Source organism: Natronomonas sp. EA1, from assembly GCF_051195035.1.
GTDB lineage: Archaea > Halobacteriota > Halobacteria > Halobacteriales > Haloarculaceae > JBNTJV01.
This window is the reverse complement of the sequence record NZ_JBNTJV010000002.1, coordinates 648587-702160: the sequence shown is the minus strand read 5'-3', so window position 1 is coordinate 702160 and position 53574 is coordinate 648587. Positions and strand designations below refer to the sequence as shown.

General features: G+C 68.3%; 59 protein-coding genes (2 of these 59 only partly in view). 25 read left to right on the top strand and 34 right to left on the bottom strand.

Annotated elements, in window-relative coordinates; translation table 11 throughout:
• The 3 genes from ACQUQR_RS09595 to ACQUQR_RS09585 form a co-directional block, all read left to right on the top strand.
• Nucleotides 1-1060, top strand: the 3' portion of a protein-coding gene (locus tag ACQUQR_RS09595; RefSeq protein WP_435196242.1) for an MFS transporter. It extends 197 nt beyond the left edge of the window; 1060 of the gene's 1257 nt are visible here — the last part of the coding sequence; its start codon lies beyond the left edge, outside the window; its stop codon occupies nucleotides 1058-1060.
• A gap of 42 nt (nucleotides 1061-1102) precedes the next feature.
• Nucleotides 1103-3154 (top strand): excinuclease ABC subunit UvrB, encoded by a 2052-nt coding sequence (gene uvrB, locus ACQUQR_RS09590; protein WP_435196241.1) that lies wholly within the window; start codon nucleotides 1103-1105, stop codon nucleotides 3152-3154.
• 93 nt (nucleotides 3155-3247) lie between these two features.
• Nucleotides 3248-4708: a sodium:solute symporter family transporter gene (locus tag ACQUQR_RS09585; RefSeq protein WP_435196240.1), complete on the top strand. Its 1461-nt coding sequence runs from the start codon at nucleotides 3248-3250 to the stop codon at nucleotides 4706-4708.
• Nucleotides 4709-4787: 79 nt separating this feature from the next.
• On the opposite strand, the gene ACQUQR_RS09580 is transcribed toward ACQUQR_RS09585, so the two are convergent.
• Nucleotides 4788-6518 carry an excinuclease ABC subunit C gene (locus ACQUQR_RS09580; protein ID WP_435196239.1) on the bottom strand — a complete coding sequence of 577 codons (1731 nt, stop codon included), beginning with the start codon at nucleotides 6516-6518 and terminating at the stop codon, nucleotides 4788-4790.
• Between the two features lie 26 nt (nucleotides 6519-6544).
• Nucleotides 6545-7060 carry a hypothetical protein gene (locus ACQUQR_RS09575; protein WP_435196238.1) on the bottom strand — a complete coding sequence of 172 codons (516 nt, stop codon included), beginning with the start codon at nucleotides 7058-7060 and terminating at the stop codon, nucleotides 6545-6547.
• A gap of 71 nt (nucleotides 7061-7131) precedes the next feature.
• Here ACQUQR_RS09575 and ACQUQR_RS09570 point away from each other — a divergent pair, with 71 nt between their 5' ends.
• From ACQUQR_RS09570 to ACQUQR_RS09560, 3 genes are read left to right on the top strand one after another with little or no spacing between them, the layout of a single operon-like run.
• Nucleotides 7132-7392: a hypothetical protein gene (locus tag ACQUQR_RS09570; protein ID WP_435196237.1), complete on the top strand. Its 261-nt coding sequence runs from the start codon at nucleotides 7132-7134 to the stop codon at nucleotides 7390-7392.
• Between the two features lie 54 nt (nucleotides 7393-7446).
• On the top strand, nucleotides 7447-8355 hold the full coding sequence (locus tag ACQUQR_RS09565; protein WP_435196236.1) for an ATP-binding cassette domain-containing protein: 909 nt from the start codon (nucleotides 7447-7449) through the stop codon (nucleotides 8353-8355).
• Complete coding sequence (locus ACQUQR_RS09560) at nucleotides 8352-9242, top strand: ABC transporter permease (RefSeq protein ID WP_435196235.1); 891 nt, start codon at nucleotides 8352-8354, stop codon at nucleotides 9240-9242. The genes ACQUQR_RS09565 and ACQUQR_RS09560 overlap by 4 nt, the downstream gene beginning before the upstream one ends.
• Before the next feature lie 3 nt (nucleotides 9243-9245).
• On the opposite strand, the gene radA is transcribed toward ACQUQR_RS09560, so the two are convergent.
• The 3 genes from radA to htpX form a co-directional block, all read right to left on the bottom strand.
• Nucleotides 9246-10280 (bottom strand): DNA repair and recombination protein RadA, encoded by a 1035-nt coding sequence (gene radA, locus ACQUQR_RS09555; protein WP_435196234.1) that lies wholly within the window; start codon nucleotides 10278-10280, stop codon nucleotides 9246-9248.
• 132 nt (nucleotides 10281-10412) lie between these two features.
• Nucleotides 10413-11036, bottom strand: a complete 624-nt coding sequence (gene pspAB / locus ACQUQR_RS09550) for a PspA-associated protein PspAB (RefSeq protein ID WP_435196233.1) — start codon at nucleotides 11034-11036, stop codon at nucleotides 10413-10415.
• A 2-nt stretch (nucleotides 11037-11038) separates the two neighbouring features.
• Nucleotides 11039-11917, bottom strand: coding sequence for a zinc metalloprotease HtpX (gene htpX, locus ACQUQR_RS09545; protein WP_435196232.1), 879 nt, complete (start codon nucleotides 11915-11917; stop codon nucleotides 11039-11041).
• A gap of 474 nt (nucleotides 11918-12391) precedes the next feature.
• On the opposite strand from htpX, the gene ACQUQR_RS09540 reads away from it, so the two are divergent.
• From ACQUQR_RS09540 to ACQUQR_RS09525, 4 genes are all read left to right on the top strand, one after another.
• Nucleotides 12392-13522: a 60S ribosomal export protein NMD3 gene (locus ACQUQR_RS09540; protein WP_435196231.1), complete on the top strand. Its 1131-nt coding sequence runs from the start codon at nucleotides 12392-12394 to the stop codon at nucleotides 13520-13522.
• Nucleotides 13519-14577: a class I SAM-dependent methyltransferase gene (locus tag ACQUQR_RS09535; RefSeq protein WP_435196230.1), complete on the top strand. Its 1059-nt coding sequence runs from the start codon at nucleotides 13519-13521 to the stop codon at nucleotides 14575-14577. The genes ACQUQR_RS09540 and ACQUQR_RS09535 overlap by 4 nt, the downstream gene beginning before the upstream one ends.
• A 60-nt stretch (nucleotides 14578-14637) precedes the next feature.
• The gene (serB, locus tag ACQUQR_RS09530) at nucleotides 14638-15270 is read left to right on the top strand and encodes a phosphoserine phosphatase SerB (protein ID WP_435196229.1); all 633 of its coding nucleotides are present in this window, start codon (nucleotides 14638-14640) and stop codon (nucleotides 15268-15270) included.
• A 65-nt stretch (nucleotides 15271-15335) separates the two neighbouring features.
• Complete coding sequence (locus ACQUQR_RS09525; protein WP_435196228.1) at nucleotides 15336-15566, top strand: hypothetical protein; 231 nt, start codon at nucleotides 15336-15338, stop codon at nucleotides 15564-15566.
• Here ACQUQR_RS09525 and ACQUQR_RS09520 read toward each other — a convergent pair.
• The 6 genes from ACQUQR_RS09520 to ACQUQR_RS09495 all read right to left on the bottom strand — a co-directional run bounded on the left by ACQUQR_RS09520 (nucleotide 15563) and on the right by ACQUQR_RS09495 (nucleotide 19350).
• Entirely contained in the window at nucleotides 15563-15709 is a 147-nt protein-coding gene (locus ACQUQR_RS09520) for a hypothetical protein (protein ID WP_435196227.1), read from the bottom strand. The two genes, ACQUQR_RS09525 and ACQUQR_RS09520, sit on opposite strands and share 4 nt — an antisense overlap.
• Before the next feature lie 29 nt (nucleotides 15710-15738).
• On the bottom strand, nucleotides 15739-16926 hold the full coding sequence (gene metX / locus ACQUQR_RS09515) for a homoserine O-acetyltransferase MetX (RefSeq protein ID WP_435196226.1): 1188 nt from the start codon (nucleotides 16924-16926) through the stop codon (nucleotides 15739-15741).
• On the bottom strand, nucleotides 16923-18191 hold the full coding sequence (locus ACQUQR_RS09510; RefSeq protein ID WP_435196267.1) for an O-acetylhomoserine aminocarboxypropyltransferase/cysteine synthase family protein: 1269 nt from the start codon (nucleotides 18189-18191) through the stop codon (nucleotides 16923-16925). Before ACQUQR_RS09510 ends, metX begins: the two co-directional genes overlap by 4 nt.
• Nucleotides 18188-18391, bottom strand: coding sequence for a hypothetical protein (locus tag ACQUQR_RS09505; protein ID WP_435196225.1), 204 nt, complete (start codon nucleotides 18389-18391; stop codon nucleotides 18188-18190). The genes ACQUQR_RS09510 and ACQUQR_RS09505 overlap by 4 nt, the downstream gene beginning before the upstream one ends.
• A 134-nt stretch (nucleotides 18392-18525) precedes the next feature.
• A complete protein-coding gene (locus ACQUQR_RS09500) occupies nucleotides 18526-18747 on the bottom strand; it encodes a hypothetical protein (RefSeq protein WP_435196224.1) in 222 nt (73 codons plus the stop codon).
• Between the two features lie 204 nt (nucleotides 18748-18951).
• Nucleotides 18952-19350, bottom strand: a complete 399-nt coding sequence (locus ACQUQR_RS09495; protein ID WP_435196223.1) for a hypothetical protein — start codon at nucleotides 19348-19350, stop codon at nucleotides 18952-18954.
• Nucleotides 19351-19563: 213 nt separating this feature from the next.
• Between ACQUQR_RS09495 and ACQUQR_RS09490 the strand changes: the two genes are divergently transcribed.
• From ACQUQR_RS09490 to ACQUQR_RS09480, 3 genes are all read left to right on the top strand, one after another.
• Nucleotides 19564-20757, top strand: a complete 1194-nt coding sequence (locus tag ACQUQR_RS09490) for an MFS transporter (RefSeq protein ID WP_435196222.1) — start codon at nucleotides 19564-19566, stop codon at nucleotides 20755-20757.
• 67 nt (nucleotides 20758-20824) lie between these two features.
• A complete protein-coding gene (locus ACQUQR_RS09485; RefSeq protein WP_435196221.1) occupies nucleotides 20825-21070 on the top strand; it encodes a UPF0175 family protein in 246 nt (81 codons plus the stop codon).
• A gap of 123 nt (nucleotides 21071-21193) precedes the next feature.
• The gene (locus ACQUQR_RS09480; RefSeq protein ID WP_435196220.1) at nucleotides 21194-22303 is read left to right on the top strand and encodes a pyridoxal-phosphate-dependent aminotransferase family protein; all 1110 of its coding nucleotides are present in this window, start codon (nucleotides 21194-21196) and stop codon (nucleotides 22301-22303) included.
• 4 nt (nucleotides 22304-22307) lie between these two features.
• On the opposite strand, the gene ACQUQR_RS09475 is transcribed toward ACQUQR_RS09480, so the two are convergent.
• Nucleotides 22308-22535 (bottom strand): TFIIB-type zinc ribbon-containing protein, encoded by a 228-nt coding sequence (locus ACQUQR_RS09475; RefSeq protein WP_435196219.1) that lies wholly within the window; start codon nucleotides 22533-22535, stop codon nucleotides 22308-22310.
• Between the two features lie 71 nt (nucleotides 22536-22606).
• Here ACQUQR_RS09475 and ligA point away from each other — a divergent pair, with 71 nt between their 5' ends.
• Nucleotides 22607-24676 carry an NAD-dependent DNA ligase LigA gene (ligA, locus tag ACQUQR_RS09470; protein ID WP_435196218.1) on the top strand — a complete coding sequence of 690 codons (2070 nt, stop codon included), beginning with the start codon at nucleotides 22607-22609 and terminating at the stop codon, nucleotides 24674-24676.
• A gap of 216 nt (nucleotides 24677-24892) precedes the next feature.
• Here the strand turns inward: ligA and ACQUQR_RS09465 are convergent, their stop codons facing one another.
• Nucleotides 24893-25177: a DUF5789 family protein gene (locus tag ACQUQR_RS09465; RefSeq protein WP_435196217.1), complete on the bottom strand. Its 285-nt coding sequence runs from the start codon at nucleotides 25175-25177 to the stop codon at nucleotides 24893-24895.
• A gap of 129 nt (nucleotides 25178-25306) precedes the next feature.
• Here ACQUQR_RS09465 and ACQUQR_RS09460 point away from each other — a divergent pair, with 129 nt between their 5' ends.
• Together ACQUQR_RS09460 and ACQUQR_RS09455 are read left to right on the top strand one after the other, a co-directional pair.
• Nucleotides 25307-26098 (top strand): PHP domain-containing protein, encoded by a 792-nt coding sequence (locus tag ACQUQR_RS09460; RefSeq protein ID WP_435196216.1) that lies wholly within the window; start codon nucleotides 25307-25309, stop codon nucleotides 26096-26098.
• 47 nt (nucleotides 26099-26145) lie between these two features.
• On the top strand, nucleotides 26146-26307 hold the full coding sequence (locus ACQUQR_RS09455) for a DUF6757 family protein (protein ID WP_435196215.1): 162 nt from the start codon (nucleotides 26146-26148) through the stop codon (nucleotides 26305-26307).
• Here the strand turns inward: ACQUQR_RS09455 and ACQUQR_RS09450 are convergent.
• The gene (locus tag ACQUQR_RS09450; protein WP_435196214.1) at nucleotides 26304-27290 is read right to left on the bottom strand and encodes a DUF5784 family protein; all 987 of its coding nucleotides are present in this window, start codon (nucleotides 27288-27290) and stop codon (nucleotides 26304-26306) included. The genes ACQUQR_RS09455 and ACQUQR_RS09450 overlap by 4 nt on opposite strands.
• A 123-nt stretch (nucleotides 27291-27413) precedes the next feature.
• On the opposite strand from ACQUQR_RS09450, the gene ACQUQR_RS09445 reads away from it, so the two are divergent.
• The gene (locus tag ACQUQR_RS09445) at nucleotides 27414-27590 is read left to right on the top strand and encodes a DUF5786 family protein (RefSeq protein ID WP_435196266.1); all 177 of its coding nucleotides are present in this window, start codon (nucleotides 27414-27416) and stop codon (nucleotides 27588-27590) included.
• Here ACQUQR_RS09445 and ACQUQR_RS09440 read toward each other — a convergent pair.
• The 3 genes from ACQUQR_RS09440 to ACQUQR_RS09430 are packed head-to-tail and all read right to left on the bottom strand — an operon-like array spanning nucleotide 27579 to nucleotide 30056.
• The gene (locus tag ACQUQR_RS09440) at nucleotides 27579-28295 is read right to left on the bottom strand and encodes a DUF7530 family protein (RefSeq protein WP_435196213.1); all 717 of its coding nucleotides are present in this window, start codon (nucleotides 28293-28295) and stop codon (nucleotides 27579-27581) included. The genes ACQUQR_RS09445 and ACQUQR_RS09440 overlap by 12 nt on opposite strands.
• Nucleotides 28292-29203, bottom strand: coding sequence for an NAD(P)H-binding protein (locus ACQUQR_RS09435; RefSeq protein WP_435196212.1), 912 nt, complete (start codon nucleotides 29201-29203; stop codon nucleotides 28292-28294). The genes ACQUQR_RS09440 and ACQUQR_RS09435 overlap by 4 nt, the downstream gene beginning before the upstream one ends.
• Nucleotides 29204-29228: 25 nt before the next feature.
• Entirely contained in the window at nucleotides 29229-30056 is an 828-nt protein-coding gene (locus ACQUQR_RS09430) for a YkgJ family cysteine cluster protein (RefSeq protein ID WP_435196211.1), read from the bottom strand.
• Nucleotides 30057-30139: 83 nt separating this feature from the next.
• Here ACQUQR_RS09430 and ACQUQR_RS09425 point away from each other — a divergent pair, with 83 nt between their 5' ends.
• The 6 genes from ACQUQR_RS09425 to ACQUQR_RS09400 all read left to right on the top strand — a co-directional run bounded on the left by ACQUQR_RS09425 (nucleotide 30140) and on the right by ACQUQR_RS09400 (nucleotide 34887).
• On the top strand, nucleotides 30140-30355 hold the full coding sequence (locus ACQUQR_RS09425; RefSeq protein WP_435196210.1) for a hypothetical protein: 216 nt from the start codon (nucleotides 30140-30142) through the stop codon (nucleotides 30353-30355).
• A gap of 37 nt (nucleotides 30356-30392) precedes the next feature.
• On the top strand, nucleotides 30393-30605 hold the full coding sequence (locus ACQUQR_RS09420) for a DUF7561 family protein (RefSeq protein ID WP_435196209.1): 213 nt from the start codon (nucleotides 30393-30395) through the stop codon (nucleotides 30603-30605).
• 53 nt (nucleotides 30606-30658) lie between these two features.
• A complete protein-coding gene (locus ACQUQR_RS09415; protein ID WP_435196208.1) occupies nucleotides 30659-32404 on the top strand; it encodes a helicase C-terminal domain-containing protein in 1746 nt (581 codons plus the stop codon).
• Nucleotides 32405-32686: 282 nt separating this feature from the next.
• Nucleotides 32687-34288: a phosphoglycerate dehydrogenase gene (serA, locus tag ACQUQR_RS09410; RefSeq protein ID WP_435196207.1), complete on the top strand. Its 1602-nt coding sequence runs from the start codon at nucleotides 32687-32689 to the stop codon at nucleotides 34286-34288.
• Nucleotides 34289-34395: 107 nt separating this feature from the next.
• Nucleotides 34396-34632: a hypothetical protein gene (locus ACQUQR_RS09405; RefSeq protein WP_435196206.1), complete on the top strand. Its 237-nt coding sequence runs from the start codon at nucleotides 34396-34398 to the stop codon at nucleotides 34630-34632.
• A gap of 48 nt (nucleotides 34633-34680) precedes the next feature.
• Entirely contained in the window at nucleotides 34681-34887 is a 207-nt protein-coding gene (locus tag ACQUQR_RS09400) for a hypothetical protein (RefSeq protein WP_435196205.1), read from the top strand.
• 356 nt (nucleotides 34888-35243) lie between these two features.
• Here the strand turns inward: ACQUQR_RS09400 and thrC are convergent, their stop codons facing one another.
• The 5 genes from thrC to ACQUQR_RS09375 form a co-directional block, all read right to left on the bottom strand.
• Nucleotides 35244-36539 carry a threonine synthase gene (gene thrC, locus ACQUQR_RS09395; RefSeq protein ID WP_435196204.1) on the bottom strand — a complete coding sequence of 432 codons (1296 nt, stop codon included), beginning with the start codon at nucleotides 36537-36539 and terminating at the stop codon, nucleotides 35244-35246.
• Between the two features lie 83 nt (nucleotides 36540-36622).
• Nucleotides 36623-36871, bottom strand: a complete 249-nt coding sequence (locus ACQUQR_RS09390; protein WP_435196203.1) for a hypothetical protein — start codon at nucleotides 36869-36871, stop codon at nucleotides 36623-36625.
• A gap of 42 nt (nucleotides 36872-36913) precedes the next feature.
• The gene (locus ACQUQR_RS09385) at nucleotides 36914-37690 is read right to left on the bottom strand and encodes a sulfite exporter TauE/SafE family protein (protein ID WP_435196202.1); all 777 of its coding nucleotides are present in this window, start codon (nucleotides 37688-37690) and stop codon (nucleotides 36914-36916) included.
• Complete coding sequence (locus tag ACQUQR_RS09380; RefSeq protein ID WP_435196201.1) at nucleotides 37687-38034, bottom strand: winged helix-turn-helix transcriptional regulator; 348 nt, start codon at nucleotides 38032-38034, stop codon at nucleotides 37687-37689. The genes ACQUQR_RS09385 and ACQUQR_RS09380 overlap by 4 nt, the downstream gene beginning before the upstream one ends.
• Before the next feature lie 79 nt (nucleotides 38035-38113).
• Nucleotides 38114-38497, bottom strand: coding sequence for a helix-turn-helix domain-containing protein (locus tag ACQUQR_RS09375; protein ID WP_435196200.1), 384 nt, complete (start codon nucleotides 38495-38497; stop codon nucleotides 38114-38116).
• A 143-nt stretch (nucleotides 38498-38640) separates the two neighbouring features.
• Between ACQUQR_RS09375 and ACQUQR_RS09370 the strand changes: the two genes are divergently transcribed.
• Together ACQUQR_RS09370 and ACQUQR_RS09365 are read left to right on the top strand one after the other, a co-directional pair.
• Entirely contained in the window at nucleotides 38641-40758 is a 2118-nt protein-coding gene (locus ACQUQR_RS09370) for a plastocyanin/azurin family copper-binding protein (protein WP_435196199.1), read from the top strand.
• 70 nt (nucleotides 40759-40828) lie between these two features.
• Nucleotides 40829-41329: a histidine kinase gene (locus ACQUQR_RS09365; protein WP_435196198.1), complete on the top strand. Its 501-nt coding sequence runs from the start codon at nucleotides 40829-40831 to the stop codon at nucleotides 41327-41329.
• Nucleotides 41330-41343: 14 nt separating this feature from the next.
• On the opposite strand, the gene argF is transcribed toward ACQUQR_RS09365, so the two are convergent.
• The 12 genes from argF to ACQUQR_RS09305 form a co-directional block, all read right to left on the bottom strand.
• On the bottom strand, nucleotides 41344-42228 hold the full coding sequence (argF, locus tag ACQUQR_RS09360; protein WP_435196197.1) for an ornithine carbamoyltransferase: 885 nt from the start codon (nucleotides 42226-42228) through the stop codon (nucleotides 41344-41346).
• Nucleotides 42225-43256 carry a [LysW]-lysine hydrolase gene (locus ACQUQR_RS09355; RefSeq protein WP_435196196.1) on the bottom strand — a complete coding sequence of 344 codons (1032 nt, stop codon included), beginning with the start codon at nucleotides 43254-43256 and terminating at the stop codon, nucleotides 42225-42227. The genes argF and ACQUQR_RS09355 overlap by 4 nt, the downstream gene beginning before the upstream one ends.
• Complete coding sequence (locus tag ACQUQR_RS09350; RefSeq protein WP_435196195.1) at nucleotides 43253-44377, bottom strand: aspartate aminotransferase family protein; 1125 nt, start codon at nucleotides 44375-44377, stop codon at nucleotides 43253-43255. Before ACQUQR_RS09350 ends, ACQUQR_RS09355 begins: the two co-directional genes overlap by 4 nt.
• Nucleotides 44370-45185 (bottom strand): acetylglutamate/acetylaminoadipate kinase, encoded by an 816-nt coding sequence (locus ACQUQR_RS09345; RefSeq protein ID WP_435196194.1) that lies wholly within the window; start codon nucleotides 45183-45185, stop codon nucleotides 44370-44372. The genes ACQUQR_RS09350 and ACQUQR_RS09345 overlap by 8 nt, the downstream gene beginning before the upstream one ends.
• A gap of 208 nt (nucleotides 45186-45393) precedes the next feature.
• Complete coding sequence (gene argC, locus ACQUQR_RS09340; protein ID WP_435196193.1) at nucleotides 45394-46425, bottom strand: N-acetyl-gamma-glutamyl-phosphate reductase; 1032 nt, start codon at nucleotides 46423-46425, stop codon at nucleotides 45394-45396.
• Nucleotides 46422-47282: a lysine biosynthesis protein LysX gene (gene lysX / locus ACQUQR_RS09335; protein ID WP_435196192.1), complete on the bottom strand. Its 861-nt coding sequence runs from the start codon at nucleotides 47280-47282 to the stop codon at nucleotides 46422-46424. Before lysX ends, argC begins: the two co-directional genes overlap by 4 nt.
• 22 nt (nucleotides 47283-47304) lie before the next feature.
• On the bottom strand, nucleotides 47305-47469 hold the full coding sequence (gene lysW, locus ACQUQR_RS09330; RefSeq protein WP_435196191.1) for a lysine biosynthesis protein LysW: 165 nt from the start codon (nucleotides 47467-47469) through the stop codon (nucleotides 47305-47307).
• A 208-nt stretch (nucleotides 47470-47677) separates the two neighbouring features.
• Entirely contained in the window at nucleotides 47678-49177 is a 1500-nt protein-coding gene (argH, locus tag ACQUQR_RS09325) for an argininosuccinate lyase (RefSeq protein WP_435196190.1), read from the bottom strand.
• A gap of 1 nt (nucleotide 49178) precedes the next feature.
• Complete coding sequence (locus ACQUQR_RS09320) at nucleotides 49179-50375, bottom strand: argininosuccinate synthase (RefSeq protein WP_435196189.1); 1197 nt, start codon at nucleotides 50373-50375, stop codon at nucleotides 49179-49181.
• Between the two features lie 287 nt (nucleotides 50376-50662).
• The gene (locus ACQUQR_RS09315; RefSeq protein WP_435196188.1) at nucleotides 50663-51415 is read right to left on the bottom strand and encodes a DUF7345 domain-containing protein; all 753 of its coding nucleotides are present in this window, start codon (nucleotides 51413-51415) and stop codon (nucleotides 50663-50665) included.
• A 37-nt stretch (nucleotides 51416-51452) separates the two neighbouring features.
• Nucleotides 51453-52676: a hypothetical protein gene (locus tag ACQUQR_RS09310; protein ID WP_435196187.1), complete on the bottom strand. Its 1224-nt coding sequence runs from the start codon at nucleotides 52674-52676 to the stop codon at nucleotides 51453-51455.
• 145 nt (nucleotides 52677-52821) lie between these two features.
• On the bottom strand, nucleotides 52822-53574 hold the 3' portion of the coding sequence (locus ACQUQR_RS09305) for a DUF7345 domain-containing protein (RefSeq protein WP_435196186.1). It continues 303 nt past the right edge of the window; the window shows 753 of its 1056 coding nt (coding positions 304-1056); its start codon lies off the right edge, out of view — the gene reads right to left on this strand; its stop codon occupies nucleotides 52822-52824.

Here is a 53574-nt window from a genome sequence, read left to right as displayed (position 1 = left end):
CGTCGCGGACCGCGCGGGCGCGCGCTGGAGCGTCGCGGGCGGCACCGTCACCTTCGCCGTCGGCGGCCTCGCGTTCGCGCTCGCTCCGTCCTATCCCATGGCGCTCGCGGCCCGCGCGCTCATCGGCGTGGGCGCGTCGTTCCTGTTCATCGCCATCCTCCGGTTCTGTGCGAACTGGTTCCGTCCCGGCGAGTTCGCCCGGATGTCGGGGCTCACCATCGCCGTCGCCGGCTTCGGTGGCATCCTCGCCACCACGCCGCTCGCGCTGGCCGTCACCGCGTTCGGCTGGCGTGAGACGATGACCGGCGTGGCGCTTCTGGGACTGCTCCTCGCCGTCCTCGTCGTCCTCGTCGCGCGTGACTCCCCCGCGGACGCGGGCTACGAACCCATCCACGGGGTCCCGACCCCGGAGGCCCCTCGCCTGCGGGAGGTCGCGGGGAACGTCCGGCGCGTCCTCCGCGAGCCCGAGACGTGGCTCGCGGGGCTCGTGCTGTTCGCGGGGACGGGCATCAACGTCACCGTCTTCGGGCTGTGGGGGGTCCCGTACGTCGTCCAGACCTACGGCCTCCCGGTGACGGGAGCCTCGACGTTCACCCTCCTCGGGAGCGCGGGCCTGCTCGTCGGCCCACCCGTCGTCGGCGCCATCTCGGATCGGCTCGGCCGTCGCACGGAGGTCATCGTCACCGGCATGGGGCTCTACATGGGCGCGTTCGCCCTCTTGGCCCTGCTCGGCGACCCCCCGCTCGCCGTGGTCGGGGTCTGCTTCTTCGCCGGCGGTTTTCTCGCTGGGGCCTACGCGCTCTCGTATGCCGTCGTGAAGGAACGGCACCCCGCCGCGGCCTCCGGCGTCTCGACGGGCACCATCAACACGATCGGGTTCACCGGGGCGGCCGTCCTCCCGACCGCGATGGGCTTGATTCTGGACTCCTACGCCACGGGCCGGACCATCGGTGGCGCGCCGGTCTACTCCGTCGCCGGCTACCGGGTCGCGTTCGCGCTGGCGGCCGGCGTCGCGTTCGTCGCCTTCTGCTGTGCCGTCGGCCTCCACGTCCGGGGGTAGGCGAGCGCACGGCTCAAGTGTCCACGACTCCCATCCCGGACAATGAGTGATAGCGGGCCCCTCCAGCCTGACACGCCGAACGAGGCGAAACCGTTCCGGGTCGACGCCCCCTTCGAGCCCGCGGGCGACCAGCCCGAGGCCATCGCCCAGCTCGCCGCGGGCTACCGCGAGGGGATGGCCGACCAGACCTTGCTGGGCGTCACGGGATCGGGGAAGACGAACACCGTCTCCTGGCTCGTCGAGGAGCTCCAGACGCCGACGCTCGTGCTCGCGCACAACAAGACGCTCGCCGCCCAGCTGTACGAGGAGTTCCGCAATCTGTTCCCGGACAACGCCGTCGAGTACTTCGTCTCCTACTACGACTACTACCAGCCGGAGGCCTACGTCGAGCAGACGGACACCTACATCGACAAGGAGATGTCAATCAACGAGGAGATCGACCGGCTGCGCCACTCCGCCACCCGGTCGCTCCTCACCCGCGACGACGTCATCGTCGTCGCGAGCGTCTCCGCTATTTATGGACTGGGTGACCCCGCGAACTACGAGGAGATGGCGCTGCGGCTCGAACAGGGCCAACGGATCGACCGCGACGAACTGCTCGCCCAGCTGGTCGACCTGAACTACGAGCGCAACGACGTGGAGTTCACGCAGGGCACGTTCCGCGTGCGCGGCGACACGGTCGAGATCTTCCCGATGTACGGCCGCTACGCGGTCAGGGTCGAGTTCTGGGGCGACGAGATCGACCGGATGCTGAAGGTCGATACACTGGAAGGCGAGGTGAAAAGCGAGGAGCCAGCCGTGCTCGTGCACCCCGCGGAACACTACTCCATCCCCGAGCAGAAACTGGAGCAGGCCATCGGGGAGATCGAGGAGCTGATGGAGTCCCGGGTGAAGTACTTCGAGCGACAGGGCGATCTGGTGGCGGCCCAGCGCATCGAGGAGCGCACCACCTTCGACATCGAGATGCTCCGGGAAGCCGGCTACTGTTCGGGCATCGAGAACTACTCGCTGCATCTCTCGGACAGGGAGTCGGGCGACCCGCCGTACACCCTCTTGGATTACTTCCCCGACGACTTCCTCTGTGTCGTCGACGAGTCGCACGTCACGCTCCCCCAGATCAAGGGCCAGTTCGCGGGCGACAAATCGAGAAAGGACTCGCTCGTGGAGAACGGCTTCCGGCTCCCCACCGCCTACGACAACCGCCCGCTGACGTTCGAGGAGTTCCGCGAGAAGACCGGCCGAACGCTGTTCGTCTCCGCGACGCCCGGGGATTACGAGCGCGAACACTCCGAGCAGGTGGTCGAACAGATCGTCCGGCCGACCCACCTCGTCGACCCCGAGGTGGAGGTCACGTCGGCGACGGGGCAGGTCGACGACCTCATGAACCGCATCGACGAGCGCATCGACCGCGACGAGCGCACCCTCGTCACCACCCTCACCAAGCGGATGGCCGAGGACCTCACGGAGTACCTCGAGGAGGCGGGTGTCGAGGTGGCGTACATGCACGACGAGACCGATACGTTGGAGCGCCACGAGATCATCCGTTCCCTCCGATTGGGGGAGATCGACGTACTCGTCGGCATCAACCTCCTGCGCGAAGGATTGGACATCCCCGAAGTCTCGCTCGTCGCCATCCTCGACGCCGACCAGCAGGGGTTCCTCCGCTCGGAGACGACGCTGGTCCAGACGATGGGTCGCGCGGCTCGAAACGTCAACGGCGAGGTCGTCCTCTACGCCGACGAGCGCACGGACGCGATGAACGCCGCCATCGAGGAGACCCAGCGCCGTCGCCGCATCCAGCAGCAGTTCAACGAGGAGCACGGCTACACGCCCACGACCATCGAGAAGGAGGTGGGCGAGACGAACCTCCCCGGCTCCAAAACGAAGACGGGCGGCGTCAGCTCGCTGGAGGCCGACGACGCGGACGAGGCCCAGGAGCTCGTCGAACAGCTCGAAGGGAGAATGCAGGCCGCCGCGGACAACCTGGAGTTCGAACTCGCCGCCGACATCCGCGACCGCATCCAGACCCTCCAACGTGAGTTCGACCTGAACGTCGTCGACGAGGGCGTGCCAGCCCCGGCCGAGGACTTTTGAGGTCGGGGACAGCCGCTGCCCCGGGATGTTCGGCGCCGGGTTATTCTCCGGTAATACCACCAATTATTAGTTCTCGCACGGGAGAGCGGAGGTATGGTCACGACGACGACTGCCCTCGCCGCGACGGTGCTCACGCTCGCGGCGTTCGCGGCGCTCGGGGTCGCCTACTCCCGGGGCCGCGTGGGTGACATCGAGTCGTTCCTCACCGCGCGGGACACCGCGGGGGCGGGGACGCTCACGGCAACGCTCATCGCCTCCTCGATGGGGGCGTGGATACTGTTCGCGCCGGCGGAGGCGGGCGCGGCGTTCGGCGGGCTCGCGGCCGTCCTCGGCTACGCGCTCGGGAGCGCCATCCCGCTCCTCGCGTACGCTCACCTCGGGCCGCGCATCCGACAGCTCATCCCCGAGGGCCACTCGCTCACCGAGTACGCCCGAGCGCGCTACGGCCGGGCGATGCACGCCTACGTGCTCTGCGTGAGCGTCGCATACATGTTCGTCTTCCTCGCCGCCGAACTCACGGGTATCACGGGCGCGCTCGCGCTCGTCGCCGGGGTGCCCGCCTGGCAGACCGCCGCGCTCGTCGGGGGGTTCGTCCTCCTCTACACCGGCTACGGCGGGCTCACGGCCAGCATGGTGACGGACACGGCCCAGACGCTCGTCCTCCTCCCCCTGCTCGCCGTCGGCTTCGCGGGCGGCATCCTCGCGCTCGGGGGGCCGAGCGAGGTCCACGCGGCCGTCGCCGCGAGCAACCCCCAGCTCCTCTCCCCGGGCTTCCTCCCCGGGGTCACCTTCGGCGTCTACGTCGCCGTCGCCATCCTCGGCGCGGAGATGCTGAACCAGGCGTGGTGGCAGCGCATCTACGCCGCGCAGGACGACGCCACCCTCACCCGCGCGTTCCGGGTGGCCGCCGTCGCCGTCGTCCCGATGGTCCTCCTGGCGGGGCTGTTCGGCGTCGCCGCCGCGGGGCTCGGTGTGGTCGGGGAGGGGGAGGCCTCCATCGCCTTCTTCCTCCTCGTGAGCGAGGCGTTCCCCGAGTGGGTCGTCCTCGCCGTGGTCCTCGTCGCCGTCCTGCTGGTGGCGTCCACCGCCGACACGCTGTTCAACGCGATCTCGAGTCTCGTCACCGCGGACCTCTCGCGGCTCCTCGACTCGCCGAGCGACGCGACGCTCACCCGGAGTGCCCGCGCGCTCACCGCCGTCGTCGCGCTCGCCGCGGCGTTCGTCGGGGCACAGGGGTACAGCGTCCTCGCGGTGTTCCTCACCGCGGACCTGCTCGCCGCCGCGACGTTCGTCCCCCTGCTCGCGGGGCTCTACACCCCGCGGCTCACGGGGACGGGCGCGCTCGCCAGCGCGCTCGCGGGCCTGCTCGCCGGCGTGGCGCTGTTCCCGCTGACGCCCGTGGCGCTCCCGCTTCCCCGGTCGTTCTTCAACGCCTTCCTCGCCGCGGCTGGCGTCTCGGCGCTCCTGACGGTCGTCGCGACCCGGCTCTCGACTGCCCGCTTCGACACGGCCCGGCTCGCCGACGCCGGCGCGCTGGAGGTGGGCGATGATTAGCGCCCTCGCCTTCACGCTGCTCGTCTGGGGCTGCGTGGCGCTGGTGCTCGCGGTGTTCGCCTACGAGCTCCGGGTGCTGTCACAGGCGTGAGAGCGCTTCCGCGGTCGCTTCGCCCACCCCGTCCACGTCCCGGAGCTCCGACTCGCTCGCGTTCCGGACGCCCTCGACGGAGCCGAACCGCCGGAGTAGCCGCGTTCTGAGTTCGGGGCCGACGCCCGGCACGTCGTCGAGCCTCGACCGGACCTCGTCGCGCAGGCTCTGGTGGTAGGCGACGGCGAACCGGTGGGCCTCGTCGCGCACGCGCTGGAGGAGATGGAGATGCGGCGCGTCGTCCGGCCACCGGTGCGTGCGGTCGGGGGTGACGACGAGCTCCTCCTGCTTGGCGAGCGCGACGGCGGACACGTCCCAGCCCACCTCGTTCAGCGCCTCGCGTGCCGCGTTCAGCTGCCCCTCCCCGCCGTCGATGAGGAGCAGGTCGGGGTCGGGGCGGTCGTCGCGGCCCTCCACCGCGCGCTCGGCCCGCCAGCGAATCAGCTCCCGCATGTTGGCGTAGTCGTCGTTCCGCTCGGTGAGTTTCTTTCTTCGATACCCGGCCTTCTCGGGGTCGCCGTCGACGAAACAGACGTCCGAGCCGACCACGGCCTTCCCCTGTGCGTGGCTCACGTCGAACCCCTCGATGCGCGTGATTCGCGACAGCCCCAGCGCCTCGCCGAGCATCGCCCCCTCGTCCCGGCCCCCCGAGCGACGGCGGGCGTTCTTGACCGCCAGGTCGACGAGCGTGGCCTCCCGCCCCCCGCCCGGCACCCGGACCGCGACGCCCTCGCGTTCGAGCCACGAAATCACGTCGGGGTCGTCCGGCCGTTCGGGGAGCAGGATGGCGTCGGGGAACTCCCGCTCTGCATAGAACTGCGTCAGGAACGCGGAGAGCACCGCAGCCACCCGCTCGGTGTCCTCCGGGGCGTCCATGCGGTGCTGCTCTCTGTCGACGAGCTTTCCATCCGCGCTGTGGAGCCGCGCGACGGTGGCTCGCTCGCCCTCGACGGCGACCCCGAGCACGTCGACGGCGCGCTCCTCGGTGGTGTGGACGGCTTCGGCCTCCCCTGAATGAAACGCCTCCACGGCCTCCAGCTTGTCACGGAGGTTCGCGGCCCGCTCGAACTCCCGGTTTCCGGCGGCAGCCTCCATCTCCTCGCGCAGCGGCTCCGCGAGCACCCACGTCTCCCCTTCGAGGAAGCGCTTCGCTCTCGTCACGTCCTCGCGGTACTCGGGAATCTCGATCTCGCCCGTGCAGGGCGCGGTACACAGCCCCATCTCGTAGTCGAGACACGGGCGGTCCCGGTTCGCGTACTTGTGGTCCGAACAGCCCCGCAGCCCGAACGCCTCTCGCAGGGCCTTGATGACCGTCTCCACCCGCCGTTTGCTCGTGAAGGGGCCGAACACCGTCGCCCCCTCGTTCGGGTCGCGGGTGCTCTCGATGCGGGGGGCGCGGTGGCTCGTGAGCTGGACGAGCGGGTAGGACTTGTCGTCCTTCAGCCGGACGTTGTACTTCGGCTGGTGGCGCTTGATGAGGTTCGCTTCCAGCAGGAGCGCCTGCGTCTCGGTGTCCGTGACGGCGAAGTCGATGCTCGCGGCGCGGGCCACCATCCGGCCGATGCGGGCCGACCGTGGGTCCGCGTAGGAGCGTACCCGGTCGCGCAGCTCCACGGCCTTCCCGACGTAGAGCACGGTCCCCTCGCCGTCCTCGAACAGGTAGACGCCCGGGTCGCGCGGGAGGTCACCCGCGCGCTCGCGGACCTCGCTCGGCTGCATTCGTTCTCGGTTGGGTGCCGGCGCGGTTAGGCCTTCTCCCACGCGGTGAGCAGGTCACGGACGGCTGTCGCGTCCCCCGATAGCTGGACGGGGTCGCCACCCGCCACCTCGATTTCGACCACGCGCTCGCGAGAGGCGAGCCACATGGCGACCCCGAACAGCCCGACGAGGACCCCGAGCACGCCCAGCAGGAGGAGCGCCTCGTCCAGCAGCGCGATGGCCGAGAGGATGGACTGGATGGCTCCGAGCCCCGGCACCCCCGCGGTGTTCTCGATGCTCGTGGCCCCGACGACGCCATCGACGGGGGCGAGCACTCCCCCAGCCAGCGACGCGACGCCGAGCACGAGCGCCTGTCCGCCCCACGAGAGCGACTCCGTCTCGCTCACGGTCCGCGTCCGGACGCCCCCGACGTTCGGGCGCTCGATGGGCCGGTAGGCCGCCCCGAAGACGAGAAGCCGGTGGCTCGTCGCGACCAGTCGGGTGTCCCCGACGGTTGCCTCCAAGAGCTTCGTCTCGCCGGCGTAGAGGAGGTCGTCGTCCATACCCCCTCTGTGCTCGCTCGCCGGTATGAACCTTCGTGCGACTTTTCCACCTCCCCAGAGAAAGAGGGGCAATGACGGACACGGTCCAGTGCTGGCTGGTCGAGCGGTCGTACGACTCGCGGAACCTCGTCACGCTCGTCTACGCCACCCCCGACGGCGAGCGCGCGGTGACGAAGGAGATCTCCGCGAACATGCTGATGAACAACCCCGTCACCGCGGCGGACGACGTGCCCGAACGGAAGCTCACCCCGGTCGACGACGACCTCGTGGAGCGCTACCGGACGGAGGTCGCGCGCGTGCAGGCGAACAACGGCCCGGACGAGGAAATCTAGGCTCCCCAACCCGCGGCCTGAAGGCCTTTGTGTGGTGGGGAGGTAGCGAAGGGTATGCCAGCTATCGAACTGGACGGCGTCACCAAACGGTTCGGCGACGTCCACGCCCTCGACGGCGTCGACCTGTCCGTCGACGAGGGCGAGGTGTTCGGCTTCCTCGGCCCGAACGGGGCGGGGAAATCCACCACGATCAACGTCCTCCTCGACTTCGTCCGACCCACCGCGGGTGAGGCGCGCGTCCTCGGCCACGACGCCCAGGACGAGAGCGTCGCCATCCGCCGGCGGACGGGCGTCCTCCCGGAGGGGTACGACACCTACGACCGCCTGACCGCCCGCCAGCACCTGGAGTTCGCCATCGAATCGAAAGGTGCGGACGACACCCCCGACGCCCTCCTCGACCGCGTGGGTCTCTCCGACGCCGCGGACCGCAAGGCCGGCGGCTTCTCGAAGGGGATGACCCAGCGGCTCGCGCTCGCCATCGCGCTCGTCGGTGAACCCGACCTCCTGATTCTGGACGAACCCTCCACCGGCCTCGACCCGAACGGGGCCCGCGAGATGCGGACCATCGTCCGCGAGGAGGCGAACCGCGGGGCGACGGTGTTCTTCTCCTCGCACGTGCTCGGCCAGGTCGAGGCGGTCTGTGACCGCGTCGGCATCTTGAGACAGGGAGAACTCGTCGCCACCGACACCATCGAAGGGCTCCGCGAGGCGAGCGGCGCGGAGACGACCCTCGAGATCGAGGTCGGCTCCGTGGACGACGACGCGCTCGCCGCGGTCCGGGCCATCGACGGGGTGAGCGAGGCGCACGCGGACGGCTCCACCGTCGTCGTCGGCTGCGACGGCGACGTGAAGATGGCCGTCCTGAACGCGCTCGAGAACGCCGGCGTCGAGGTCGGTGACTTCTCGACGCGGGAGGCCTCGCTCGAAGACATCTTCGCCGCGTACACGGAGGGGTCGGCATGAACCCCGACTCCGTGCGCGCCGTTGCGAGGAAGGACTTCATCGACGCCGTGCGCTCGCGCGGCCTGCTCGCGCTCACCACGCTGTTCGTCGTCTTCTTCGGCGCGGCGGCGTTCTTTTTCGTCACCCAGATCGGCGGGAGCGTCCAGCAGCAGGCGGGGAACGTCCTCTCCTCGAACAGCTTCCTCCGGTCGCTCTCGAACATCACGCGGCTGTTCGTCCCGCTTACGGGCGCGGTCGTGGCCTACGCGGCCATCGTCGGCGAGCGCTCCTCGGGGACGCTGAAGCTCCTGCTCTCGCTGCCGCACGACCGGAGCGACGTGGTCGTCGGGAAACTGCTCGGGCGCGGGGCCGTCGTCGCGGTGCCCGTCCTCCTGGGCCTGCTCATCGCCGTGCCGATGTTCCCGCTCGCGGGCGTCTCGTTCGACCCGCTGAACTACCTGCTGTTCGCCGCGCTCACCGTCCTCGTCGGCCTCGCGTTCGTCGCCATCGGCGTCGGCGTGAGTGCCTCGACGGACTCGAACACCCGCGCGGCCATCGGGACGTTCGTCCCGTTCGCCTTCTTCGCACTGCTGTGGGGCCAGCTCGCGGGAGAGGTCGTCAGGCGGCTCCAGAGCCAACTCGACCTCGGTCAGCAGGCCTTGCTGGAAGTCTACTTCGGGTTCCGGGCGCTGAACCCGCTCGCCGCGTACCAGATGGTCGCCTCGTCCATCGGCTCACCGCGGGCACAGCTGTCGCTGTTCAGCCCGCCCACCCGACAGAGCTACGCCCAGCAGTTCGGGAGCTTGCCGTGGTACCTGAGCGACGCGGCGCTTGTCGGTATCCTCGTGCTGTGGGTGGTCGTGCCCGTCGCGGTCGGCTATCTGGCGTTCGAGAGGAGCGACCTGTAACCCTTACTCGGGTTTGAGGCCCACACCCTGCACGCGCATCACGGCCTCCCCGTCGGGGAGGTTCGGCGCGTCCACGAGCTTCACGATACGCTTGTCACCCTTCGATTTGCGGAGGTACATCCGGAAGGTGGACTTGTGGCCGAGGATGTTCCCACCGATGGGCTTCGTCGGGTCGCCGAAGAACGCGTCGGGGTTCGACTGGACCTGGTTCGTCACCAGCACCGCGGCGTTGTAGAGGTTGCCGACCTTGTCGAGGTCGTGGAGGTGTTTGTTGAGCTTCTGCTGGCGGTTGGCGAGCTGGCCACGGCCCACGTACTCCGCGCGGAAGTGGGCGGTGAGCGAGTCGACACACAGCAGGCGGACGGGGTACTCGTCGTCCTCGTACTCCTTCGCGATCTCCTTCGCCTTCTCGGCGAGGAGGATCTGGTGGTTGGAGTTGAACGCCTTCGCGACGTGGATCTTGTCGAGCATGTCGTCGACGAGCGCCACGAGGGCCTCCTCGTCGTCCGCGGTGCCCTCGATCTCACGGTCGTCGAGCGTCGCGTCGATGACCTCCTCGGGGAGCCCGCGGACCATCTCGTCGATCCGCTCCGGGCGGAAGGTGTCCTCGGAGTCGATGAAGATACAGCGGCCGCCGAGGCCCCCGACCTCCTGCGGGAGCTGGACGTTCACGGCGAGCTGGTGGGTGATCTGCGATTTGCCGGCCCCGAACTCACCGTAGACTTCGGTGATGGACTGGGTCTCGACGCCGCCGCCGAGCATCTCGTCGAGCTCGTCGATGAGGAACTTGAGCTTGCCGATCTTCTCGCGTCGCGCGAGCACGGCCGAGCCGGTCTCGAAGCCGCCGATGTCGGCGGCCTTGCGGGCCGCCTGGATGATGTCCGCGGCGGAGGACTCGCCCACGTCGGCGGTGTTGGAGAGCTCGCCGGGGGAGGCGACCGCGATGGACTGATAGGAGTCGTAGCCGTTCTCGCGGAGCTTCTCTGCGGTTGCGGGGCCGACGCCCGGAAGGTCCTCGAGGTCTGCGTCACTTGCCATACCCCATCGTGTGGCCCCTTCGGGTATAAACCCACGTTAACAGGAGAGTGAAAGTGAAAATGCGGGTGGGGAGTCGCCCCGTACGCTCCCGTGTCCGAGGGTCTATCCGGGAAAAGAACAGTTCCGCTCCGCCTATCGGTCGTCGGCCAGCGCCGCACCCCACGGGTGGGTGTCGCCGTCGGGCCACAGCGGGTACCAGTACTCCTTGTCGGCCTCGAGGCCGAGTTCTCCCTCCAGCACGGACTCCAGTTTGAACTCCGCCATCCCGTCACGTTCGTGGCCCCCAGCAGGAACGAACGGGTAGTACGCGCCCCGGCGGAAGGAGTAGACCCAGTAGGCGTTCGCCCCGTCGCGCTCGAAGGCGAAGACCGCGGCCAGGAGCCGGGAGCCGAAGCCGGACTCGATAAGCGTGTCGGCGGCGAAGTGGATCGAGGTGACGAGGTCCTCGAAATCGGGGTCCGCGAGCACGACCCACTCGTAGCCGTGGGTGTCACGTCGGAAGTCGGCGACCGTCCCGGTCTCCTCGCCGCCCGCGTCGAGGATGGCCTCCACCTCCTCCTTCGCGCGGGTGAACGCGGTGGAGTCGACGCCCGAGAAACAGAGCGCGGCCTCCCCTGCCGAGTGATAATCGAGGTCCGCCTCCATCGTGACGTACGCGGTGCTCATCCCGAACAGGTCCTCCGGGTCGGCCTTCCGGGTCGCGTCGGCCTCTGCGGCCATGCCGAGCGCCTGCTTGATGGTGTCGAAGACGCCCATCGTCAGGCGGTTTCCAGCTCGCGTTCCAGCTCACGGAGCTTCTCGATGCGCTTCTCCGTGTCCGGATGCGTGGAGAACAGCTTCCCGACGACGCCGGACTTGATGGGGATGATGAAGAAGGCGTTCATCTCCGCCTGCTCCCGTAAGTCCTCCTTCGGGACCGCCTCCATCCGGCCCGAGATCTTCAACAGCGCCGACGCGAGCGCCGAGGGCTTCCCCGTGATGACCGCCCCGCCTCTGTCCGCGGCGAACTCGCGGTAGCGCGAGAGCGCCCGGATGAGGAGAAAGGAGATGATCCAGACCACGAGCGAGGCGAGGATGGCGACGATGACCGGCGCCTGATTCCCGCCGCGTTCGCGCCCACCACCGAACAGCCAGCCCCAGCGGACGATGAGAAAGGCGATGGTGGAGAGGAACGACGCGATGGTCATCACCATCACGTCCCGGTTCTTGATGTGCGCCAGCTCGTGGGCGATGACCCCCTCCAGCTCCTCCTGGTTCAGCGTCCGCATGATGCCCGTCGTCACGGCCACCGCGGCGTTCTTCTGACTCCGGCCCGTCGCGAAGGCGTTCGGCACCTGCGAGTCCGCCACGGCGATCTTCGGCTTGGGGAGGTCGGCCTGCTGGGAGAGCCGCGAGACCATCGCGTGCAACTCGGGGTACTCCTCCTCCGAGACCGTCTTCGCGCCCATCGAGTAGAGCGCGAGCTTATCGGAGAAGAAGAACTGCCCGAGCATGAACAGCCCCATGATCGCCACCACGGCGAACAGCGACTGGAAGTAGGCCGTGAGGACGCCGAGGAAGACGATGTAGAGGGCAAACAGCAGGAACATCGTGACGAACATCCTGCCACGAAGCCCCCAGTCCGCTTTCCATTTCATATACCCTTACTCCGCGATTCGCGTAGGTAAACTTTCTCCGTGTTTGCGGGTCCGCTGGTGGGTTTTGCCCTGTCAGCTACCCACGACTGAAGTCGTGGGCTTCCGGCCTTGCGTCAACTGTGAGTGGCCGCGAGCGCGTGACGCGAACAGTCGTGAGCGTCAGCGCGAGCCGGGGAAGGGCTGGTGCGGTGCGGGGCTGTGCGGGCCTGGCGGAATCGCAAAGGGCGAGCGGTCTCGGCGAAGACGGGCGACGCAAGCACTGGAGCGAACGCAGTGAGCGAAGCGCGCAGCGAGCCCATCGAGTCGAGAGCGCGAGGGCTTTGCAGGTGTTTTCGTTCCTGTCACCGACTCAAAAGATGGCCTTGCAGGTATTCCCGAGACCGAATCAAACACGAACACGAGAACAAACGCACGAACATCACGAGAACCCCAAACACGCGGAGTTTAAACGGCACAAGCCACGAAAAAGAGGTAATGAGCGAGACGCGGCAGTTCTGTCCCCGGTGCGGTGACGCCATCGAGCGACCGCCGGACGTGGACCTCCCGGGTGGGCCTCGCGACCCGGATGCGGTCCTCTGTGACAGCTGTTACTTCGAGGATTTCGAACTCGTGGATGCCCCGGACCGCATCCAGATTCGGGTCTGTTCGCAGTGTGGCGCGGTCCACAGAGGCAACCGCTGGGTGGACGTCGGGGCGGACGACTACACGGATATCGCGGTGGACGAGACGGCAGAGCAGTTGGCGGTCCACGTCGGGGCGACGGACGTCTCGTGGGGGGTCGAACCGGAGCAGGTGGACCAGAACACCATCAACATGCACTGCGTCTTCACGGGGGTCATCCGGGAGACGGCGCTCCACGAGGAGGTGACGGTCCCCGTCTACATCTCGCGGGAGACCTGCCAACGCTGCGGGCGCATCGCGGGCGACTTCTACGCGGCCATCGTCCAGGTCAGAGGCACGAACCGCACGCCGACGAAGGAAGAGAACGACCGGGCCATCGAGATCGCGGAGCACTACATCGCGGACCGCGAGGAGAAGGGGGACCGGAACGCGTTCATCACGAAGATCACGCGCGGCCCGGACGGCGCGGACCTGAAGATCTCCGCGAACCAGATGGGGGAGGCCATCGCCCACCGGATCGTGAAGGAGTTCGGGGGGAAGGTCTCCACGGCTCCCACGCTCGTCACGGAGGACGGCGACGGGAACGAGGTGTATCGGGTGACGTTCGTCGCGCGACTCCCGCCGTTCATGCCGGGCGACGTGGTGTCGCTGGACGACGACGAGAAGGGACCCGTCCTCGTCCGGAGTGCCCACGGGAACCTCAAGGGTGTCCGGCTGAAGACGGGCGAGCACTACGAGGCGGCCTTCGAGGAGGGGGTCGCCCCGGAGGGGACGAAACTCGGGACGCGCGAGGACGCCCAGGAGGCGACCGTCGTACTGGTCGAGGACGAACACGCCGTCCAGGTGCTCGACCCCGAGACGTTCGAGACGAAGACCATCCCCCGACCGGACTACATGGACCCCGACGCGGACACGGTCCCGGTCCTCAAATCCCGAGAGGGGCTGTTCGTGCTTCCCGAGGACGGCGCGAGCGAGGCGGAATGAGCCGCGAGCCGATGCGCGACGACGCCCACGGCCTCGCGCTCCTCGTCCCCCGCGAGCGCGCGCAGGACGCCATCGACGCGGCGAAGGCCGCGAACGCGTACGACGACGCCCGGAAGGTCCAGCCGGAGGGTGAGCGGATCGCGATTCCCGTCGCCGAGGCGTTCGACCTCGGCGACCGTCTCCCCGACGGCGCGTTCGAGGACATCGAGCTCCCCCACCGGATTCGTGACCTGCGTGACCACCTCGAAGCGAAGGGGTGGACGGACGAGGAGCTCACACGGGCGCCCAGCTCGTGGGCCGTCGTCGGGAGCGCCGTGCTCGTCGATATCGAGGAGAGCCCGCGACCCGAGGAGGTCGGGCATGCATTGCTCGAACTCCACCGGGAGGCCGACACCGTCCTCGCGCGCCGCGGTATCGACGGGCAGACGCGCGAACCGAACGTCGAACCCATCGCGGGGTTCGGCGACACCGAGGTGGTCCACACCGAACACGGCACCCGCTACGCGCTGGACCTCTCCGAGGTGATGTTCTCGCCCGGCAATCAGGCGGAGCGGGCGCGGATGGGCGAGGTCGTGAGCGAGGACGAACGCGTCTTCGATATGTTCGCCGGCATCGGCTACTTCACGCTCCCGATGGCCCGTGCGGGGGCGCACGTCACCGCCGCGGAGATCAACCCGGAGTCGTACCGCTATCTCATCGAGAACGCGATGCTGAACGGGGTCCAGGACCGCATCGACGCCTACCGCGCGGACTGCCGGGACGTCGACACCGAGGCCGACCGCGTGGTGATGGGCTACTACGGCCACGAGACGGGCGAGGGACGCGAGGGGGAGGCCCACGAGTGTCTCGACAGCGCGCTCGCGGCCCTGGTCGATGGCGGAGTCGTCCACATGCACGAGGCCACCCCCGAGGCGCGGCTCTGGGACCGGCCCATCTCCCGGCTGGAGGCCGCGGTCGCCGAGGCCGGGCGGACCTGCGAGATTCTGGATACCAGAGTCGTGAAGAGCCACAGCGCGGGCGTCCAGCACGTCGTGGTCGACGCGCGGGTCGACTGAGGCTGAGGCCAAACACGCCGAAACCGACTCCCTTTCAATCCCCCGCCGCACAGTCCGAGTATGCTCATCGCGTTCGACTTCGACGGGACGCTCTCCGACTCGGAGATGATGGTTCTCTTAGGAGAGGAGTACGGCGTCGCCGACGAGATCGCGAGTATCACGGAGCGGGCGATGAACGACGAACTCTCCTACGCCGAGAGCCTCTACGAGCGCGCCTCCCTGCTCGAAGGCCTCCCGGCCGAGGACGCACAACGCGCGTACGACTCCGTCTCGCTGCGCCCCGGCGCGGCTGAGGTCATCGCCGAACTCCGCGCGGCCGGCCACTTCGTCGCCATCCTCACCGGCGGCTTTCACGAAGGGGTGGAGGCCGCGCTCGCGGCCGACGGGGTCGAGGTGGACACCATCGTCGCCAACTCCCTTCCCACCGCGAACGGCGCGCTCACGGGTGACGCGGAGGGGCCGCTCATCGAGGGGACGAAGGACGAACAGCTCGAACGGCTCGCGGCCGCACAGGGGACGGATCTCGCCGACACGGTCGCCATCGGCGACGGCGCGAACGACCTTCCGATGCTGCAGGTCGCGGGGCTCGCCGTCGGCTACGAGCCGAAACCCGCCGTCGAGCCGCACTGTGACACCGTCGTCCGGTCGATGGACGAACTGCTCCGCCTGCTCGACGAGCGGAACTACCTGTAGCTCGCCGTCGATACCGCCCCGGCGTCTGACGCGGCTTTTTCTTCCCCGAGCGCGTTCTCGCTCCCATGTTCGGTGTTCTCGACTGGATCGCCGCGAACCCCCTGCGCGTCTCGGGCGGCGTCGCCGGCCTCGCGGGGACGGGCGTCACGCTCGCCGGCGCGGGCGCGTGGGACGGCACCGCAGTCACGACCACGGCACTCACCCTCGACGGCCTCGTCTCCTTCTCGGCGACCCATCCCGCCTACCCGGTCGCGGCGCTGCTCGGCCTGCTCGCGTTCGTCTTCTACGAGGGCTAAGGCTCCCCGTTCTCCAGTGCGGCCAACTCCTCGCGCAGTTCGTTCAGCCGTCGGCTCACCGCCTCCCGGTTCTCGAAGGCGACCGTCCGCTTTCTGATCTCCATGAACCGGATCTGCGTGCGGAGTTCGTCGGCGCGGTCCATACGTGTCTCAGAGGTCGAAAGACCGAGAATCAGTCGGAAAAGAGGCTCGTGTGGACGGGCGCGAACTCCGAGCCCCCGTCGTCGTCCTTCGTGTTCGTCACGGCCCGGCCGCGCACCCCGGATTCGAGGAAGTCGGCCAGCGGCGGACCGACTCTATCCGGCTCGACGAGGAAGGCGTCGTGGCCGTGGTCGGACTCGATGACGTGGTGGGCGGTCTTCGCCCCGGCCGCCCGGAACCCCTCCGCCAGCTCCTCGGCCTGCTCGACGGTGAAGTGCCAGTCGCCGGTGAAGGAGACGACGAGCGCGTCCCCCGAAAAGGCCGCCAGCGCGTCGGCGTCCGACTCGTAGCCCGACGAGAGGTCGAAGGCGTCCATCGCGCGGGTGAGGTACAGGTACGAATTGGCGTCGAACCGCTCGGCGAACTTCTCACCCTGATAGTCGAGATACGACTCCACCTCGCGGTAGGGGAAAAAGCCGGCGGCGGGGTCGACGGGGAAGGTGTCGCGGGCGGCGTCCATCCCCGCCGAGCGGCGGCCGAACTTCTTCTCCATCGAGGCCTTCGAGAGGTACATGATGTGGCCGATCTGGCGGGCCATCGCGAGGCCGTGGATGGGGCCGTCCTCTCCATAATAGTCGCCGTCCTGCCAGTTCGGGTCGGTGGTGACGGCGCGGCGGGCAACGGCATTGAGCCCGAGACACTGCGGGTCGAGCCGCGCGGCGGTGGCCACGGCGATGACGCGCTCGACGTGGTCGGGGTGGCGTTTCGCCCAGTCGAGGGCGTTCATCCCGCCGACGGACCCCCCGACGACGGCGTGGAGGTTCGGGATGCCGAGGTGGTCGAGCAGTTCCCGCTGGGCCTGCGTCCAGTCGGCGACCGTCACCGCGGGGAACGCCGTCCCCCACGGCTCCCCGTCGTCCTTCTCGCTCGCGGGGCCGGTGGTCCCGTAGCAGGAGCCGGGGACGTTCATACAGACGACGTGGTAGTCGTTCGTGTCGATCGCCTTCCCGGGGCCGACGATGTCGTCCCACCACGCGGCGGCCTGTCCCGCGGTGTCGGCCCCCCGGCGGCGCCCCGCGACGTGGGCGCTCCCGGTGAGCCCGTGACAGACGAGGACGGCGTTGTCCCCCTCGAACTCGCCGTACGTCTCGTAGTCGACGACGAGGTTCGGGATGGACTCCCCGCACTGGAACTCGAACGCGCCCAGCTCGGCGTTCATATCGCAGCCTCCAGGTCCGCGATGATGTCCTCGGCGTTCTCGATGCCCACCGACAGGCGGATCAGGTCGGGCGTGACCCCGGAGGCGCGCTGCTCGCGCTCCGAGAGCTGGGCGTGGGTCGTCGACGCCGGGTGGATGACGAGGGTGCGGGCGTCCCCGATGTTGGCGAGGAACGTCGCCACCTCCGTCTCCTCACAGACGCGTTTCCCGCCCGCGTAGCCGTCCTCGAGGCCGAACGCGACCATCCCGCCGTAGCCGCCCTCCAGATACCGCGAGGCCGTCTCGTGCGTCTCGTGGCTCTCCAGCCCGGGGTAGGTGACCCACGCTACGTCCGGGTGCTCGTCGAGGAACTCGGCGACGGCGAGCGCGTTCTCGCAGTGGCGCTCCATCCGGAGGGGGAGCGTCTCCAGCCCCTGCATCGTCACCCACGCGTCGAACGGGGACTGCTGGTCGCCCAGCGAGCGCAGCGCCCGGTGGCGGGTCGCCATCTCGAACGCGCGGTCGCCGAAGCGGTCGACGAAGCTCAGGCCGTCGAAGGCGGGGCTTTCGTTCAATTCGGGGTATTTCTCGGGGTGCTCCCCCCACGGGAACGTCCCGCCGTCGACGAGGATTCCACCCACCGTGGTCCCCGAGCCGTGGATCCACTTCGTCGTGGACTCCCAGACGAGGTCCGCGCCGTGGTCGAGGGGGCGGCAGAGCGCGGGCGTGGCGAAGGTGTTGTCGACGAACAGCGGGACCCCATGGGCGTGGGCGACTTCGGCGATCTCCTCGATCGGGGGCGTGACGAGCGAGGGGTTCCCGATGGTCTCGAGGTGGACGTAGGCGGTGTCGTCGTCGATGGCCTCCTCGTACGCAGCGGGGTCCAGCGTGTCCACGAACCGGGCCTCGATCCCCCGCCGGCCCGCGGTGTGCGAGAGGTAGGCGTGGGTCCCCCCATAGATCGAGGAGGCGGAGACGACGTTGTCACCCGTGCCGGCGAGGACGAGCGTGGCGGCGTCCAGCGCGGCCATCCCGGCACCCGTCGCGACCCCGGCCGCCCCGTTCTCGAGGCTGGTGAGCCGCTCCTCCAGCGCGCGGACGGTCGGGTTCGCGATACGGGAGTACATGTAGTCGTCCTCCTCGAGGGCGTAGAGCGCGGCCGCCGTCTCCGCGTCCTCGAACTCGTAGGAGGTCGTCTGATAGATAGGTGGGGCCGCGGCCCCTGTCGCCGAGTCGGGCCCCTGCCCGACGTGGAGGGCGCGCGTATGAAAGCCGTGGTCGCTCATGTATCGCATGCATAACACTCGAAGAATCTATAACTGCGAGTTACGGCAACACTCGCCGCGAGGGGGCACGCAAAAAACAGCACGGTGGCCCAGTAGTCCTCGCCCTCGTACCGAACGAGGTATTCACCGAAGCCGTTCGCGGGGTCAACCGAGACGCCTTTGATGGCTGGCGCGTCCGCGAACAGGTCGGTGAAGGCCATGTAAGTCTCCCGACCACCCACGGTTCGCGGTGGGGTGTACCCGCCCCGACGAATCGCCGTCTCGACGATGTCGCGCTCGTCAGCGGAGAGCTTCCCGATGGTAGCGTCGGAATCAAAAAAGCAATTCGGGGTGTCTATTCGCTGGCTTTTGGCTTTTCGAAGACGTTGACGGGATAGTTCTCGGCGGCCCACACAGTCGAACCCGCCGCCTCAGCTGGCAGGTCCGGGTATTTATCAGGGGACACCTCTCGAACGCCGTATTTTTTCTTTTCTGCACGTGACATAGTTTCCGGCGAGGGAACCGGTTTGAACTCCGTCGGGTCGGGGAGACCGTCGCCGCCGAGCTCGGTGGACATCACGCTCCCCTGATCGGTTCTCGCGTAGTCTCCGAGAATGACCCAGAAGCGGTTATAAGAGGCTCAGACCGAGAGCTCCGCCCGCAACGCGCTGTCCCAGTTCTCTGCGTGTCAATCGATGTCTATCTTCGCTATACATGAACTTGCATTAATCCAACCTGTATTAAGTGTTTTCTAATTGTACATTTCATCTATCATGTTTGTCTAATTTGTTTGAATAAAAAGCTCTATGTGGCCGTTTTGGGAGATGTTGAAAAGCAATGAAACCGATTCTCCGGGGCGCTTTTTGGACAGTCGATGAACCTTCGGTGCGGCATCGTCACGCCACAATCTGACCACGTAGTCGCCTGGCCCGTTCGGCAGGCCATCACGAACGTAAAAAGTTCGTTCGGCGTCGGACGCACTTGATGGCCCGAGTTCAAACGATGATTTGTACACCGTTTCTTGTTTGTCTGTGATCTGTACGTGAGCTGTATGGGGTTCGGAATGGAGGTTGAAACCTTTGAGGTCCTGTATCGTCACACCATCACTGGTCGTATCAAAAAGCGTTGAACACCCTCCCAGCGCGAGAACACCACCAACGATGAGTGGTCGGCGTTTCATACAAAATATTTCCGCCGAATTATAATGAATTTGTCGGGGAAAGCAGCTCTCACCACTTTTTTGTTGTGGGTACCGGTGTCGAACACGGTGCTCTTGAAACAGTGAGGCGTGGGTGTACGGGCGTGTATCGTATCCGCCACTGTGGCAGTCTGCACGGACCGCTCAGCGTCGGGGAGGGAACATCTCATACGCCTCGAACTCGTACCCGTCGCCGTGCAGCCCCAGCGCCGCGACCGGGCCGCCCTCGCCGGAGTGGTGTTCGCCGTGCTGTTCGCCCAGACGCTTCTCTACCCGGGGGTGCCCCAACTCGTCGCCTCCTTCGGCCTTCGACCAAATCTCGACGCCGGCACGTGGTTCCTCGCCGCGGAGTTCGCGGGCTTCATCCTCTTCGCCGGGGTGTGGGGCGCGCTCTCCGACGCCGCGGGAACGAGGCGGGGGTTCATCGCCGCGGGCGCGCTCGGCGGCGGCCTGATCTACGGACTCCTCGCCGCCGTCCCCGAGATCCCGTTCTGGAGCCTCCTCCTCGTCCGCTTTTTCGGCGGCGCGTTCACCATCGGCGCGTTCTCGCTCGCCATCGCGACCCTGATGGATCTCGGAGGAGGCAACGGCCGCAACATGGGCGCGGCGGGCATCGCCATCGGGCTCGGGACGGGACTCGGTGCCCCTCTCGGTGGCCAGCTCTACCGGCTCGGCCCCCGCGCCCCGCTCGCGGCCACCGCCCTCCTCATGGCCCTCGTCGGCCTGCTCGCGCTCCGGCTGCGCGAGACGCCCGGCACCGGCCGTGAGACCCACGCCCTCGAAGCGCTCACCACCCTCCGCGCGCATCCCAGCCTCGCCGTCCCCTACGCCTTCGGCTTCGCCGACCGCTTCACGGCGGGGTTTTTCGCCCTCGTCGGCGTCTTCTACTTCCAGACCCGGTTCGGTCTCGACGCGGGCGGGACGGGCCTCCTTCTGGGGGCCTTCTTCCTCCCCTTCGCGCTCCTCCAGTACCCGTTCGGCGTCCTCTCCGACCGGATCGGGAGAGTGGGACCGGTCGCCCTCGGCTCGTTCGCCTACGGGGTCGTCATCGTCGCCGTCTCGGTCACGCCGACCGCCCTCCTCGCGGCCGTGGCGATGGCCCTCGTCGGCGCGTTCGGGGCGCTCTGTGCCCCCGCGACGCTCGCACTCGTGAACGACCTCGCGCCCGCCGACGCGCGCGGGACGGCGACGGGAGGCTTCAACGTCCTCGGCTCGCTCGGCTTCCTCACGGGGGTCGTCGGTGGCGGCCTCCTCGCCGACCGGTTCGGCTACGGGACGGCGTTCCTCGCGGCGGGCGGCGCGGAGATGCTGCTCGCGCTCGCGCTGCTCCCCGCGCTCCTCCGACTCGACGTGGAGCGCGTGGCGACGTTCGCGAAGGGGAACGACTGAGTCGAAAACGGGGTTTCGAGTCGACGGGCGGCCAAACACTCAGGAATCGAGTCGTCCAATATCGGGTATGACGACCATCGAGATCGACGACGAGGTGTACGAGGCGTTGCGCATCCCGGAGGGGGAGCGCCCGCAGGCGGTGAAGCGGGAACTCGCCGTCTCGCTGTACGCCCGCGGCGTCCTCTCGTTCGGGAAGGCGCGTGCGCTGGCGGAACTGTCCACACGCGAGTTCCAGACGTTGCTCGGCGAGCGCGAGATCCCGCGTCACTACACCGAGCGAGAACTCGCCGAGGACATCGAGTATGCCCAGTAGGGGTCTCGTCGTCTCGGATACCTCTCGATCTCACTTCGATTGCCCGAACTCGGAGAGGTACCGCCGCAATCACAACGACCATCACCGTTCCCCGAGCAGGTAGGGCATACCCAGGTGGTTCACGTGGACAAACGAGAATACAGAGACGACTATCGAGACAAGCGACTGTACATCCCCGGCCCGACCGAGGTCCGCGAGGACGTCATCGACGAGATGGCTCAACCGATGTTCGGCCATCGCATGGACCGGATGACCGACCTCTACACGACCATCGTGGAGGACACGAAGGAGTTCTTCGACACCGAGCACAACCTCATGGTGCTCACCGCCTCCGGCACGGCGTTCTGGGAGGCCTCGACCCTGAATCTCGTCGACGAGAACATCCTCGTCGCGACCTGCGGGAGCTTCAGCGAACGCCACGCCAACGTCGCCGAACGGCTCGGCAAGAACGTCGACCGGCTGGAGTACGAGTGGGGGCAGGCGGTCAAGCCCGAGGACATCCGCGCCGCGCTCGAGGAGCGCGAGAAACACTACGACGTGGTCGGCGTCGTGATGAACGAGTCCTCGACCGGGGTTCGGAATCCCATCGAGGAGATCGGTGATGTCGTGGCCGAGTACCCGGACACCTACTTCGTCGTCGACGCCGTCTCCGCGCTCGGCGGCGACTACGTCGACATCGACGCGCACGACATCGACGTCATCTTCGCCTCCACGCAGAAGGCGTTCGCCATGCCCCCTGGACTCGCGGTCTGTGTCGTCTCCGACGAGGCGTACGAGCGCGAGCTCTCGAAGGACTCCGCCTCGTGGTACGGCGGCTTCCAGCGCGCGTTCGACTACTACGACCGGAAGGGCCAGACCCACTCCACGCCCGCCATTCCCGTCATGCTCGCCTACCGCAAGCAGATGAAGTACATGCTGGAGGAGACCCACGAGGGTCGCAGCGAACGCCACCGCGAGATGGCCGAGTACACCCGCGACTGGGCGGCCGAGCATTTCGCCATGTTCCCGGAGGAGGGGTACGAGTCGCAGACCGTCGCCTGCATCGAAAATACCCAGGATATCGACGTGGCCGCCACCATCGAGCAGGTCTCCGAGGAGTACGACTTCGCGTTCTCGAACGGCTACGGCTCCCAGTTGGGCGAGAAGACCTTCCGCATCGGCCACATGGGCGAACACACCGTCGAGAGCATCGAGGAGCTCACCGACGCCATCGAGGACGTCGCCGGGCTGTAACCACCTACTCGTCGTCGCTCTCTCCTTCCTCTCCCTTCCCGCCCAGCCGCCGCAGGTAGAGCCACGCCGCGCCGAGAGCTCCCGTGGCGACGGCGACGGGCGCGACCTTCCGCGTCGGTCCCGGCCGTTTCAGCACGCGGCCGCAGTTCCGGCACCGATAGACCGCGCGCCAGCCGCCACCGGTGACGTACCGCTTTTCGATATCCGACGACCCACATTCGGGACACTGCATACCGCTTCGACTCCCGCGCCGGGCATGAGCCTACCGCCGATTTGATACCCCGGCCGGTCGCACCACCGCCAATGACCGATGCTCCCGACGCTCCTCCCGAGAACCCCTACGTCCGGGACCCGGACACGGAGTTCGCGCCCGCCGATTCGCTCTCGCCCGAGGCGGCCCGCGAGCAGGCCGCCCTGCTTCGCGAGGCGATCCGGTATCACGACTATCGGTACTACATCGAGGCCGACCCGGTCATCGGCGACCGGGCGTACGACGCGCTGTTCGACCGGCTCCGAACGCTGGAGGAGACGTTCGCCCTCGACCGGGAGGGGTCGCCCACCCAGCGCGTCGGGGGGGAGCCGGTCGAGTCGTTCGAGACGGTGGAACACGTCGCCCCCATGCGCTCGATCGACTCCTCGGGCGAGGTCGCGGACGTGCGCGCGTTCGACGAGCGCGTGCGCGAGCGGGTGGGCGCAGTGGAGTACATCTGTGAACCCAAGTTCGACGGCGTCTCCGTCGAGGTGGTGTACGAGGCCGGCGAGCTGGTCCGCGGGACGACGCGGGGGGACGGCGAGCGCGGCGACGACATCACGAAGAACATCAAGACGGTCGCCTCCATCCCCCAGCGACTTCGTGGTGACTACCCCGACTTCCTCGCCGTCCGGGGGGAGGTGTTCATGCCGCGGGAGGCCTTTAATCAATACAACGCCGAGCGCGTCGAGCGCGGCGACGACCCGTTCGCGAACCCGCGGAACGCGACGGCGGGGACGGTACGCCAGCAGGACCCCTCGATCACTGCGGAGCGCCCGCTCGACTGCTTCTTCTTCGACGTGCTCTCCGAACCGCCGTTCGACACCCGGTGGGCACAACACGAGCGGCTCCCCGACTGGGGACTGAAGACGAACGACCGCGTCGAGCTGGTCGACGACATCGAGGGGGCCATCGACTACCGCGACGCGATGCTCGCGGAGCGCGACGACATCGACTACGAGATCGACGGCGTCGTCATCAAGGTGAACTCGCTCGCGGCGAGCGAGGAGCTCGGGTCGACCGCCCGCGCGCCACGGTGGGCTTACGCCTACAAGTTCCCCGCGCGGACCGAGCAGACCACTGTGCGGAACATCACCGTGCAGGTGGGGCGGACCGGCCGGCTCACCCCCGTCGCGCTGCTCGACCCCGTGGAGGTGGGGGGCGTGATGGTCTCCCGCGCCTCGTTGCACAACCCCGAGCAGATCCAGGAGCTCGGCGTGGGTATCGGGGACCGGGTGAAGGTCCAGCGCGCGGGTGACGTGATTCCGTACGTGAGCGAGGTCGTCGAGAAGGGGGGTGAGGGGCACTTCCAGTTCCCCGACCACTGCCCGGTGTGTGACTCCGCCGTCGAACGCGACGGCCCGATGGCGTTCTGCACGGGTGGGGTGGCCTGCCCCGCCCAGCTCCAGCGCGCCGTCGAACACTACGGCTCGCGCGACGCGCTCGACATCGAGGGGCTCGGCGAGAAGACGGTCGAACAGCTGCTCGACGCGGGGCTCATCGAGCGCATCCCGGACCTCTACGCCCTCTCGGTCGACGAGCTCGCCGCGCTGGAGGGGTGGGGGGAGACGAGCGCGGAGAACCTCGTGGAGGCCATCGAGGCGACGAAAAACCCTCCATTGGACGACTTCCTCGTCGCGCTGGGCGTCCCGGAGGTGGGCCCCACCGTCGCCACCAACCTCGCCCGGACCTTCGGCACGCTCGACGCCCTGCTGGACGCCAGCACCGAGGAGCTGCAGGAGGCTCCCGAGGTGGGCGAGGAGGTCGCCCGCGAGATCCACGAGTTCTTCGCGAGCGAGCGCAACCGCGAGGTGATCGACCAGCTGCGCGCCCACGGCGTCGAGCCGCAGCCCATGGAGACGGACACCGGGGACGCACTCGACGGCCTCACCTTCGTCTTCACCGGGGCGCTCTCCGAATCGCGAAGCCAGTATCAGGACCTCGTGGAGAAACACGGGGGCCGGGCCACCTCCTCCGTCTCCTCGAACACGGACTACCTCGTGGAAGGCGAGAACGCCGGCACGCGAAAGCGCGAGGACGCCGAGGCCAACGACGTGCCCGTCATCGACGAGGAGGGGTTCTGGTCGGTCTTGGAGGAACACGGGGTCGAGGAACGCCTGTAGGCGGTCGCGGTAGTGCGGTCGCGGAGCGGCGGCGGTCGCGGTGCTGTGCGGTCGCGGAGCGGCGGCGGTCGCGGTGCTGTGCGGTCGCGGTGCGGAGGGGGCGGACCCCTCGCTGTACCGAGCGCGAGCGAACGCGAGCGCTCGGCGTTTTTGGTCCAGATTTTTCAAGGAGTGGTGCTCGCGGAGCGAGCACCCGACGCAGAAAAAGGTGGGGTTTTAGAAGGAAAGGTCGTCCCGCGCTTCACCCACGGTGGGCGCGTCGCGGTCCGAGTAGCCCTTGCGGCCGATGGCCTTCTCTGACACGGCGGAGCGGGCGGCGAGCTTCGCGGACTCGGAGTCCTCGTGGGTCTCCTCGGCCAGGCGGCCCAGCGCGTCACCGAGGGTCTCGGTGCCGTTCTGCATGTCCAGCTTGGTCTCCCCGTAGGCCTCGATGAGTTCGCTGGTGGTCGCGGGGTAGTTGTGGGCATCGAACTGTCGGTCGGCGTCGGCCATGAAGCGCATCTGTACCTCACCATCGTTCAGAATCCTTGATGAATGTTCTGTGCATATGTCGTTGGTGAATTATCATTCATTAAGGTCCCTTAATCTCGGAAGGGGAAGCCGTTTGACCGATCCCCGCGTTGACAGGCTATGGTCACAGCGGACCTCCACGTCCACACGACGAACTCGGACGGGTCGATGGAACTCGACGAGGTGCCCGCCGCAGCAAAGCGGGCGGGCGTCTCCGTCGTCGCCATCACCGACCACGACCGGGTCCACCCCGACCTCGACTCGCCGGCGGAGTACCGCGAGGGGGTGCTCCTCGTCCACGGCATCGAACTCCGGGTCGAGGCCCCCGCGGAGCGGGTCGACCTCCTCGGTTACGGGGTGACCCCCACCATCGAGTTGGAACGCGAGATCGAGCGGCTGCAGACGGACCGGGCGACCCGCGGGGCGCGCATCATCGAGAACGTCGAGGCCGAGCTGGGTATCGACCTCGAGCTGGAACCCAGGCCGGGGCTCGGGCGGCCGCACATCGCGCGGGCGGTGGCCGAGCGCACCGAACTGACCGTGAACGAGGTGTTCGACGAGCTCATCGGCGACGACGGGCCGTGTTACGTCTCCCGTGAGGTGCCGAGCTTCGAGACGGGGGTCGCCCTCCTCCGGGAGGCCTGCGACGTGGTGGGGCTCGCCCACCCGTTCCGGTACGACGACCCCGAGGCGGCGCTGGCGCTGTGTGCGGAGCTCGACGCCGTCGAGCGCTTCTACCCGTACGGCTTCGCGGTGGACACCGACCGGGTCGACGCGGCCATCGCGGAGCACGACCTGCTGGCGACGGGTGGCTCGGACGCGCACGACGACGTGCTGGGGCGGGCTGGACTGGACGAGGACGACTACGACCGGTTCCGGGCGCGGCTCTCGCTGGACGGCGTTCGAGAGTAGTTGCCGAACCCGTAGGGTTCAATGTGCGGGGCCTCCTACCGGCATCCATGCAGTGTCATTACTGCGACCGTGAAGCGGCCGTCGCGGTCGAGAAGGAGCACATCAAGGTCGGCCTCTGTGAGGAGCACTTCCGCGACCGGCTGGAGGAGCTCTCCGAGGGTGACTGGCTGGGGGACTTAGAGGAGAAACTGGACGTCGACCGGTCCTAGAACCACTCGACACTGTCGAGGTCGAACGGGAGCTCGCCGACGTGATACCCCTCGACGCGGCCGTCCGGTCGGGCTCTGAAGACGACCGTCGGCTCGTGTGAGAGGCTCGGCTTTTCACCGCGGATCTGCGCCCACTCGTCGTCCCTGAAGGAGGAGCAGTCGACGAACAGCGTCGCGTCCGGGTGGGCGCGCAGCTGGTCGCTGTTCTTCGCGCCCGCGGTCTCCCGCAGCGCGCCGATGGCGGTGCCTGTCGCGCGCCGCGTGGGCGGGCGGGGGCGGGTGACCTCCACGAGGTGGTCGCCGACGCGGAAATCGAGCGCGTGCCCGCTGTCGAGTTGGACCTCGGGTTCGAACTCCAGGCCCGCATCGTGGAGGAGCTTCGCCACCGTGAACTCCCCCATCGTCGCGGCCATCCGTCCCAGATCGAGGCCGTGGGAGGTGCCGAGCTTCGAGGCCATCGTGTAGCGGTGCTCGTCGAGCATCCCGGTTCGCAGCGCGCGGTCGAAGAACGCCAGCCCCTCGTCGGGGGTGGCGTCGGGGAACCCCGCGCTGTGTTCCGCGAAGAAGTCCCGGGTGGAGTCTCGGCCGTCCTTCGAGAGGAAGACGGGGAGGAAGAACCACGCGAGGTGGTCGTACTCGGTGAGCCACGGGTCGACGAGTTCGAGCCGGGCGAGCAGTTCGCGCTCGCCCCAGCGGCTGACCGCGTAGGGGACTTCGCTGAAATCGTACTTCTCGGTGCGCCAGAGCGCCTGCGGGGTCTCGGTGTTGCCGAGCCAGTAGGCGTCCTGACCGTTCCAGCAGAACAGCGCGAAATCGCCGTTGTCCATCTCCAGCCGCCGCGCGCCGTACCCGTCGGGTGCCGGGAACCAGGGCTGTTCGAGGCGTGCGCCGAACCGTTCGTCGAGCGGGCCGAGGAGCTGGTCGCGAACGCGCCCCTCGTTCCATCGCTCGGTCGAGTACCGAAACCGGAGTGGACCTGCCACACCCTCGATGAACGTGTCCTCGAATATACGGCTTGCGACCGTTCGGTCGGAACCCGGGGACGGAACGCTACAATCAACGATAATTATATATGCACCCATTCATAAGGTGTGAGTGAACGTACCATGAGTATGGGTGCCTATGACGAAGACGAGCACGAGAGACGAGAAGCCATGGCCTCGAAAGTCGATGCCGACTTCGACGACAAGCGCATCAACTATCAGGGGAAGGTGAACTACGACTCGGGTGACGACACGCAAGCACTCATCGACCAGTTCAAGCAGATCAAATCAGGACGCTGAGGGAGCTGGTGTTTTCCGCGATTCGAGCAGCCCGATAGAGACGAGCGTGACGACCGTCACCGCGAGGACGTGGCCGACCAGCGCCGCGAGCAGCACCGGGAACCCCGTGATGAACGGGACGAGCGCCAGCTGGAGCAGGCCGAACGCCAGCGCCTCCAGGTCCGCCCGACGCATCCGGGCCGCCGTCTCGGGGTCGAACCGGTACCGCGCCGAGCGCCACAGCCCGACGACGGCGGCCCACCAGCCCGTTCCGATCCGGTAACACACGTCCCAGAGGACGAGCAGCGTGAGGTAGATGACGAGCACGGGCGGCTCCGGCCCGAACAGCCGGGTGACGAGCGGGGTCGTCGCGGTCTGCGGGTCGAAGACGAACAGGTGGGTGATGAGCGCGATGTACGCGAGCACGGAGAGCACCACCTCGATGCTGGAGGAGAAGAGGAACCGCCGGTACGCCGGCGGGGCGTCGGGCGACCGGGCGTAGCGCGCCACCCGGAGCATCTCCGCGCTGCCGACGGCGGCGACGAACACGGCGGCCGTGCCTGCCAGCGCGGCCGTCCAGAGGTCGTAGTACCACGCGAGCAGGAGGACGCCGGTCTCGAACAGGACGAGTTGCATGGCGATGGCGAGCCGGCTCGACACCTCGATACCGGGGAGCGCGCCGACGATGCTCTCGTAGACCCACGTCTCGCCGTACTTCTCCGTCATGCGACCTCGACCGGGACGGGTTCGGGTTCACGGCCGAGCGCGCGTTCGACGGCCGTCTCGAACGGGGTCGGCTCGAGGGGAACGTGCTCCCGAATGCGGTCGTCCGTGACGACGACGGCGTTCTTCAGCCCGAGGACGAGCGGGTGGGCCACGCTCGTCGGCACGTCCGTCACCAGCCGGAGCCAGAGCGCGGAGAGCCACGGCGTGAGGACGGGTACCCGGATGATGACGGGCTCCCGGCCGTGGTCGATGCGGGCGACGGCCCGGAGCACCGTCTCGTAGGTCATCACCTCCGGCCCGCCGATCTCGTACGTCTCCCCCCGCGTTTCGGGTGCGTCGAGCACCCCGGCGAGATAGGCGATGACGTCGGCGAGGGCGATGGGTTGACACCGCGTCTGTACCCACTTCGGGGTGACCATCACGGGGAGCCGCTTGGCGAGCTGGCGCACCAGCTCGAAGCTCGTGGAGCCCGCGCCGATGATGATCCCCGCCCGGAGCGCGGTGAAGTCGTAGTCCCCCTCTGCTAAGATGTACTCCACCTCCCGCCGGGATTTCAGGTGCGGTGAGAGGTCGGCGTCGTCGTCGCCGAGCCCCCCGAGGTAGATCACCCGGTCGACCCCCGCCTCGGCGGCCGCGGCGGCGAAGTTGTGCGCGGCGCGGCGGTCCCGCTCGGCGTACCCCTCCCCGCCACCCATCGAGTGGACGAGGTAGTAGGCGGCGTCCACGCCCTCGAGGGCGTCCTCCCAGCCGAACCCGAGGAGGTCGCCGACCGCGACGGTGACGCCCGGCGGCGGGTCGTAGCGTGCGGGGTCGCGGACCAGGGCGACCACGTCGTGGCCCGCCTCGTGGAGCACGCGGACGAGCCGACTCCCGATACAGCCGGTCGCGCCCGTGACGAGTGTTCGCATGGGTACCGGAACGCGCGGCGGTCGCTTAAACCCCGTCCCAGCCGGGGGTCGCCGGTGCCCCCTCGCGCTCCTCGCGGGCGCTGGCCTCGGCGGGGGTCGCCTCGTCCGCGGCCGCACGGCTCACCCACGACTCCGCGGCGAGCACGCGTTCGCGGGCCGTCTCGTACTTCTCGCGGCTCACTTCGAGGCCACCGGGACGGGAGGCCGCCGCGACGGCGACGAACGTCGCGTGGTCCTCGCGGGTCCCGTCGCCCGCGGCGAGCCGGCCGACCCGCCCCGAAAGCGCCTCGGGGTCGGGGTGGCCGAACACCGTCGCGCCGAGCGTGGCGGTGGTGAACGCGGGTCCCGTCCCGGGTGGCGTCGGATCGACCAGCCGCTCGCCGCCGAACGCGGCCTCGACGCGCTCGCACTCCGTCTCCGCGCCGAGCGCGAGGTTGTCACCGGGGTACGTCGCGCAGGTGTCGGGATACAGCGCCGAGCCGTGGATGCGACACTGGAGCGTCTCGGGGTCGAGAAAGACGCACGCGGGGAGCCGAACGGGATCGAGGCCGAACGGGGCGACGGGCTTCTCGCGTTTCCGCAGGCCGACGTAGAAGGCGGGCTTCCCGCCTATCGCGGCGAGGGTGTAGCCGTCGATCTCGACGCCGCGCTCGGCTTCGAAGAGCCGGGGGACGAGCGCGTCCCCGTAGCCGTTCGCGATGAACCGCCGCACCTCGTCCGAGGTGAGCGGGACGAGGTTGTCGGTGTCGTCGAGCGAGACGTACCGGCCCGCCCGCTCCGGGTCCGGCGCCCCGGGGTGGAGCGCCCGCCAGTCGAGACAGCAGCCGGCACACCCCTCGCAGTTCACCTCCATACTCCGACTGTGTCACGGACTACCAAAACGCTTCGCCGCGAAACGCTTTTGTTGGAATCGGAACAACACGCGTCCGGATAGGTATGCTCGACACCAAACCGACCAGCGACCGCGTTCGCGCGGGTATCGGCACGGAGGCATCGCACTACGACGGCGTGCTCGCCGCGGTTCCGGCGGCGTTCTTGTTGGCGGCGGGGCTCGCCGGTGCGGGCGTCCCCACCCACGTCGCACTCGGCGTGGGGGGCGTCGTCGGGCTACTCGCCGTGCTCTACGGCCTGTTCGTCACCCCACCGCGCTGACCCGAGGGGCTTTGCCGCTGGCCGTCCTCCCTCTGCCATGGCGAAAGAGCCGTGTGACGGCTGTGGCGACTCGGTGACCATCGCGGGTGGCATCGCCAACCTCTGGTCGTTCTCCGGCGACCAGTCCGGGGGCCTGACACTGGAACTCGAAGACGGCTCGGAGTTCCTGCTGTGTTACGATTGTATCGCGCGGCTCCCCGAGGAGCCCACGCAGGCCGACGTTGCGGCGCTCTCGGAGCAGCGAGAGTAACTGCTCCCGACGACGACCGATGATTTTACCCCCACCCGGCGGCCAGTTCCCCCGTGGACCCGTCCCGTATCGTCGAGGAGTTCCCGGCCCCCTCCTTCCGCGGCGCACAGGAGACCGCGCTTTCCGACATCCGCGCGGCCTTCGAGGCCGGGAACGACGTGGTTCTGGTGCGCGCTCCGACCGGGAGCGGCAAGTCCCTCCTCGCCCGCGCCATCGCGGGGTGTGCCCGCCGCCCCGGCGAGGCCGAACCCCACCAGCCCGTGGGGGCGTACTACACCACCCCGCAGGTGTCGCAGCTCGACGACGTGGCCAGCGACGCGCTGCTGGAGGACCTCTCCATCATCAGAGGGAAGGGGAACTACAACTGCATCCTCCCGGGGGAGTCACAGACCCCCGTGAACCGCGCGCCGTGTGCCCGCGAGAGGGGGTTCGACTGCCCGGTCAAACACCGCTGTCCGTACTTCTCGGATCGGGCCATCGCCTCCAACCGCTCCATCGCGGCGATGACGCTCGCCTACTTCATGCAGACGGCCGGCTCGGACGTGTTCGGCGGGCGCGACGTGGTCGTGGTCGACGAGGCCCACGGGCTCGCGGAGTGGGCGGAGATGTACGCGACCATCGACCTCTCCCCATCGAGGGTGCCGGTCTGGGACGCCTGTGAACCCCCCGAACTCTCGACGCTCACCGACGCCGCGGGCTACGCCGAACGGCTCGTGAAGACCTGCCAACGGCGACAGGAGGAGCTCCGGTCGAAGGTGGAGCTCTCCCAGGAGGAGGCGGCCCAGCGCGACCGGCTCTCGGAGCTCGTGCGCGAGCTGGGGTGGTTCATCGAGGACCTGCGGGACCCCGAGAGCCCGACGACGTGGGTGCTCGACCAGCACGAGGGGGCCGGCTCCGCGGTGACGATCAAACCGCTCGACCCCGCGAGATACCTGCATCACACCGTCTGGGAGCGAGGAACCAAATTCGCGCTCCTCTCCGCGACCATCCTGAACAAGGAGGCGTTCTGCGCCTCTACGGGCCTGAATCCCGACAACGTCGCGCTCGTCGAGGTGCCCCACACCTTCCCCCTCGAGAACCGGCCGCTGTACGACGTGACGCAGGGGAAGATGACCTACGAGCACCGCGAGGAGACGCTCCCGAAGATCGCCCGCACAGTCGTGAAGCTGATGGCGAACCACCCCGACGAGAAGGGGCTGATTCACGCCCACTCGTACGCGATCCAGGAGAAACTCCACGACCTTCTTCACTCATTTGGGGTCGGGGACCGGATCCGCCTCCACGACAAGGAGAACCGCGACCAGGCGCTTCTGGGGTGGAAGGCCGAGGACTCCAACGCCGTCTTCCTCTCCGTGAAGATGGAGGAGGCGCTCGACCTGAAGGGTGATTTGGCGCGCTGGCAGGTCATCTGCAAGGCGCCGTATCCGAACACCCGCGACTCCAGAATCGCCCAACGGCTCGAAGACGGGCAGTGGGCGTGGTACTACCGGACGGCGCTCCGCACGGTGATCCAGGCGTGTGGGCGCGTCGTCCGCGCGCCCGACGACTACGGTGCGACCTACATCGCCGACTCGTCGCTCGTCGACCTGTTCGAGCGGGCGCGCGTCGACATGCCCGACTGGTTCGCGGAGCAGGTCGACGCGATGACGGTCCCCACTCTCCCCGAGTTCGAGCCGAACGCGGCCATGGGAGCCGGGGGGACGACGGGCACCGCGGGGAGCACCGGCGGCTCGTCCGGGTCGGGCCAACCCCCGTCGTTCGAGGATCACCCCCTCTCGGACGTCTGGGGGACGGACTAGAAGATGGCGGAGACGGTGTAGGCGACGGAGGAGCTGAGCATCAGGAACGCGAGGAACGCGGCCATCGCCTTCTGTCGGTCCATACCCGTCCCAGTGGGTGGAGCCTCTTAATTCAGTCGCCGCTCGCTCGGTCGAGCCCCGTTTCGGCTCACGCGGAATACATGTCTATGGTGCAAATCGGGATTTGGTACTCGTTTTCTACCCACCGTCGTGGATAGAATCCCCCCGTCCAATCGTGCCGATGAAGAAAGCGTTATCCGGTCGGCCCCGGTCGGTGCGAGTATGAAGGTACTCGTCACGGACCCGATCGCCGACGCGGGCCTCGAACGGCTCCGCGAGGCGGGCTACGACGTGGAGACGGCCTACGACGTGGAGGGTGCGGCCCTCCTCGAGGCTGTGAGCGACGCGAACGCCCTCGTCGTCCGGTCCGGAACCGAGGTCACGCGCGAGGTGTTCGAAGCGGCGCCGGAACTCGTCATCGTGGGCCGCGCCGGCATCGGCGTGGACAACATCGACATCGACGCGGCGACGGACCACGGCGTCATCGTCGCCAACGCCCCCGAGGGGAACGTCCGCGCCGCCGCGGAGCACACCGTGGCGATGACGTTCGCCGCGGCCCGGTCCATCCCGCAGGCGCACGCCCGCCTCAAGACGGGCGAGTGGGCCAAGGGTGCGTTCCTCGGTACCGAGGTGAACAACAAGACGCTGGGGATCGTCGGCCTCGGCCGCGTCGGCCAGGAGGTCGCCAAACGGCTGGGTGCACTCGGCATGGACCTCGTCGCGTTCGACCCCTACATCTCCGAGGAGCGGGCGGCCCAGATCGGGGCCGACCTCGCGGAGCTCGACGAGGTGCTCGACCGCGCCGACTTCCTCACCATCCACACGCCGCTGACCCCCGAGACGGAGAACATGATCGGCGAGGAGGAGCTCGCCCAGCTGGAGGGTGGCTACGTCATCAACTGCGCCCGCGGTGGCATCATCGACGAGCCCGCGCTCGCCGCGGCCGTCGAGGACGGCGTCGTCGCCGGAGCCGCCCTCGACGTGTTCGCCGAGGAGCCCCTCCCCGAGGACTCCCCGCTGCTCGCCGTGGACGACATCCTCGTCACGCCGCATCTCGGCGCCTCCACGGGCGCCGCCCAGGAGAACGTCGCCACCTCCATCGCGGACCAGATCACCGCCGCGTTCCGCGAGGAGCCGGTGATGAACGCGCTCAACGCCCCCTCGATGGACGAGAGCGCCTTCCCCCGCGTCAAGCCCTACATCGGGCTCGCGGAGACGGCGGGGAAGCTCGCCGTCCAGCTGTTCGAGGGCCGCGTGGGCGAGGTCACCGTCACCTACGCCGGCGACATCGCCGACGAGGACCTCGATCTGGTCACTGCAAGCGCGCTCAAGGGCGTCTTCGAACCCCTCGAGTGGCAGGTGAACGCCGTCAACGCCCCCCGCATCGCCGACGAGCGCGGTATCGAGGTCTCGGAGACCAAGCGCCGCCAGTCGGAGGACTTCCAGAGCCTCATCACCGTCGAGGTGGGTGACGGCGAGGAGAGCGTCTCCGTCTGCGGGACGCTCTTCGCCGGCGACGACCCGCGTATCGTCCGCGTCGACGGCTACCGCGTGGACGCGATTCCGGGCGGGCACGTCATCGTCACGCGCAACACCGACGAGCCCGGCGTCATCGGCCTCATCGGCAGCGTGATGGGCGAGTTCGACATCAACATCGCCGGGATGTACAACGCCCGCGAGACCATCGGCGGGGAGGCCCTGACGGTGTACAACGTCGACCAGGAGATCCCCGAGGACGCCCGCGAGAAACTGCAGGCCGACTCGCGCATCATCGACGTGAAGTACATCGCGCTCAACGGCGTGACGACCCGCGAAGACGCCTGAGCCGCGGCCCGCTCACCTGGGCCACGGGCCCGTTTCTTCGCTCGTAACATGGCCTTGGTTTTATATGATGGTCTCCGTATCGGTGAGCACGATGCGGTCTGACCCTCGTGCTCGGCGTGCCGTTCGCGCTCGCGGCGCTCGCGACCGCGATGCCCGTGGAGACGGTCTCGCTGGTCGGCGATGCGGCCTACTACCTCACCGACAGCAACGCCGTCGCGGGCGGTGCGATGGCCGGCACCGCCAGCGTGGTCGGTGGCGGGCTCGCCGCATCGAGTCTGGGTGGCGCGGCGCTCGCGGGCGCGGTGGCCGGGGGCGTCGTCGGTGTCGTCGCCGTGGGCGCATAGCGACTGACACAAGATATATTTCCAGAGTATCCAATTATGAAACAGAACATGACGGACGCAACGCTGCCGAAGGACGAGGTCGAGCGCATCATCGGCGTCATGACGCTCGGGGCTGCGACCCTCGCGATGGTCGCCGTCCTGCTCGTCTCCGAGTCGCTCGCCGTCGCACGACCGTTCGCGACCGGTATCGCCCCCCTCAGCCTCGTTGCCGCCTTCGGCCTGCTGACGCTCCTGTATGTCCACTACGGTCGGTAGGGCGTTCGGGGAGACCCTCCGGGCGAACTTCCGACTGATCACGGCGACGGGCGTGCTGTTCGGCATCGGGCTGGCGCTCGGTGTCGCGACGGCCCCCTCGACCACGGCAGCAGCGCCGCGGTCGTCGAAGCCCACGTTACCCCCTGGCTCGCCTCGCTCGGCACCCCGTAGCCGACTCCCACGTCACCGACGTGAAGTACATCGCGCTCAACGGCGTGACGACCCGCGAAGACGCCTGAGCCGGCGACTCGCAACGACGCCCTTTTCACCGCGCTTCCCCACCTCCGAGTGAAGCGGACGCGAGCCGACGTAGGATACCGGCCTCGCCATCCCGCTTCGTTTCCTATCCTCGTGAGCTACAGCAGCTCTTTCATCTTCGAGAGGTGCCCCTTCTTCCCCTCGAGATGCTTCAGGATGCGGTCCGTGTCGTTCGGGACGCTCTGCGGGTCGTTCCCGGCCGCCGCGGCCGCGTCGGGGTCCTTCAGCAGGTGGCCGGTGGTGAGACAGACCACGTCCTCGCCCGTCGACACCTCGCCCGACTGGACGAGCTTCTTCAGCCCGGCGACGGAGGCCGCGCTCGCGGGCTCGACGCCCACGCCCTCGCTGGCGAGCGCGCGCTGGGCGCTCGTGATGGCCTCGTCGGAGACGGAGACGGCCGTCCCGCCCGTCTCGCGGATGCCGGGCAGGGCCTTCGGCGCGTTCACCGGGTTACCGATGCGGATGGCCGTCGCGATGGTCTCGACCGCCTCCCAGCGGCGCACCTCGTCGTTCCCCTCCTCGATGGCCTCCACCATCGGGGCGGCCCCCTCCGCTTGCACGCCGGTGAGCTTCGGCACGTCGCCGGGCGCGAGCGCGCCGGAGGCGACCAGCTCGCGGAAGCACTTGTAGAGCGCGGCGGTGTTGCCGGCGTTGCCGACGGGGAGGACGATGCGGTCCGGGAACCGGCCCTCCTCGTCGCGGAACCGCTCTAAGATCTCGAGCCCGATGGTCTTCTGGCCCTCCAGCCGGAAGGGGTTCAGGGAGTTGAGGAGGTACGCCTCACCTCTGTCGGCGAGGTCCTGCACGCGGTCGAGACAGGCGTCGAAGTTCCCGTCGACCTCGAGGATGCGCGCGCCGTGGAGGCTCGCCTGGGCGATCTTGCCGGCCGCGACCTTCCCCTCGGGGAGCAGCACGAGCGTCTCCAGTCCCGCGCGGGCGCCGTACGCCGCGAGCGCGGCGCTCGTGTTCCCGGTGGAAGCGCAGGCCAGTCGGTCGACACCCAGCTCCTGAGCGACGCGGACGCCGACGGTCATGCCTCGGTCCTTGAACGACCCGGTGGGGTTCATCCCCTCGTGTTTGATGCGGAGGTTCCGGACGCCGATGGCCTCCTCCAGTCGGGGTACCTCGTGGAGGGGCGTGTTCCCCTCGGGGAGCGAGACGCCCTCCTCGAACGGGAGCGCGGCGTTGTAGCGCCAGACGCCCTCGCCGTCGAAGTCGTCGAAGGTGGGGTAGGCGTCGTAGCGGGCCTCCAGCAGGCCGTCACAGTCGGGGCAGGTGTAGATGATGTCGTCGAAGGGGGCGTGTTCCGCGCCGCACTCGACGCAGGTGAGCCAGACGCCGTTCTCGGCCACGTCGGGGGCGACGGGGTCGTCGGGGAGTTCGAGGTTTGCCATTGCCGGCCGTCCGGCGCGCGCGATGAAAAGTGGGCCGGTCCGGGCCGATTCTGCGTCCCGTTACTCGGTCGTGTTCGGGCCGATTACGCGTCCTGTTCCGTCGTGTCCGCCCCGTACCCCTGCTTGCGGATGCAGGTGAGCATCTCCTCTTCCGTGGTGTGTTTGTGGAGCCGCGTCGGGGTGTCACAGTAGTAGGTACTGCCGTCCCAGCGCAGGGTCACCTCGTGGTCGTCACCGAGGAACTGCGTCCGGACGACGACGCGCTCCCCCTCGTTCAGTTTCGCGAGGAGCTCCTCGGGTTCCCACTCGCCGGCGTTCACGGTCAACGTCATGTCTGTCTCAAGGGAGCCCCGGACCAAGAGCCTTCGCAGCCATCACAGCCCGGTGGCCCCCGTCACCGAGAGCCGGACGGCGATGACGCCGAGCAGGAGGAGGGTTCCCGCGGTCTGTGCCCGCTCGGGGATGTACTCGCGCAGGACGCCCCCGAGCGAGACGCCGAGGAGCCCCGGGACGACCGCGCCGACGGAGAGCGGGAGCGCCGCCGCCTCGTAGAGCCCGAGCTGCCACGCCGCGGCCACCCGCACGGTGGAGACGCCGACGAGGATCATCGCCAGCACGCCGACGAACGTCTCGCGGTCCAGCGCCAGCGAGTCCAGATAGGCGACCACCTGCACGGCGACGTTGGCCGCGCCGAACACCACCCCGGAGACGAACCCGAGGGCGAGCTTCCCCGTCGTGGATGGGCGAAAGCAGTACGCCCGGAGCCGGTCTTCCCCCGGCAGTGCGACGTACGGCTGTTTCACGGCGACGTAGCCGCCGGTGAACAGCCCCAGCCCGAGCGCGACGACGGGGGTCGGGACACGCGAGAGCAGCGCCATCCCGAGGAGGGTGCCGCCGACGGCCGCGGCGACGTAGGGCCAGAACCGCCGAAGACAGGCGGAAAAGGAGTCGCGGTCGAGCTCCCGGACGAGCGAGAGGTTCGCCGCGAGCATGGGGAGGATCATCACGACGACGGCCGTCCCGGGGTCGAGCACCGTCGCGAGGAAGGCGGTCGAGGCGATGGCGTAGCCGAACCCGGCGATCCCCTTCACGAGGCCGCCGACGAAGACGAGGAGGGCGACCAGCGCCAGCGTCTCCGCCGGTGGAATCACTGGTCGGGGGCGGCGAGGTGTTCTTCGCCCCAGACTCGCATCTCGCTGATGACGGTCTCGAGGGAGGTGCCACGCTCGGTCAGGGTGTACTCCACGCGGAAGGGCTTCTCGCTCACGACGCTGCGCTCGACGAGGCCCTTCTCTTCGAGGTTCTCAAGCGAGTCGGAGAGCACCTTCGAGGAGATGCCGTCGACGGCGCGTTTCAGCTCGTTGAAGCCGTGGGGGCCCTGGAGGAGCCGGTGGATGATGACGGGGTGCCACTTCTTCCCGAGGATGGTGGCCGTGGCGGTGATCGGACACCACTCCTCGCCCGCACACCAGACTTCGAGCGGTTCCTGCGACATACGCGGGTGTACGGGACGACCGAATAAAAGGTTACATCCGGTAATCGACTCACTCGGGGGTACCGCGTTCGGGGAGCCGTCAGTCGTCGCCGAACTCGTCGATGCGCTCGTGGACGTACGCGGCCCACTCGTCTAACGTCTCGTGCATTAGCTCGCGGGCCTCCTCGATGGGGGTCGCGGTGTACTGATAGACGTGGCCGCCCGAGTCGAGCAGTCGGCGCTGGCGGGTGGCGAGCCCCTTGTCCATCAGGGTCGACAGCGAGCGATTCACGTTCGACCGGTCGCGGTCGACGACATCCGCGAGTTCGGCGACGGTGCTCCCGGCGTGCTCCCGGAGCGCGAGGTAGGTGCGCGTCTCGTGTTGTTGAATGCCGAAGACGCAACCGAGCACCTGCTCGAAGCCCGGCTCGTCGTCCAGCATCAGCTCGCGAAAGCGCCCGGGGTCCGGGTCCGCGTGTGTCATATCCGTCCGTTCGAGAGACGCTCGAATAAACCCATCCGTTACTTCTCGCTTACTACGATTTCGGGGCTGTGTGCGTGTGTGTCTATGTCGCACAGCCGCGCACTCGGGCCACCCCTTTTCGTCCCCTTCCCGACTCCCCGGGTATGACCCGACGTAGAGATCTGCTCCGGGTCGGTGGGCTCACGCTCGCCGGCGCGCTCGCAGGCTGTTCAGGCACGCAGGACCCGACGGCGACCGCGACTGACGCGCCGACGGACACCGCGACGGACTCCCCCACGGCGACCCCCGCGTCGTCGGGGACCCCCGGGGCCGACGTGCTCGGTTCGGAGGGCTCCCTGCAGGCCGAGGCGACGGTCCGCGCGGCCGTCCTCGACAGCGACCAGGGGGCGGGCCAGTTCGTCTTCACCCCCGCCGTCGTCTTCGCCGAGCAGGGCGCGACAATCACGTGGAAGATCGAGGGCGCGGCCCACTCGGTCACCTCGTACCACGCGGAGAACGGCAAACCCCAGCGCGTCCCGGACGGCGCTCCCGCGTTCGATTCGGGCACCCTGAGCGCCGGCGAGACCTTCGAACACACCTTCGAGACCGAGGGGGTTCACAACTACTTCTGTCGCCCCCACGAGGCGCTCGGGATGGTCGGCATCGTCGTCGTCGGCTCCCCGCAGGGCGGTCCCGGCACGACCGCTCCCACCGAACTCTCCGGGAAGGCCGCGACGCACCTCTCGATGCAGTTGGAGGCCGCGGGCATCTCCTCCGAGGGAGGCGGAAGCCAGTACGGCTGGCAGGCCGCGACGTTCGACTCCTACTGGTACTCGCTGTACAACATGAGTACGAACATCGCTATGTCCGGCAACGGCGTGCTGTTTCCCCACAACGAGCAGCAGCAGGCCGCCTTCGAAAAACGCGTCCCCGCGATGCTCAAACACGCCGATGTGGATAAACCGCCCATCAAGAACCCGAACCTGAACATGGCCCCGTTCACGGAGGGATCGCCGAAATTCACCCAGAAACCGGTGTTCGACAGTGGGGACGGCCGGCCGGACGCCTCCACGCTCCAGTGGGACATGTCGAACTCCTCGAAGACGGTGAGCCCCGCCTCGCTCGCCTGGACCCACCTGAAGGGCGTGACGTGGGCGAAGAACTTCCAGGCGCACTTCGACATCCTGCCGCCCTCCCTGGCCGCGAAGTTCCGGGCGCAGATGCTCTCGACGCTCGCGCAGATCGGGACGAACGCCGCGCTCATCGCCGGGGGTCCGGACGGGAACGGCGCGCTCACGAAGGGCGAGTCGCTCGAACTCGTCTCGGGGTTCAAACCCGGCACTGGCGAGGTGACCGACGACACCTCCCGGCCGAACCACCACGCCGCGATGCTGTGGTTCCTCTCGGATCTGAACAGCCTCGCGCAGAACGGCTGGTTCGGCTACGTCAACCCCGAGCCGCTCATCCCCCCGAAGAAGGTGCAGATGCTCACCGACGGGATGGGGAAGACGACGATGAACCGCTTTTCCCCGTCGACGATCGTTTCGATGGGCTCGACGCGCGACCTCGGGCAGATGCTCGGTGCGATCGGCTGGTACGGCACCCACGCGGGCTCCGCGGCGCTCGAAACGAAGGCGGCGTCGTACGCCGACGGCCTCGCGGCCGCGGTGGAGGCGAACCTCGAGGCCAGCGGGCGCGTGAACGGGGGCACGGCGAACCAGGCCGCCACGCAGGGGGCCATCGGGCAGGGGCTGCTGTGGGCCTCCCAGATCGACGGCGTCGATCACACGGCCACCGCGGAGACGGTGCTCGACTACCTCCTCTCGGAGCTCTGGGACGACGACGCGGGGACGTTCGCGTCCGGCGAGAACGCGAGCACCTACCGGGTCACTGCCCGCGACGCCGGGGATATCACGGGTGGGGTGAACGCCGCGGAGGCCGTCCTCGGCAAGGAGGTGACCTCGCAGTTCGCGCGCTTCTTCGATGCGACGTTCAACCGCGGTCGGCTCCAGCGTGCGGAGCGGCCGCCGAGCCACGACCCCGAGTCCGAGCACCCCCTGCCGCTCCCGCCGAAGGCCGGCGGCCAGTTCGGGCAGGCCGCGGTGTACAACGGTGCGGTCGAGTACGATACGGGGAGCGATTCGTGGTCCGTCGTCGACGACCGCTTCTACACCGGGCCCGCGCTGTATCTCGCCAATCAGGACATCTGGGTCGGCAACTGGGGCGGCGACTTCTTCCAGGGGCGGGGCGTCCCCGGAAAGAGCGACACGCCGCCGCAGTAGTCTCTCCCCCTGTTACCGGCCGGTGTTGCCTCGAAATCGTTACGCTATCACGGCCCCTAGTTCGGACACCATGTGTCCGACCACACAGGCGCCGAAGACCGACGTACAGGGTGCGACGATCGCGGAGACGGCGGTCGAAGTCGAACGGGGTAACTGGGTCGGCGCGATGGCGGGCGGCATCATCGCCGGGGCGCTGATGGCGGTGCCGATGGCGGTGCTCGCCGAGCCGATGCTCACCGAGGCGATTCCGGCCCTCTACGGGCTCGAAGGTGGGTTCGCCGGCGTGTTCCTCCACCTCTCGCACGCGGCGGTGTTCGGGGTGGTGTTCGCCGCCATCGTGCAGCTCGACCGGTTCGCGAGCTACGGTGAGACCGTCCGCAGAAGCACCCTCGCCGGGCTGGCCTACGGGCTCGCCATCTGGCTGGTCGCGGGCGCGTTCGTCATGCCGGTGTGGCTGAACGCCGTCGGCATCACGGCGAGTATCCCCACCTTCGACACCACCTCGCTCGTCGCGCACGCCGTGTTCGGGGTGGCGCTCGGGGCGCTCTACCCGTACGTCGCGAAGTACTGACTCCCGACCTTCTTTCAGAGCAGCTCCGCGAGCAGTCCCTTCTGTGCGTGGAGCCGGTTTTCCGCCTGGTCCCAGACGATGGCCTGGTCGCTCTCCAGTACGTCGTCGGTGATCTCCTCGCCGCGGTGGGCGGGCAGACAGTGCATGACGAGCTGGTCGGAGAGGAGGTCCTGGTTCACCTGGAAGCCGTCGAACGCCGAGAGCTTCTGGTGGCGCTCGGCCTCCTGACCCATCGACACCCAGACGTCCGTGTAGACCACGTCCGCGCCGTCGACGGCGGCTGCGGGGTCGTTGGTCACCTCGGGGGCCTCGCCTAGCGCCGCGGCACGGTCGAGGATGTCGTCGTCGGGCTCGTAGCCCGCGGGGGTCGCCACGGTCACGTCGAGGTTCGTCATCGCCGCGCCCAGAATAAAGGACTGACAGACGTTGTTGCCGTCGCCGACCCACGTCACGGCGCAGTCGAAACCGCCGAACCGCTCGCGGATGGTGAGCAGGTCGGCGAGGGTCTGACACGGGTGGGCGTCGTCGGTGAGCCCGTTCACGACCGGGACGGTCGCGTACTCGGCCAGCTCCTCTACGTCCGCGTGGTCGAACACGCGGGCCATGATGCCGTCCACGTACCGCGAGAGCGCGCGGGCCGTGTCTTTCACCGGCTCGCCGTGGCCGAGATGGATGTCGTCGGGGCCCAAAAAGAGCGCGTGGCCACCGAGCTGTGTCATCCCCGTCTCGAACGACACCCGGGTTCGCGTCGACGGCTTCTCGAAGATCATCGCGAGCGACTTGCCCTCCAGCAGCAGGTGGTCTTTCCCCTCCGCACGGCGCGCTTTCAGGTCGCTCGCGCGCTCGAGGACGGCGTCCAGTTCGGCTTTCGTCAGGTCGTCGATGTCGAGGAAGTTCATGTCAGTGTCTCCGCTACGGATTCGAGGACCGCGGTCGCGCGGTCGAGCTCCCGGAGCGGGAGGTGTTCGTTCGGCGCGTGGTCCAACTCGGAGTCGCCGGGACCGTAGGTCACCATCGGGCAGTCCCACGCCCCGGCGAAGAGGTTCATGTCGCTCGTTCCGGTCTTCCGGAGGAGCCGCGGGTCCCCGCCCTGGTTCCGAATCGCCACCCGGAACGCCCGGGCGACGGGGGTGCGCGGCGACTGCATCGTCGGCGGGACGGCGTCCGTCCAGTTCACGTGGCCGTTGTCGAGGTGGTCGTCCGCACGGGTGCGGACCGCCTCGCAGGTGAGCGACGGCGGCACCCGGAGCTGGACGCGCATCGTCGACTCGACGGCGAGGCCGTCCTCGGTGGGCCCCCCCTCGATGTCGACGGGTTTCGCGGTCACGGACTCGAAGACGGGGTCGTAGGGGTCGGACTCGAACTCCTTTTCTACTGAAGACCACCAGCGGATGGCGTCCTGGATCGCGTTCGCATCCGGGCGAGAGCTGTGGCCGGACTCGCTCGTCGCGACGTAGGTCCCCTGCACGATGCCGCGGTAGCCGAGCGTCAGCCCGTCCCAGCCGGAGGGTTCGCCGTTGACGACGGCGTCCGGTTCCGCTCTGTCCTCGACGAGGAAGCGCGCCCCCCGGGATTCCGTCTCCTCGCCGACGACGCCGACGAAGGAAACCCCTTCGCGGACGGCGGCGACGGCGAGCGCGACGAGTGGGCCCGTCGCGTCGACGCTGCCGCGGCCCCACAGCTCGGGTCCGTCTTCTCCCTCCTCGATTCGGACGGGGATATCTCCGGGAACGGTGTCGATGTGGGAGGTGTACAGCACCGAGTCGTCCGCGGGCGCCCGGACGTTCCCGACCTCGTCGATGTACACCTCGCGGTCGTGGCGCTCGAAGAAGGCGGCGAGGGCCTCGGCGGCTTCCTGCTCCTCGCCGGAGGGTGAGGGGATCGAGACGAGCGTTTCGAGGAGTTCGCGGGCTTCCGTGTCGGTCATAGCACGATGTCGGCGATGGCGTCCGCGACGCTGTCGGCGTGCGACTCGTCGATGACGAGCGGCGGGAGCAGCCGGACGACCGTTCTGCCGGCGGGGAGCGCGAGGATCTGATGCTCTAACGCGAGGTCACGCAGGATGGCGTTCCCCCCCCGTTTCACCTCGACGCCGACCATCAGTCCCTCGCCGCGCACGTCGCGCACCTCGTCGCCGAGGCGCTCGGCGAGTCCCTCGCGCAGGTACGCACCCACGTCGCCCGCGTGTGCGGGGAGGTTCTCCTCCTCCAGTACGCCGAGCGTGGCTCCCGCGGCCGCACAGACGACGGGGTTGCCGGAGAAGGTGGAGCCGTGGCTCGCCGCGCCGTCGGCGATCCACTCGGGACAGAGCGTCGCGCCGAGCGGGAGCCCCGAGGCCAGCCCCTTCGCCGAGGTGAGGATGTCCGGCACCACGTTCGACTGCTCGCAGGCCCACATCGTCCCCGTGCGGCCGAGACCGGTCTGGATCTCGTCGAGGATCATCGCTGCTCCCGCGTCCTCCGTGGTCTCGCGGACCGACTGGAGGTACTCGGGCGGGGCCGGGTTGATGCCGCCCTCGCCCTGCACGGGTTCGAGGATGACCGCCGCGGTCTCCTCGTCCACGGCCTCTTCCATCGCCTCCGCGTCCCCGTACGGGACGAACTCCACGCCCCCGATGAGCGGCTCGTAGGGCTTCTTGTACTTCCCCTTCCACGTCGTGGCGAGCGCGCCCATCGTGCGCCCGTGGAACCCACGGGTGGTGGCGACGATCTTCTCGCGACCCGTCGCCGAGCGCGCGAACTTCAGCGCGGCCTCGTTGGCTTCCGTCCCCGAGTTGCAGAGCCAGACGTTGTCGATGCCGTCCGGTGCCACGTCGGCGAGCTGGTCGTACAGCGCCGTGCGCGCGGCGTTCGGGTAGGAGGCCTGCACGTAGAGGAGGTCCTCGACCTGCGCCTTCGTGGCCTCCACCACCTCGGGGTGGCAGTGGCCTACCGGCGTACAGGCGTAGGAGGCCCCGAAGTCGAGATACTCCGTCCCGTCCGAGTAGAGGTACGGCCCCTCTCCCGAATCGATGGGGATGGGCTTCTCGGAGAAGACGAAGCTACTCATCGAGGGCCTCCGGCAGGACGTGCGTCCCGCCACCGTTTATCGCCGAAATGATGGGCGTCTCGGCGTTCGCCGTGGCGACGACCACCTCGCTCGCACCCCCTTCGAGCGCCTCCGTCGCGGCCATGACCTTCCGGGTCATGAAGCCCTCCGCGGCGTCGGTCAGCGCGTCGTACTCCTCGGGCGTCGATACGGAGTCGATGAGCGTCGACGGGTCCTCGGGGTCCTGATACACGCCCTCCACGTCCGTGAGGACGACCAGCGTGGCCCCGAGCGCGCCCGCGACGGCTGCTGCGGCGCGGTCCGCGTCGGTGTTCACCGCCACGCCGTCATCCGCCAGCATCGGCGGGGAGGCGACGGGGGTGTAGCCACCCGCGAGCAGCGTGTTCAGCAGGTCCGTGTTCACGGCCTGAATCTTCCCGGAGTGGTCGCCCCGCCTGATCTTCTTCTTCCCGTCCTCGATGACGCGGACGGCGGACTTGCGCTTCCCCGTGAGGAGGCCGCCATCGACGCCAGAGAGCCCGACGGCGTTCACGCCCGCGTTCTGCAGGCCGGTGACGAGGTCCGTGTTCACGAGGCCAGGCATGGCCATCTTGAACGCCTCCATCGTCTTCTCGTCGGTGAACCGGCCGACGACCCCCGAGGGCGTCTCGACGTACTCCGGCTCACGCCCCATCGCTTCGAGGGTGTCGTCCACTGCAGTCGAGCCGCCGTGGACGACGACCACGTCCTCGTCCATCTCGGCGATATCCGAGAGGGCACCTTCCGGGTCGACGGCGCGGGCACCGCCGATCTTGACGACGACCGTCATGCGGTCCACCCCGCAGATGCTTCGTGCATTCCTCGACGGGTGGGACTGGAAGGGGCCGTGCGCTCGGCGTCGGGAGGTGACGTAAGGACCACAGCCGCGAGCGAAGCGAGCGGCGAGGACCGCAGCGAACCGAGTAGGCGAGCGCGCGGGGGCTTCCGAGGTGTTGTCCCCGTCGCTGTCGTCATCGTTGTCGTGTTAACTCCCATGATCACGGTGCTCCCACGGGATGGAACCCCGTGAACTCCAGTCCTGCCGTCTCCTCCAGCCCGAAGGAGATGTTCGCGGCGTGGACGGCCTGTCCCGCCGAGCCCTTCATCATGTTGTCGATGGCCGAGAAGACGACGAGCCGTTTGTTCCGCGGGTCGACCTCGAAGCCGACCTCCGCGAAGTTCGAGCCCGCGACGGCCTTCGGCTCGGGGTAGCGGTAGACGCCGCCCCCACCCGAGGCCATCCGGACGAACGGTTCGTCCTCGTACTGCTCGCGGTACGCACCCCAGAGGTCACCCTTCGAGACGGGCCCCGAGGGGAAGACGTGACAGGTCGCGCTCGCGCCGCGGATCATGTCCACCGCGTGGACGGTGAAGGAGACTTTCGTGCCGAGATACGTCTCGATCTCGGCCTCGTGGCGGTGGCCCGTGGGCGCGTACGGGCGGACGACGCCCGAGCGCTCCGCGTGCGAGGAGGCCTTCCCCCCGCTCGCGCCGCCCTCGGAGGAGCCGACCTTCACGTCGACGACGATCTGCTCGTCGCCCGAGAGGATGCCGTTCTCGAACAGCGGCAGGAGGCCCACGATGGTCGCGGTGGCGTTACAGCCGCCCGCGGCGATGAGCTCCGCGCCCTCGAGGTTCTCGCGGTTGAGTTCGGGGAGCGCGTACTCCGCGCTCGCGAGCAGTTCGGGCCGTTCGTGGCCGTCGTACCACTCGTCATATAACGAAGAATCGGGGAGCCGGAAGTCCGCGGAGAGGTCGACGACGGTGTCCGCGGCGTCCTGGAACGCGTCGATGTGCTGCATCGAGACGCCGTGGGGGGTCGCCGCGAACAGCACGTCCACGCTCTCTAACTCCTCGGGGGAGGAGAACCGCAGGTCCAGGTTTCTGAGGTTCGGGTGGACGCTCCCCACCGTCTTGTTCTCGTACTCGCGGGAGGTCGCCTGGACGGGTTCGAACTCGGGGTGGCCATCCAGCAGGCGGAGGAGTTCCCCCCCCGTGAAGCCGGAGCCACCGACGACGGCGGCTCTCATGCGGGCACCTCCCGTTCGACCTTCGATTCGATCCAGTCGACGACGGCGCCGGGGACGTCCACCTCGGCGACCTCGTTGAGCGCCTTGAACTCCACCGTGTGGTTCACCTCGTGGACGGTGTAGGAGTCACCGGTCTCCATGAGGTCGACGCCGAGCAGGCCGCCGCCGACGGCGTCGGAGGCCTTCTCGACGAGGTCGCGCATCTCGTCGTTGATCTCGATGGACTCGGTGGTCGCCCCCTTCGCGGCGTTCGTGAGCCAGTGGTCCGAGGAGCGGGCCATCGCCGCGACGGGCTCGCCGTCGGTGGCGAGCACGCGGATGTCGCGGCCCGGCTTCTCCACGAACTCCTGGATGTAGAACACCTTGTGCTCGTAGTGGCCGAGGGTCTCCTTGTGTTCGAGGATGGCCTCCGCCGCACTCCGGGAGTCGATCTTCGCCATCAGGCGTCCCCACGACCCGACGACGGGTTTCAGCACGCAGGGGTAGCCGAACGCTTCGATCGATTCGAGTGCCGATTCCTTGGTGAACGCCACGTCCGTCGCGGGAGTGGGGACGCCCGCGTCCGCGAGGACGAGGCTGTTGCGTGCCTTGTCGGCGCAGATGGCGGCCGTCTCCGGTTCGTTGACGACTGGGACGTCGTAGTGGTCGACGAACCGCGTGATATACCGGCTTCGCGACGTGGCGAGACACCGGTCGATCACGAGGTCGCAGTCCGCGATGTCGGCTGGCGGTTCCGTGAGTCCGAACCGCTGTTTGCGAACGTCGATCTTCGTCACCTCGTGGCCGCGCTCGCGCAGTTCCGAGAGCAAGAGCTTCTCGTCCCGGCGGATGCGCGAGTAGAGCATTCCGATATTCATTGGTCTGCGCCGAAAAGACGGCTTATTCGCCCCAGTCCTCCTCCAGTTCGGGCGCCGCGTCCAGCTCGAGGGGGTCGGTGCCGAGTACCTCGAGCTCCGCGCCACAGGTCGCACAGTCGACGATCTCTCCAGCCTCTAGGTCGTCGTGCAGGGTCAGGTCGGCCCCACACTCGATGCATTCTGCCATTGTGGTTCTCACTCGTAGTCGGGATTACTTAACCTTGTCGGACTTATCAGATGCTATACTATTGCGAGAGCGGCTGCTGACGGTGAATTCGGCCAACAGTGCCCCGCAAATATTTCCTATATCAGGATTGTGTTAATTGTCCCCGGAGGGGGACGGCGGGAACGGGAGTCCCGCCGGTCGCGGTCGTCGCGGGCAGTGTCCGCGCTGCTCAGACATAGGCCGTCACCTCGTCTTCGAGCAGGTCGTTCGCCGCACCGATCGCGTCGGTGTACGCGTCGAGGTCGTTGCGTGCCTCGACGAGCCGCGAGCGGGCGCGGACGATGGCGGCCTCGGTCGAGTCGGGGGCGGGGCCCCCGAAGGAGTCACGCATCGCCACGGAGTGGACGGGGTCGAGCGCCTCCTCGACCGCCTCGGGGGAGACGTACTCTTCTAAGGGGTCGTCCAGCACCTCCGCCGCGGCCGCGGCGACGGCCTCGTAATCGGCGCCCTGCTCGCTGGCTTGACTCGCGGCTTCGCCGCTCGTCCGTTCCGCGGCCCTGCGGGCCGCGAGCGCGACAATTTCGTGGGCGGTCCGGAACGGTAGCCCCGCCATCGCCAGCAGGTCCGCCACGCCCGTTGCGGTCGAGAACCCCTCGTCCGCGGCCGCCTCCAGCGCGGCCTCCTGCCATTCCGCGGTCGCGACCGCCCCCGCAGCGACTTCGGTCGCCTCGGTCACGGCGTCGACCGCCTCGAAGGCCTTCGGGTGCGCGCGCTGCAGGTCGCGGTTGTACGCGCGGGGGAGGCCCTTCAGGATGGTGAGCAGGCCGTTGAGCCCCGCGCTCGCGTCGCCCGCGCTCGCGCGGACGAGCTCCATCGTGTCGGGGTTCTTCTTCTGGGGCATGATGGAGGAGGTGCTCGAATAGGCATCGGAAAGCGCCACGAGCCCCTTGTTCGAGAAGACGATGAGGTCCTCCGCCAACCCCGAAAGCGTCGTCGCCAGCGTCGCGGCCGCGCCCGTGGTCTCGATGAGGAAATCACGCGTCGCGGAGGCGTCGGTGCTGTTCTCGATGACGCCGTCGAACCCGAGCAGGGTGGCGACGCGGTCGCGGTCGACGGGGAACGGGGTCCCCGCGAACGCCGCGGCCCCGAGCGGCGACTGGTTGACGCGCTCATATGCATCAAAGAGCCGCTCGGTGTCCCGTTCGAGGGCGCTCGCGTAGGAGAGCAGGTAGTGCGCGACGGTGGTGGGCTGGGCGGGCTGGAGGTGGGTGTAGCCGGGCATCACGGTCTCCGTGTGTTCGGCTGCGACGTCCACGAGCGCGGACCGCAGCTCCAGCGCCGTCTCCACGAGCGCCAGCACGTCCTCGCGCAGGCGGTAGCGGATGCAGGTCGCCACCTCGTCGTTGCGCGAGCGGGCGGTGTGCATCTTCCCGCCCACCGCTCCTATCGAATCGATGACGGCGGCCTCGATGGCCTCGTGGACGTCCTCCCCGTCGGGGAGTGCGCCGTGCCCGGCCTGCTCCACCGCGTCGAGCGCGCCGAGGATCTCCCCGGCTTCGTCGTCGTCGATGACGCCCTGTTCGGCGAGCATGACGACGTGGGCGCGGTCGACCGCGAGGTCGGCGTCGAAGATGCGCTCGTCGCCCGCCAGCGAGGAGAGGAAGCCACGGGCGGGGCCGCCGCTGAATCGCTCGCCGCGGACGACGTCGCCGGTGGATTCCTCGGTCATTCTACTCCCCCTTCGCGGCGGCGATGACCTTCTTCGCCAGACGCTCCTGGAAGCCGTGGTACTTCGCGACGCCCGTGGCGTCCTCCTGTTCGATGGAGCCGGTCACGTCTTCCGTGTTGAACGAGGCGGCGTCCGCGGAGTAGGTCGCATAGGGCGAGGTGCGCCCGACGACGCGGGCCTGCCCGCCCTCGAGACGGATGGTGACGGTGCCGGTGACGCGCTCCTGCGTCTTCGCGATGAACGCTTCGAGCGCCTGCACGAGCGGCCCGGAGACGAGCCCCTCGTACCCCTTCTGGGACCACTGCTCGTCGACGGTCCGCTTGAAGTCGCGCTCCTCCTTCGTGAGGACGAGCGCCTCCAGCCCGGCGTGTGCCGAGAGGAGGACGGTGGCCGCGGGGTGCTCGTAGTTCTCGCGCACCTTCAGCCCGAGCATGCGGTCCTCCATGATGTCCGAGCGGCCGACGCCGTACTCCCCGGCGAGGGCGTTCAGCGTCTCGATGAGCTCGACGGGGTCGTACGCCTCGCCGTTCAGCGCGACGGGGTAGCCGTCCTCGAACTCGAGTTCCAGTTCTTCGGTCTCGGCCGTGGGCGCGGAGGTCCACTCGTAGATCTCCTCGCCGGGGACGTAGCCCGGCTCCTCCAGCTCCTTCCCCTCGACGGAGCGGGACCAGAGGTTCGTGTCGATCGACCAGTCGCCCTCGTTGCCGCCCTCGACGGGGAGGTCACGCTCGGCGGCGTACTCCTTCTCCCACTTGCGGGTGAGCCCGAGTTCGCGGACGGGGGCGATGACCTCCAGGTCGGAGTCGCGCCAGACGGCCTCGAAGCGGAGCTGGTCGTTCCCCTTCCCCGTACAGCCGTGCGCGATGCCTGCACAGTCGTGTTCCTTCGCGACCTCGAGGATGGCCGTCGCGATGACGGGGCGAGCGAGCGCCGTCCCGAGGGGGTAGCCCTGGTAGCTGGCGTTCGCGCGGACGCCCTCGAAACAGAGCGCCGCGAACTCCTCCTTGGCGTCGACGACGTAGTGGTCGAGCCCGAGCGCCTCGGCCGTTTCGGCGGCCTCGTCGAACTCGTCGGCGGGCTGGCCGACGTCGACCGTGACGCCGATGACCTCGTCGTAGCCGTATTCTTCTTTCAAGAGCGGTACGCAGACCGTGGTGTCGAGTCCGCCGGAGAAGGCGAGCGCGACTGTCTTCGTCATTGTGATGTGTGGTGTGGATCACCGCCGAAACCGGGCGGTGGGGCGTTGAAGCGTTGTGCGACCGTCGGAGTGGAGAATTGTGATTACGGGCTCAGAGGCCCGGTCGCGGTCGCACGGAGAGAACGAGGGAGCCGACGCTGCGAGCGGAGCGGGCCGCGAGCGCGTCGGGCTCAATCATGTACTCGGTCATAATCGGAGTATGGTATTAATCCTTTTCGGGACGGCAAGGGTCGCCCCCGGTCGCGAGTGCTAACGCGACGCGCGAGAAACGAGGACACGCCCAGTGTTCACGAGGAACGGGCCGCCACGAGGGCGACGAGGACGAACGCGAGGAGCCCGGCGACGGTGCCGAAGCCGGGCTGACCGGTACTCGTCGCGCCGTCACCCCCGCCCTCCGGGGGAACCTCTGTCTCGGTTGGGGTTGCGGGGGTGAACGTCACCTGGAAGCCGTCGAGGCTGGTCCCCGCGGCGTACTGCACCGCACCGTCGCTCGTCGCGGTCGGCTGTGGTGTCACCCCCTCGACGGTATACCCGTCCGGGCCACGCACGACGAACAGTCGGTCCGACTGGAAGCCGCTGGCGAACGGCTCGGTGACGACGAGCGCGTCGCCGTCCGTCGCCGCGAGGCCCACGTAGGTGACGCGCAGGACGACGATGCCGGTCTCGCCCCCGTTCGTCGTCGAGAGCTCGATCCGGGGGTTCTCGACGCTCATTTCGCGCCCAGTAGCGTTTTGCGCGTCGGCAGCGACCCCGGCAATCCGGTTGCGGAACCGGTCGCGGAGCTCCTGCTGTGCGGTCTCGTTGGTCCGCAGCTCCTCGAAGGCCGCCTGTTCGTTATCGGTCGTCAGGTCGTACGTCAACGTCAGCGCAAACTCCGCGTCGCCGCCCTCGTCGAGCGTGACGACGAACGACGGTTGCTCACCCGCCTGTGTCGTCGCCGCCACCGTGGGAGCGATGACGGCCATGAGCACGAGCGTCGCGAGTGCGACGGCTGTTGCCGTCGAAGCGATACGAGAAGTCGGTAGTATCAGTCTGGTCATTTGTTTGAAAATAGTGGAAGTAAATCAGACAACAAGCTTACGGCGAGCCACCCGAGTTGCGCCCGTCGTCGCCGGTTTGACTACCGGAACCGCCGTCCGTCTGGTTACCGGAACCGCCGTCCGTCTGGTTACCGGAACCGCCGTCCGTCTGGTTACCGGAACCGCCGTCCGTCTGGTTACCGGAACCGCCGTCCGTCTGGTTACCGGAACCGCCGTCCGTCTGGTTACCGGAACCGCCGTCCGTCTGGTTACCGGAATCGCTGTCACCGTCCGTCTGACGGTCGTTGTCACCTTCTTCGGGCGTGTCGGTCGAGGTGTCACCGTCGTTGCGGTCGCCACCCCGGCGGTCGGCCGCGCCCGCCCGGTCGCGAGCCGATTCACCCGCGTCGTTCGCCGCCCCAAGCGACTCCTGGGCTGCGTCTGCGGCCTGTTCGGCGAGCATCCGGGCGCGGTTCTCGTCACCGGCCGCGCTCGCGTTGCGGGCCCGTTCGAGGGCCGCCTCGGCGCGTTCGAGCTGGGCCGCCGCCTCGGCGAGGGCCTCCGTGGCGTTCTCGCTGGCGTTCGTGTCGTTGACGAGCTGTCGGGTCCGGTTCAGCTGCTCACGCGCGGTCTGGACGCTCATTTCGGCGTGGTCGATAGCCGCGCTCGCGTTCGGCGGCTGGTACGCTTCGGGCGTGCCGTCCGCGCCACCCGCAATGCTACGAGCGATGGCGGCGACCTCTGGCCCGGTCAGCGTCTCGGCCTCGGTGGCGAGGCTCTTGATAGCGGTTACGTTGATACCTTTCTCACGCAGCAGGTCCTCGGGAAGTCCCTCGGAGACGCTCGCTGAACGATTAGTGAGCCGCTTCACCATCTCTACACGCTCCGCGAGCGCGGCGGCCTTCGCGCGGTAGGTCCCCTCGCTGATGGAGCCGTTCTCCCGCGCCTGCTCCAGTTCACTGCGCTGTTCGCGGAGCTCGGCCAGCCGTTCGCGGCTCTCGTTGATCTGGGTGAGGACTGCATCGGCCCGCTGCCCATCGGTCGCAGCCCGCGCGATGGCGATGCCGAACGCGCGCTCCTCGACTTCACCTTCGATCTCGGCTTCCTGCACGCCGATGATTCCCGAGAGTCGTTCACCCGGCGACACCGAGGTGTTGTTCGTCTGGTTCCCTTCCTGCACCGTCGTGGCAGTGCTCGCGCTCCCGAGTGCCGCTGCAGTCGGCATCCCGACTACGGACAATACGAGTAGTGCGGCGAGCACCATCGATGCCATTCGTCTCATGACACTCCCGTATTGGCTGGTTTACAGTATATAAACCCGTCATCGTCGAGCCAGATTAACTCGGATTAAGTCGGGTTAAGGTGAGGTGAAAACACACGATAGCGACGCATTGTACTCTATTCTGATAGATGAACCGACGAAACCGTTAAGTATCAGAATTATCTGACAGGGAGACGACGTTCTCTCGTCCGACTCGGTAGGTCTCTACTGCACCCCGTTCGCGTAGCTCCGTGACCACTTGACTCGTCCGCGCGTCGCTCCAGTCGAGTGCTGTCGCAATCTCTCGCTGTTTCACGCGGCCTCCACGCTCGTCGAGCAGCTGCAGTACCCGTTCGTCACTGCTCAGGAGGCTCGCCGTGTCGTTGGTATCCGGTTCGTCGCCTGTCGTCTCGTCGCCCCCGCCGCTCCCATCGGGCTCGTCGTCGCGACGTGTCAGCAGCCAGCCACCGACCGCGAGCCCGGCAATGGCCGCCGCCACGCCACCGACGAGGAGGCCCGGCGTCCCCGTGGTCGTCTCACCGGTCGTGGCCGGCTGCTCCGTCCCCGTCGCCTCCGTCGCGGGCGTCCCGGCTGTCTCCGTTTCGGTGAGGACGAGCTGCGGACCGCTTGGGCCGAATTCGGCCGGCCCACGCCAGCTCACCTGCGTTGGCTCTCGTTCGTCGGGCGTCGGCGCGACCGTCTCGACGGCGTACGTGGCCGGCCAGCTCATGACGAACCGGGTATCGTCGTCGAGAAACAGGCCTCCGAGCGCTCCGCTGACCCGCAGCCGATCACCGTCGACCGCCGCGAATCCGACCCACGTGAACCGATAGCTGACGACGCCGTACGACTGCGGGAGCTCACGTCGCTCGGCCGTGACGGTCACGTCCGCCACGTCCATCTCACGGCCGGTGGTGTT

Coding starts and splice junctions, on each gene's coding strand:
- uvrB (WP_435196241.1), top strand. CDS start 1,103: ATGAGTGATAGCGGGCCCCTCCAGCCTGACACGCCGAACGAGGCGAAA.
- ACQUQR_RS09585 (WP_435196240.1), top strand. CDS start 3,248: ATGGTCACGACGACGACTGCCCTCGCCGCGACGGTGCTCACGCTCGCG.
- ACQUQR_RS09580 (WP_435196239.1), bottom strand. CDS start 6,518: ATGCAGCCGAGCGAGGTCCGCGAGCGCGCGGGTGACCTCCCGCGCGAC.
- ACQUQR_RS09575 (WP_435196238.1), bottom strand. CDS start 7,060: ATGGACGACGACCTCCTCTACGCCGGCGAGACGAAGCTCTTGGAGGCA.
- ACQUQR_RS09570 (WP_435196237.1), top strand. CDS start 7,132: ATGACGGACACGGTCCAGTGCTGGCTGGTCGAGCGGTCGTACGACTCG.
- ACQUQR_RS09565 (WP_435196236.1), top strand. CDS start 7,447: ATGCCAGCTATCGAACTGGACGGCGTCACCAAACGGTTCGGCGACGTC.
- ACQUQR_RS09560 (WP_435196235.1), top strand. CDS start 8,352: ATGAACCCCGACTCCGTGCGCGCCGTTGCGAGGAAGGACTTCATCGAC.
- radA (WP_435196234.1), bottom strand. CDS start 10,280: ATGGCAAGTGACGCAGACCTCGAGGACCTTCCGGGCGTCGGCCCCGCA.
- pspAB (WP_435196233.1), bottom strand. CDS start 11,036: ATGGGCGTCTTCGACACCATCAAGCAGGCGCTCGGCATGGCCGCAGAG.
- htpX (WP_435196232.1), bottom strand. CDS start 11,917: ATGAAATGGAAAGCGGACTGGGGGCTTCGTGGCAGGATGTTCGTCACG.
- ACQUQR_RS09540 (WP_435196231.1), top strand. CDS start 12,392: ATGAGCGAGACGCGGCAGTTCTGTCCCCGGTGCGGTGACGCCATCGAG.
- ACQUQR_RS09535 (WP_435196230.1), top strand. CDS start 13,519: ATGAGCCGCGAGCCGATGCGCGACGACGCCCACGGCCTCGCGCTCCTC.
- serB (WP_435196229.1), top strand. CDS start 14,638: ATGCTCATCGCGTTCGACTTCGACGGGACGCTCTCCGACTCGGAGATG.
- ACQUQR_RS09525 (WP_435196228.1), top strand. CDS start 15,336: ATGTTCGGTGTTCTCGACTGGATCGCCGCGAACCCCCTGCGCGTCTCG.
- ACQUQR_RS09520 (WP_435196227.1), bottom strand. CDS start 15,709: ATGGACCGCGCCGACGAACTCCGCACGCAGATCCGGTTCATGGAGATC.
- metX (WP_435196226.1), bottom strand. CDS start 16,926: ATGAACGCCGAGCTGGGCGCGTTCGAGTTCCAGTGCGGGGAGTCCATC.
- ACQUQR_RS09510 (WP_435196267.1), bottom strand. CDS start 18,191: ATGAGCGACCACGGCTTTCATACGCGCGCCCTCCACGTCGGGCAGGGG.
- ACQUQR_RS09505 (WP_435196225.1), bottom strand. CDS start 18,391: ATGGCCTTCACCGACCTGTTCGCGGACGCGCCAGCCATCAAAGGCGTC.
- ACQUQR_RS09500 (WP_435196224.1), bottom strand. CDS start 18,747: ATGTCCACCGAGCTCGGCGGCGACGGTCTCCCCGACCCGACGGAGTTC.
- ACQUQR_RS09495 (WP_435196223.1), bottom strand. CDS start 19,350: ATGAAACGCCGACCACTCATCGTTGGTGGTGTTCTCGCGCTGGGAGGG.
- ACQUQR_RS09485 (WP_435196221.1), top strand. CDS start 20,825: ATGACGACCATCGAGATCGACGACGAGGTGTACGAGGCGTTGCGCATC.
- ACQUQR_RS09475 (WP_435196219.1), bottom strand. CDS start 22,535: ATGCAGTGTCCCGAATGTGGGTCGTCGGATATCGAAAAGCGGTACGTC.
- ligA (WP_435196218.1), top strand. CDS start 22,607: ATGACCGATGCTCCCGACGCTCCTCCCGAGAACCCCTACGTCCGGGAC.
- ACQUQR_RS09465 (WP_435196217.1), bottom strand. CDS start 25,177: ATGCGCTTCATGGCCGACGCCGACCGACAGTTCGATGCCCACAACTAC.
- ACQUQR_RS09460 (WP_435196216.1), top strand. CDS start 25,307: ATGGTCACAGCGGACCTCCACGTCCACACGACGAACTCGGACGGGTCG.
- ACQUQR_RS09455 (WP_435196215.1), top strand. CDS start 26,146: ATGCAGTGTCATTACTGCGACCGTGAAGCGGCCGTCGCGGTCGAGAAG.
- ACQUQR_RS09445 (WP_435196266.1), top strand. CDS start 27,414: ATGAGTATGGGTGCCTATGACGAAGACGAGCACGAGAGACGAGAAGCC.
- ACQUQR_RS09440 (WP_435196213.1), bottom strand. CDS start 28,295: ATGACGGAGAAGTACGGCGAGACGTGGGTCTACGAGAGCATCGTCGGC.
- ACQUQR_RS09435 (WP_435196212.1), bottom strand. CDS start 29,203: ATGCGAACACTCGTCACGGGCGCGACCGGCTGTATCGGGAGTCGGCTC.
- ACQUQR_RS09430 (WP_435196211.1), bottom strand. CDS start 30,056: ATGGAGGTGAACTGCGAGGGGTGTGCCGGCTGCTGTCTCGACTGGCGG.
- ACQUQR_RS09425 (WP_435196210.1), top strand. CDS start 30,140: ATGCTCGACACCAAACCGACCAGCGACCGCGTTCGCGCGGGTATCGGC.
- ACQUQR_RS09420 (WP_435196209.1), top strand. CDS start 30,393: ATGGCGAAAGAGCCGTGTGACGGCTGTGGCGACTCGGTGACCATCGCG.
- serA (WP_435196207.1), top strand. CDS start 32,687: ATGAAGGTACTCGTCACGGACCCGATCGCCGACGCGGGCCTCGAACGG.
- ACQUQR_RS09400 (WP_435196205.1), top strand. CDS start 34,681: ATGACGGACGCAACGCTGCCGAAGGACGAGGTCGAGCGCATCATCGGC.
- thrC (WP_435196204.1), bottom strand. CDS start 36,539: ATGGCAAACCTCGAACTCCCCGACGACCCCGTCGCCCCCGACGTGGCC.
- ACQUQR_RS09390 (WP_435196203.1), bottom strand. CDS start 36,871: ATGACGTTGACCGTGAACGCCGGCGAGTGGGAACCCGAGGAGCTCCTC.
- ACQUQR_RS09380 (WP_435196201.1), bottom strand. CDS start 38,034: ATGTCGCAGGAACCGCTCGAAGTCTGGTGTGCGGGCGAGGAGTGGTGT.
- ACQUQR_RS09375 (WP_435196200.1), bottom strand. CDS start 38,497: ATGACACACGCGGACCCGGACCCCGGGCGCTTTCGCGAGCTGATGCTG.
- ACQUQR_RS09370 (WP_435196199.1), top strand. CDS start 38,641: ATGACCCGACGTAGAGATCTGCTCCGGGTCGGTGGGCTCACGCTCGCC.
- ACQUQR_RS09365 (WP_435196198.1), top strand. CDS start 40,829: ATGTGTCCGACCACACAGGCGCCGAAGACCGACGTACAGGGTGCGACG.
- argF (WP_435196197.1), bottom strand. CDS start 42,228: ATGAACTTCCTCGACATCGACGACCTGACGAAAGCCGAACTGGACGCC.
- ACQUQR_RS09355 (WP_435196196.1), bottom strand. CDS start 43,256: ATGACCGACACGGAAGCCCGCGAACTCCTCGAAACGCTCGTCTCGATC.
- ACQUQR_RS09350 (WP_435196195.1), bottom strand. CDS start 44,377: ATGAGTAGCTTCGTCTTCTCCGAGAAGCCCATCCCCATCGATTCGGGA.
- ACQUQR_RS09345 (WP_435196194.1), bottom strand. CDS start 45,185: ATGACGGTCGTCGTCAAGATCGGCGGTGCCCGCGCCGTCGACCCGGAA.
- argC (WP_435196193.1), bottom strand. CDS start 46,425: ATGAGAGCCGCCGTCGTCGGTGGCTCCGGCTTCACGGGGGGGGAACTC.
- lysX (WP_435196192.1), bottom strand. CDS start 47,282: ATGAATATCGGAATGCTCTACTCGCGCATCCGCCGGGACGAGAAGCTC.
- lysW (WP_435196191.1), bottom strand. CDS start 47,469: ATGGCAGAATGCATCGAGTGTGGGGCCGACCTGACCCTGCACGACGAC.
- argH (WP_435196190.1), bottom strand. CDS start 49,177: ATGACCGAGGAATCCACCGGCGACGTCGTCCGCGGCGAGCGATTCAGC.
- ACQUQR_RS09320 (WP_435196189.1), bottom strand. CDS start 50,375: ATGACGAAGACAGTCGCGCTCGCCTTCTCCGGCGGACTCGACACCACG.
- ACQUQR_RS09315 (WP_435196188.1), bottom strand. CDS start 51,415: ATGACCAGACTGATACTACCGACTTCTCGTATCGCTTCGACGGCAACA.
- ACQUQR_RS09310 (WP_435196187.1), bottom strand. CDS start 52,676: ATGAGACGAATGGCATCGATGGTGCTCGCCGCACTACTCGTATTGTCC.